Origin of the sequence: Neobacillus dielmonensis (assembly GCF_000612665.1) — a bacterium.
GTDB lineage: Bacteria > Bacillota > Bacilli > Bacillales > Cytobacillaceae > Neobacillus > Neobacillus dielmonensis.
The window spans coordinates 1-47,326 of sequence record NZ_HG942049.1 but is presented as its reverse complement, the minus strand read 5'-3'; the positions used below and the strand labels follow the sequence as shown (position 1 = coordinate 47,326).

The 47,326-nt window shown below is 37.9% G+C and carries 46 protein-coding genes, 3 pseudogenes, 2 riboswitches and 1 other annotated feature; of the genes and pseudogenes, 38 read left to right on the top strand and 11 right to left on the bottom strand.

The window, feature by feature from the left end:
* The first annotated feature begins 243 nt into the window (after positions 1-243).
* The 4 genes from BN2425_RS07865 (at position 244) to arsC (ending at position 3,890) form a co-directional block, all read left to right on the top strand.
* Positions 244-1,722 (top strand): SulP family inorganic anion transporter, encoded by a 1,479-nt coding sequence (locus BN2425_RS07865; RefSeq protein ID WP_042457302.1) that lies wholly within the window; start codon positions 244-246, stop codon positions 1,720-1,722.
* Positions 1,723-2,034: 312 nt separating this feature from the next.
* Positions 2,035-2,382, top strand: a complete 348-nt coding sequence (locus tag BN2425_RS07860; RefSeq protein ID WP_042457299.1) for an ArsR/SmtB family transcription factor — start codon at positions 2,035-2,037, stop codon at positions 2,380-2,382.
* Between the two features lie 21 nt (positions 2,383-2,403).
* Positions 2,404-3,462 (top strand): ACR3 family arsenite efflux transporter, encoded by a 1,059-nt coding sequence (arsB, locus tag BN2425_RS07855; protein ID WP_042457296.1) that lies wholly within the window; start codon positions 2,404-2,406, stop codon positions 3,460-3,462.
* A 5-nt stretch (positions 3,463-3,467) separates the two neighbouring features.
* Complete coding sequence (gene arsC, locus BN2425_RS07850; RefSeq protein WP_042457293.1) at positions 3,468-3,890, top strand: arsenate reductase (thioredoxin); 423 nt, start codon at positions 3,468-3,470, stop codon at positions 3,888-3,890.
* A 351-nt stretch (positions 3,891-4,241) separates the two neighbouring features.
* Here arsC and BN2425_RS07845 read toward each other — a convergent pair whose 3' ends face one another.
* A complete protein-coding gene (locus tag BN2425_RS07845; RefSeq protein ID WP_042457290.1) occupies positions 4,242-4,685 on the bottom strand; it encodes an ArsI/CadI family heavy metal resistance metalloenzyme in 444 nt (147 codons plus the stop codon).
* A gap of 157 nt (positions 4,686-4,842) precedes the next feature.
* A complete protein-coding gene (locus BN2425_RS07840; RefSeq protein ID WP_042457287.1) occupies positions 4,843-5,289 on the bottom strand; it encodes a MarR family winged helix-turn-helix transcriptional regulator in 447 nt (148 codons plus the stop codon).
* Positions 5,290-5,480: 191 nt separating this feature from the next.
* On the opposite strand from BN2425_RS07840, the gene BN2425_RS07835 reads away from it, so the two are divergent.
* The gene (locus tag BN2425_RS07835; protein WP_042457285.1) at positions 5,481-6,614 is read left to right on the top strand and encodes a hypothetical protein; all 1,134 of its coding nucleotides are present in this window, start codon (positions 5,481-5,483) and stop codon (positions 6,612-6,614) included.
* Between the two features lie 97 nt (positions 6,615-6,711).
* On the opposite strand, the gene BN2425_RS07830 is transcribed toward BN2425_RS07835, so the two are convergent.
* Positions 6,712-7,638: an alpha/beta hydrolase gene (locus BN2425_RS07830; RefSeq protein ID WP_052352804.1), complete on the bottom strand. Its 927-nt coding sequence runs from the start codon at positions 7,636-7,638 to the stop codon at positions 6,712-6,714.
* Positions 7,639-7,962: 324 nt separating this feature from the next.
* Here BN2425_RS07830 and BN2425_RS07825 point away from each other — a divergent pair, with 324 nt between their 5' ends.
* Positions 7,963-9,069, top strand: coding sequence for a glycosyl hydrolase family 18 protein (locus tag BN2425_RS07825; RefSeq protein WP_042457284.1), 1,107 nt, complete (start codon positions 7,963-7,965; stop codon positions 9,067-9,069).
* Positions 9,070-9,392: 323 nt separating this feature from the next.
* Positions 9,393-9,482 (top strand): hypothetical protein, encoded by a 90-nt coding sequence (locus tag BN2425_RS22980; protein WP_235714584.1) that lies wholly within the window; start codon positions 9,393-9,395, stop codon positions 9,480-9,482.
* Between the two features lie 208 nt (positions 9,483-9,690).
* On the opposite strand, the gene BN2425_RS07815 is transcribed toward BN2425_RS22980, so the two are convergent.
* The gene (locus BN2425_RS07815) at positions 9,691-9,894 is read right to left on the bottom strand and encodes a hypothetical protein (protein ID WP_042457282.1); all 204 of its coding nucleotides are present in this window, start codon (positions 9,892-9,894) and stop codon (positions 9,691-9,693) included.
* Positions 9,895-10,299: 405 nt separating this feature from the next.
* Positions 10,300-10,538 (top strand) — a binding site (T-box leader).
* 63 nt (positions 10,539-10,601) lie between these two features.
* Between BN2425_RS07815 and BN2425_RS07810 the strand changes: the two genes are divergently transcribed.
* A complete protein-coding gene (locus BN2425_RS07810) occupies positions 10,602-12,314 on the top strand; it encodes a 2-isopropylmalate synthase (protein ID WP_042457280.1) in 1,713 nt (570 codons plus the stop codon).
* 68 nt (positions 12,315-12,382) lie between these two features.
* Here the strand turns inward: BN2425_RS07810 and BN2425_RS07805 are convergent, their stop codons facing one another.
* Positions 12,383-12,625 carry a hypothetical protein gene (locus BN2425_RS07805; protein WP_042457277.1) on the bottom strand — a complete coding sequence of 81 codons (243 nt, stop codon included), beginning with the start codon at positions 12,623-12,625 and terminating at the stop codon, positions 12,383-12,385.
* A gap of 791 nt (positions 12,626-13,416) precedes the next feature.
* Between BN2425_RS07805 and BN2425_RS07800 the strand changes: the two genes are divergently transcribed.
* Together BN2425_RS07800 and BN2425_RS07795 are read left to right on the top strand one after the other, a co-directional pair.
* A complete protein-coding gene (locus tag BN2425_RS07800; protein WP_042457274.1) occupies positions 13,417-13,737 on the top strand; it encodes a hypothetical protein in 321 nt (106 codons plus the stop codon).
* A gap of 761 nt (positions 13,738-14,498) precedes the next feature.
* Positions 14,499-15,308 (top strand): HAD family hydrolase, encoded by an 810-nt coding sequence (locus tag BN2425_RS07795; protein ID WP_042457272.1) that lies wholly within the window; start codon positions 14,499-14,501, stop codon positions 15,306-15,308.
* Between the two features lie 273 nt (positions 15,309-15,581).
* On the opposite strand, the gene sinI is transcribed toward BN2425_RS07795, so the two are convergent.
* Positions 15,582-15,680: a DNA-binding anti-repressor SinI gene (gene sinI / locus BN2425_RS07790; RefSeq protein WP_074433022.1), complete on the bottom strand. Its 99-nt coding sequence runs from the start codon at positions 15,678-15,680 to the stop codon at positions 15,582-15,584.
* Between the two features lie 240 nt (positions 15,681-15,920).
* Here sinI and BN2425_RS07785 point away from each other — a divergent pair, with 240 nt between their 5' ends.
* Together BN2425_RS07785 and BN2425_RS22975 are read left to right on the top strand one after the other, a co-directional pair.
* Positions 15,921-16,535: an HAD-IA family hydrolase gene (locus tag BN2425_RS07785; protein WP_042457269.1), complete on the top strand. Its 615-nt coding sequence runs from the start codon at positions 15,921-15,923 to the stop codon at positions 16,533-16,535.
* Between the two features lie 93 nt (positions 16,536-16,628).
* Positions 16,629-16,827 (top strand): annotated as a pseudogene (locus BN2425_RS22975) (GyrI-like domain-containing protein); the annotation flags it as partial.
* Between the two features lie 62 nt (positions 16,828-16,889).
* Here BN2425_RS22975 and BN2425_RS07775 read toward each other — a convergent pair.
* Positions 16,890-17,204: a DMT family transporter gene (locus BN2425_RS07775; protein ID WP_042457267.1), complete on the bottom strand. Its 315-nt coding sequence runs from the start codon at positions 17,202-17,204 to the stop codon at positions 16,890-16,892.
* Positions 17,204-17,545 (bottom strand): DMT family transporter, encoded by a 342-nt coding sequence (locus BN2425_RS07770; protein ID WP_042457264.1) that lies wholly within the window; start codon positions 17,543-17,545, stop codon positions 17,204-17,206. Before BN2425_RS07770 ends, BN2425_RS07775 begins: the two co-directional genes overlap by 1 nt.
* A gap of 64 nt (positions 17,546-17,609) precedes the next feature.
* Positions 17,610-17,704: riboswitch (guanidine-I (ykkC/yxkD leader) on the bottom strand.
* A 181-nt stretch (positions 17,705-17,885) separates the two neighbouring features.
* Between BN2425_RS07770 and BN2425_RS22970 the strand changes: the two are divergent.
* The 14 genes and pseudogenes from BN2425_RS22970 to BN2425_RS07700 form a co-directional block, all read left to right on the top strand.
* Positions 17,886-18,188, top strand: a pseudogene (locus tag BN2425_RS22970) (NUDIX domain-containing protein); the annotation flags it as partial.
* Between the two features lie 279 nt (positions 18,189-18,467).
* Positions 18,468-18,941, top strand: a complete 474-nt coding sequence (locus BN2425_RS07765; protein ID WP_042457261.1) for a GNAT family N-acetyltransferase — start codon at positions 18,468-18,470, stop codon at positions 18,939-18,941.
* 239 nt (positions 18,942-19,180) lie between these two features.
* On the top strand, positions 19,181-19,498 hold the full coding sequence (locus BN2425_RS07760) for a hypothetical protein (RefSeq protein ID WP_042457258.1): 318 nt from the start codon (positions 19,181-19,183) through the stop codon (positions 19,496-19,498).
* 394 nt (positions 19,499-19,892) lie between these two features.
* Entirely contained in the window at positions 19,893-20,327 is a 435-nt protein-coding gene (locus BN2425_RS07755; protein WP_042457255.1) for a GNAT family N-acetyltransferase, read from the top strand.
* Between the two features lie 584 nt (positions 20,328-20,911).
* Positions 20,912-21,952 carry a serine hydrolase domain-containing protein gene (locus BN2425_RS07745; RefSeq protein ID WP_042457253.1) on the top strand — a complete coding sequence of 347 codons (1,041 nt, stop codon included), beginning with the start codon at positions 20,912-20,914 and terminating at the stop codon, positions 21,950-21,952.
* 45 nt (positions 21,953-21,997) lie between these two features.
* Positions 21,998-22,821: pseudogene (locus BN2425_RS07740) on the top strand (MBL fold metallo-hydrolase).
* A 174-nt stretch (positions 22,822-22,995) separates the two neighbouring features.
* Positions 22,996-23,805 (top strand): alpha/beta fold hydrolase, encoded by an 810-nt coding sequence (locus BN2425_RS07735; protein WP_042457251.1) that lies wholly within the window; start codon positions 22,996-22,998, stop codon positions 23,803-23,805.
* A 73-nt stretch (positions 23,806-23,878) separates the two neighbouring features.
* Complete coding sequence (locus BN2425_RS07730; protein WP_042457248.1) at positions 23,879-24,691, top strand: lipid II flippase Amj family protein; 813 nt, start codon at positions 23,879-23,881, stop codon at positions 24,689-24,691.
* A gap of 294 nt (positions 24,692-24,985) precedes the next feature.
* Positions 24,986-27,586, top strand: coding sequence for a phosphoenolpyruvate synthase (ppsA, locus tag BN2425_RS07725; protein WP_042457245.1), 2,601 nt, complete (start codon positions 24,986-24,988; stop codon positions 27,584-27,586).
* Between the two features lie 160 nt (positions 27,587-27,746).
* The gene (locus BN2425_RS07720) at positions 27,747-27,938 is read left to right on the top strand and encodes a hypothetical protein (protein ID WP_154663475.1); all 192 of its coding nucleotides are present in this window, start codon (positions 27,747-27,749) and stop codon (positions 27,936-27,938) included.
* A 273-nt stretch (positions 27,939-28,211) separates the two neighbouring features.
* Positions 28,212-29,369 carry a hypothetical protein gene (locus BN2425_RS07715; protein ID WP_042457239.1) on the top strand — a complete coding sequence of 386 codons (1,158 nt, stop codon included), beginning with the start codon at positions 28,212-28,214 and terminating at the stop codon, positions 29,367-29,369.
* A gap of 10 nt (positions 29,370-29,379) precedes the next feature.
* The gene (locus tag BN2425_RS07710) at positions 29,380-29,940 is read left to right on the top strand and encodes a hypothetical protein (protein ID WP_042457236.1); all 561 of its coding nucleotides are present in this window, start codon (positions 29,380-29,382) and stop codon (positions 29,938-29,940) included.
* A gap of 3 nt (positions 29,941-29,943) precedes the next feature.
* Positions 29,944-30,699, top strand: a complete 756-nt coding sequence (locus BN2425_RS07705; protein ID WP_042457234.1) for a hypothetical protein — start codon at positions 29,944-29,946, stop codon at positions 30,697-30,699.
* 214 nt (positions 30,700-30,913) lie between these two features.
* Complete coding sequence (locus BN2425_RS07700) at positions 30,914-31,477, top strand: hypothetical protein (RefSeq protein WP_042457232.1); 564 nt, start codon at positions 30,914-30,916, stop codon at positions 31,475-31,477.
* 103 nt (positions 31,478-31,580) lie between these two features.
* On the opposite strand, the gene BN2425_RS07695 is transcribed toward BN2425_RS07700, so the two are convergent.
* Positions 31,581-32,288: a hypothetical protein gene (locus BN2425_RS07695; RefSeq protein WP_042457230.1), complete on the bottom strand. Its 708-nt coding sequence runs from the start codon at positions 32,286-32,288 to the stop codon at positions 31,581-31,583.
* Positions 32,289-33,017: 729 nt separating this feature from the next.
* On the opposite strand from BN2425_RS07695, the gene BN2425_RS07690 reads away from it, so the two are divergent.
* The 7 genes from BN2425_RS07690 to BN2425_RS07665 all read left to right on the top strand — a co-directional run bounded on the left by BN2425_RS07690 (position 33,018) and on the right by BN2425_RS07665 (position 39,158).
* Positions 33,018-33,905, top strand: a complete 888-nt coding sequence (locus tag BN2425_RS07690) for a glycine betaine ABC transporter substrate-binding protein (protein WP_042457227.1) — start codon at positions 33,018-33,020, stop codon at positions 33,903-33,905.
* 219 nt (positions 33,906-34,124) lie between these two features.
* Entirely contained in the window at positions 34,125-34,247 is a 123-nt protein-coding gene (locus tag BN2425_RS23320) for a hypothetical protein (RefSeq protein ID WP_264757801.1), read from the top strand.
* 298 nt (positions 34,248-34,545) lie between these two features.
* A riboswitch (cyclic di-GMP riboswitch) is annotated at positions 34,546-34,629 on the top strand.
* A 29-nt stretch (positions 34,630-34,658) separates the two neighbouring features.
* Positions 34,659-34,874 (top strand): hypothetical protein, encoded by a 216-nt coding sequence (locus tag BN2425_RS07685; protein ID WP_042457224.1) that lies wholly within the window; start codon positions 34,659-34,661, stop codon positions 34,872-34,874.
* Between the two features lie 178 nt (positions 34,875-35,052).
* A complete protein-coding gene (locus BN2425_RS22965; protein WP_042457221.1) occupies positions 35,053-35,262 on the top strand; it encodes a hypothetical protein in 210 nt (69 codons plus the stop codon).
* 404 nt (positions 35,263-35,666) lie between these two features.
* Positions 35,667-37,679 carry a glycosyl hydrolase 115 family protein gene (locus tag BN2425_RS07675; protein ID WP_042457218.1) on the top strand — a complete coding sequence of 671 codons (2,013 nt, stop codon included), beginning with the start codon at positions 35,667-35,669 and terminating at the stop codon, positions 37,677-37,679.
* Between the two features lie 213 nt (positions 37,680-37,892).
* The gene (locus BN2425_RS07670; RefSeq protein ID WP_042457215.1) at positions 37,893-38,333 is read left to right on the top strand and encodes a cell wall hydrolase; all 441 of its coding nucleotides are present in this window, start codon (positions 37,893-37,895) and stop codon (positions 38,331-38,333) included.
* 621 nt (positions 38,334-38,954) lie between these two features.
* Positions 38,955-39,158 (top strand): zinc ribbon domain-containing protein, encoded by a 204-nt coding sequence (locus BN2425_RS07665; RefSeq protein ID WP_042457212.1) that lies wholly within the window; start codon positions 38,955-38,957, stop codon positions 39,156-39,158.
* A gap of 178 nt (positions 39,159-39,336) precedes the next feature.
* On the opposite strand, the gene BN2425_RS07660 is transcribed toward BN2425_RS07665, so the two are convergent.
* Positions 39,337-40,164, bottom strand: coding sequence for an AraC family transcriptional regulator (locus tag BN2425_RS07660; RefSeq protein WP_042457210.1), 828 nt, complete (start codon positions 40,162-40,164; stop codon positions 39,337-39,339).
* Positions 40,165-40,272: 108 nt separating this feature from the next.
* On the opposite strand from BN2425_RS07660, the gene BN2425_RS07655 reads away from it, so the two are divergent.
* Entirely contained in the window at positions 40,273-42,303 is a 2,031-nt protein-coding gene (locus BN2425_RS07655; RefSeq protein ID WP_042457207.1) for a beta-galactosidase, read from the top strand.
* A gap of 96 nt (positions 42,304-42,399) precedes the next feature.
* A complete protein-coding gene (locus BN2425_RS07650; protein ID WP_042457205.1) occupies positions 42,400-44,310 on the top strand; it encodes a hypothetical protein in 1,911 nt (636 codons plus the stop codon).
* A 273-nt stretch (positions 44,311-44,583) separates the two neighbouring features.
* Here the strand turns inward: BN2425_RS07650 and BN2425_RS07645 are convergent, their stop codons facing one another.
* The gene (locus BN2425_RS07645; RefSeq protein WP_042457202.1) at positions 44,584-45,111 is read right to left on the bottom strand and encodes a helix-turn-helix domain-containing protein; all 528 of its coding nucleotides are present in this window, start codon (positions 45,109-45,111) and stop codon (positions 44,584-44,586) included.
* Positions 45,112-45,293: 182 nt separating this feature from the next.
* Between BN2425_RS07645 and BN2425_RS07640 the strand changes: the two genes are divergently transcribed.
* The 3 genes from BN2425_RS07640 to BN2425_RS07630 all read left to right on the top strand — a co-directional run bounded on the left by BN2425_RS07640 (position 45,294) and on the right by BN2425_RS07630 (position 47,241).
* Positions 45,294-45,938 carry an alpha/beta hydrolase gene (locus tag BN2425_RS07640; RefSeq protein WP_042457201.1) on the top strand — a complete coding sequence of 215 codons (645 nt, stop codon included), beginning with the start codon at positions 45,294-45,296 and terminating at the stop codon, positions 45,936-45,938.
* Positions 45,939-45,959: 21 nt separating this feature from the next.
* Positions 45,960-46,739: a DODA-type extradiol aromatic ring-opening family dioxygenase gene (locus BN2425_RS07635; protein ID WP_042457199.1), complete on the top strand. Its 780-nt coding sequence runs from the start codon at positions 45,960-45,962 to the stop codon at positions 46,737-46,739.
* Positions 46,740-46,815: 76 nt separating this feature from the next.
* On the top strand, positions 46,816-47,241 hold the full coding sequence (locus BN2425_RS07630; RefSeq protein ID WP_042457196.1) for a DoxX family protein: 426 nt from the start codon (positions 46,816-46,818) through the stop codon (positions 47,239-47,241).
* The last annotated feature ends 85 nt before the right edge of the window (positions 47,242-47,326 follow it).

The window sequence follows — 47,326 nt, the reverse complement described above, 5'->3', positions numbered from 1 at the left end:
AATAACCCCTCCTACTCGATATTCGACCTGAATGTGCTAGTGAATTTTGAACAACAGTAGCGTTCGGGATGAATATCGAAGAAAACACGAGGATTAAGAAGAATGGATCATTTGTAGCCGTTTACATGCGATTTCACAAAATTGTCACATTCGATTATACTTTGTTCTGTTATAAGCGGCCCCGACTTTCATGAGAGTTGAAAGTCAATAAAAAATAACAATATAAATGGAGAGGTGCTTCGTTTGAACTTAGGTACAATTAAATACTCGTGGTTTGGAAATATCAAGGGTGATATTCTTTCAGGAATTGTTGTCGCAATGGCTTTAATACCGGAAGCCATTGCCTTTTCCATCATTGCTGGTGTAGACCCAATGGTAGGCTTATACGCCTCGTTTTGTATTGCCGTTACGATTGCATTTGTTGGCGGAAGACCTGGGATGATTTCGGCAGCTACGGGTTCAACGGCTTTATTAATGACGACACTAGTGAAAGACCACGGTTTGCAATATTTACTTGCGGCTACTATCTTAACGGGTGTTTTCCAAATCATTATGGGCGCTTTGAAGTTAGGGCGCTTAATGAAATTTGTTCCTCGTTCGGTTATGACTGGATTCGTGAATGCGCTAGCGATTTTAATTTTTATGGCTCAATTAGTTCAGTTCAAAGGTTCAACTTGGGCAATGTATGCAATGGTTGCAGGGGCATTAGCAATTATTTATATTCTTCCACGTTTTACGAAAGCCGTACCATCACCATTAGTGGCGATTATTGTGATTACAGCGATTTCTATATTTACTGGCAGTGATGTCCGTACAGTAGGAGATATGGGGACTTTAACAGCAAAACTGCCTGTGTTTTTAATTCCTGACATTCCGTTTAACTTTGAGACGTTACAAATTATTTTTCCGTATTCCCTGTCCATCGCGGTTGTAGGATTAGTGGAAACCTTTTTAACCGCTTCTATTGTCGATGATATGACGGATACCGACAGTGATAAAAGCACAGAAGCCCGCGGACAAGGGATTGCCAATATTGTATCTGGATTGTTTGGTGGTATGGCTGGATGTGCCATGATTGGACAAACTGTCATTAATGTGAAGTCAGGCGGTAGAGGCCGATTGTCTACTTTTGTTGCTGGTGCTTTTTTATTAACACTCATCGTAGCGTTACAAGGATTTCTAGTAAAAATTCCAATGGCAGCACTTGTGGGGGTCATGTTTATGGTCTCAATCGGTACGTTTGATTGGTCGATCTTTAAAACACTAAGAAAAGTGCCCATTACGGATACGATTGTTATGGTCGTGACTGTGATTACGGTGGTGATAACAAATAACTTATCACTGGGCGTTTTAATTGGCGTCATTTTAAGTGCGGTTTTCTTTGCCTCAAAGATTTCAAAAGTAAAAGTCACCAGTCTTTCTATAAAGGGGGCTCATAAGAAGGTTTATCATGTTTCAGGCCAACTTTTCTTTGCATCCGTCACCGATTTTGTAAACAGTTTTGATTATAAAGCAGACTTAAATGAAATTGATCTAGATTTATCGAATACCAACATTTGGGACGATTCTGCGGTTGGTGCCGTCGATAAGGTCGTTATCAAGTACCATCAAAACGGTGTCAAAGTAAACCTAAAAGGATTAAATACGGATAGCAAGAAATTGCTCGACCAAATCGCAATGCATAACAAGCCAGGTGGCCTTGAGAAAGTATCGAACCATTAATGATACACGGGGACGGTTCTCGTGTTTCAAAATGCAGTAAACAGAGATGTTGTATCATCCTAAATGAAAAGATCTACAAAACGGGGATAGAATGTTGGAAAAGTTTCTTCCAGCTCTGTGCCCGTTTTTTGAGTCTAATCAAATATAATCAAATTAATGATCTTGCTTGCAAATACCATCCATTAGCATTAGCACAAGAAACTGTGGTTGAACTTATAAGGTAAACATTCACTTTACACGATTATTTCGTTGGAATATTATATAAGTATATAGTTATATCATAATTTAATTATAGATATAGGAGGTGCAGCTATGGAAAAATTGCCAATTGAAGTAGAACAAGCAGCATCCATTTTAAAATTATTAGGAGACAAAACAAGATTAACGATTGTATCTATCTTAAACCAGAGAGAATGCTGTGTATGTGAATTGCTCGAAGTCTTCGACATGAGTCAGCCTTCTATTAGCCAGCATCTGCGAAAATTAAAGGATGCGGGAATGGTGAAAGAAGAACGCAGAGGACAGTGGATTTATTATTCCCTTAATCATCAATGCGAACTGTATGGGTTTATAAAGGGAATCTTGGAACGCATGCTAGTTCCAGAAGAGAAGATTCAACAAATTGAACAAAGCAATGTTACGCTTAAATGCGGATGCTAGTTCTAAATTGGAGTGGGAAAGATGAGTAACATAGAAAAGAAACGTCTGTCTTTTTTGGACCGATACCTAACGCTTTGGATTTTTCTTGCGATGGCAATTGGAATCCTCTTAGGGTTCGTTTCACCAGGGGTTGTAGACAGGATGAATCGTTTGCAGGTAGGGACCACATCGGTTCCCCTTGCGGTCGGATTAATTTTAATGATGTATCCGCCATTGGCAAAAGTTCGGTATGAGGAAATTGGACGTGTATTTAAGGATGTAAAAGTTTTGGCCTTGTCACTTGTACAAAACTGGATCATTGGACCGATTCTCATGTTTTTCTTGGCCATTATTTTTCTTCCTGATAAACCAGAATACATGGTTGGTCTCATCATGATTGGTTTGGCTCGTTGCATTGCCATGGTAATCGTATGGAATGACTTGGCTAAAGGCGATACCGAATATGCGGCAGGACTTGTGGCATTTAACTCCATTTTCCAGCTGCTATTTTTCTCAGTATATGCCTATGTGTTTGTCACCATCATTCCCGAATGGTTCGGTATACAAGGTGCAGTCGTTAACATAACCATGATAGAAGTGGCAAAATCCGTATTTATTTATCTAGGGATCCCTTTCATTGCTGGAATGATAACTCGCTTTTCTTTAGTCAAAGCAAAAGGCAGAACGTGGTATGAACAAGTGTTTATTCCGAAAATTAGCCCGATCACGTTAATTGCTCTTTTATTTACTATTATCCTAATGTTTTCGTTAAAAGGGGACATGATTGTCAGCTTGCCACTTGATGTCATTCGTGTAGCCATTCCATTGTTAATTTACTTTGTGCTGATGTTCTTTGTTTCTTTTTTCCTAGGTAAAAAAATTGGGGCAAACTACGCCGTGACGACCACGCTTTCGTTTACAGCCGGAAGCAATAATTTTGAGTTAGCGATTGCCGTTGCAGTCGGTGTATTTGGAATCCATTCTGGTGCGGCCTTTGCCGCAGTTATTGGACCACTTGTGGAAGTACCGGTCATGATTGCGCTTGTTAATGTAGCATTATGGTTTAAACGAAAATACTTTAATCAGCAAACTGGAGTGTAAACATTATGGAGAACAAGAAAAAGATCTATTTTTTATGCACAGGTAACTCTTGCAGAAGCCAAATGGCGGAAGGCTGGGCCAAAAAATATTTAGCTGACAAGTGGGAAGTGAGAAGTGCCGGCATTGAAACACACGGACTTAACCCAAATGCCGTCAAAGCAATGAAAGAAGCGGGAATTGATATTTCAAGCCATACTTCTGATTTGATCGATCCTGTTTATTTAAACAATGCGGAACTGGTGGTAACATTATGTGGTGACGCTGCTGATAAATGTCCGGTCACGCCCCCTAGTGTAAAACGGGTCCATTGGGGATTTGATGACCCTGCAAAGGCACAAGGAACAGAAGAAGAAAAATGGGCATTTTTCCAGCGTGTCCGCGATGAAATCGGAGCTCGCATTAAACATTTTGCGAAAACAGGAGAATAAGACAAGGGAGGAAAAGAATATGAAAATCACCGATGATGCTCGGGATGAATTCAAGCGCATGTTCCTAGAAGAGAATGCCAACAACATTCGAATCTTTTTCGATGGCTTTGGCTGAGGACAGCCACGAATTGGACTGGCTCTGGATGAGCCGGAAGAGGATGACATTATCGTTATAATCAATGAAATTAAAGTAGCAATCGACCCAATTATTGAGCCTAACATTGAAGAAGTTATTCTTGAACGAAGCGGGAATGGTAAAGGAATTTCGATGATTGGCAATTCTGGAAGATGCTGTTAATGAGGAACCATAGGGTCTCAATTGGAGATGAGACCCTCCAGCTAAAATAGTAATTAAGAACAGCACTCAACCACATCAGTTTTAGGCTCAGTTGTACAGCAGGAAGGTTCATTGTGATGACTCTGTTCTACATCCCCCTTTGTATAAAAGAATTCCCACTCGTTTCCATCCGGATCCTGTACCCAGAATTTGTCTTGAAGGGCATAACAACATGTCGTATTCATTTCATCGTATTGGGAGAGAATACCGCTTTGCTCAAGTCTATTTTTGTGGGCGATGACGTCTTCAGAATGATCGACTTGGATACCAAAATGTCCGACTTGATTGCCGCTAACCTCATTTTTAAGATTAAGAGTAAAGTTTAGACCTGGTTTTTCTAGCAAAAACTTGGCATAATCAGGCTTTACCTTAACAGGCTCGGTTCCGAATAGTTTAGTATAAAAATCCAGTGATTTTTCCAGGTTGGTTACATTTAAACCGATATGGGCATAATTCATTTTACTTTCTCCTCCTAAAATATTTATTTCATTGAAGCGTCAGTACGATGGAAAGTGAAATATAAAGCGCATCCCGCTACATATGCACCACTCCTTCGTTGTAAAAAAAGTTGCAATATGCAAGTATTTTCTATTTTAAAAGAGCAAGCGAACTTGTTCAAATTAATGGTTTGCAGCATACAGTCGACTTTGACATAGCATTGTTTAATAATTTAACAGATTTAATCACCATTTCCTTTTCAAACTCACTCATATTTGAGAACACTTCAGCCAAATATTGATTCATTTGCGCATCAATTGATGCAGCTATATAATTTCCTTGCGGTGTCAGACTCAGTTGATAGACGCGTCTGTCATTGGAAAGCGGTGATTTTGAAACCAGTCCCTGCTTGACAAGGTTTTGAATTTGCCGGCTGAACGTAGTAATATCCATCCCAAGGTTTTCCGCGACCTGCTGCATGGACGGATTATCTTTGCGAAGAAGTTCGTACAGAATATGACTTTGTACCATGGATACTTCACTGCCGCCAACCTGGCAACAATTCTTATTTAGTAGACCAAATCGTCTTGTCATAACTTGAAACAATTCACGTACATTTTCCATTTTTTACACCTCTATGTATGTTATATATTAATTATTTGTATAATGCAACTATTTTTTTGAAAAAGAATCCAACTGCGTTTCAAAATATCCACCATTGCTTATCAGTTATAAAAATCCTGATATTTAAAGGGTTATCGAAAATGATGTTGAAATGGTATAGGAGAAAACTCTTTAACTCGGGTGGTGGGAATATGGAAGAGGTCCAATACGCATTTATTAATGAATTTGGCGATTATCTTTTTGATTTTGATAAGCAGGGTGTGTCGACCCATTTGATCTTCACGGCCATCCTGGTAAAAGGCTCCAATAAAGAAAGACTGGAAGAGGAACTGGAATTTCTTCAAGAAATAGATGTTCTTGACGATAGCACAATGATACAAATCGTAAATGAGTTGAGGGAGCTTCCTTTCAGCATCTATGCTTATGTAGTGGATAAGCGGAAAATCAGAGAAGACAGCGGCATCATGTATCAAAAGCCGTTTTTTCGATATGTCAATAGAATGGTTTATCAAGATTTGAACCGAAGTTTCGAACAGCTTGATCTAGTCGTAAATGAACAAGCTGAATTTTTAAAGCAATTTAGAAATTATGTTGAAACAAAAACCATTCCGGATTTGTTCAACTATTCTATATTTGGCTTTAATCAAACAGAGTCGGATGCTCTGCTCAGGTTAGCACACCTAATATCCGGGATTCTGGCAAAGGGGTACGACCGTACTCATCACTCTATTCAGTACCGTTCTTTTTACGAGTTCATCAAAAACAAAATATCCGCGATACATCTTTTGCCTCTAGACTACAAGAACTTCATCTTTGATTACAAATCCAACAGCCATGATGCCCAATACAATGAAATGATCATCAAGCAGGCAGTAAACCTGACCTATCAATATCTTGAAAAACATCGAAAAAGTGAAGAAGAAGAGGAAAAGCTTCGGATGGATTTTTTAAAGTTTCTATTATTTAATCTAAAAGAAAATCCTGATGAATATGTGTATACCCAAGAAATTTTGGATAACTTGAATGCACTAAGAGATGTCAAAATGAATCAGCACTATTTTCGTTCTAATCTCGTCTCGAAATTGCGGGACAGTGGAATCATTATTGCTAGCAGCAATAAAGGCTACAAATTACCAGTCTGCTTAAACGATTTATATGATTTTGTGAATCTATCCAGCCTGACCATTCACCCCATGATTCAGCGCATTGCCAAGTGCCGAGAACAGATTCTCTCCGCCACGAACAACGAAGTCGATATCTTGGATCCCACCGAATATGAATACTTAAGAAGAGTGATTGAACAAGGGAAGGTGGGACTTAGATAAAAAATAGCTAGAGCCTCGTCCCATATGACGAGGTTTTTTTATGGAACGAAAAATGTTTCCGTTTTACTAAATTTAAAAACCAGGGCATACCTCCGGATTAGTCAAACCTTAAGTGTTTATTAAGAAACCGGAGTACACGGTGCTCATAATCTCTCTTATACAAAAAATACGAATGAATATGTTTAGCTTGTTCCGTCAGCCACAATTCTTTATGGTTACCTGCTGGGATCGATTGAAATAGTTTCTCACTCTCGGTAAAAGGAATCGCTTCATCTGATTTACTGTGAATGAATAAAATTGATTTACCCCTCGTACTGGTTACTTTATTAATCGGTGAAACTTCATTAGGGGCTATGTTGTGGAGCTTTCGCATGGCATGATAAATAATCGGCGTAAAAGGCCGCTTAGGTAACTTCGACCAGTAAGATAGGTTTTCTTTTAAAAAAGGTTCTAGATCACTAAAGGGGCTGTCGGCAATAATGACCGATACAGCAGGATGTTCACATCCGGCAATCAGCGCAGTGGAAGCACCCATACTCCAGCCCAGAAGTGCAATTTTTTTCTGCTTTTTTTTCTGGATGGCATATTCAATCGCTGAATATAAGTCGTGCTTTTCAAAGTAGCCCAACCCAGTGGTTCTTCCTTTCGATTTGCCTGCATTGCGGAAATCAAACATCAGCACATTATATCCTTGTCTAGAAAGAACTTTGGCAAGCTGCAGGCCTTCAATCTTTTCCATGGAGCGTTCATTCATATAGCCGTGCGCGGTGATGACTGTTTTTCTGCTTTGCTTTGATGCAGAGGGGATCCACCAGCCAGACAGCTTAACCTGATCTTTTTGACTGAAAAATTCAATTTCTTCAAAATCAAGACCGTAATCCTTTGGGCTTTTTGTGGTTTTAGCAGGGATGGGATGGGTGAGAAAAAGTCCGATACCAAGAGGGGCAAGAAAGAATAATGCAGGTGCTGCCAAAAGCGGCCGCCACAAGGACTTACTTGACTTTCGCTTTTTTTCTTCACTCAAGGTTAAACTCCTCCTTTCCATTTTCAATCATCGGTACATTATCATATGTCAATAATGATCAAAACGGAAAAACCTTAAGTCCCATTTTTTAAATAGGCAGCTAATAAAAATGGCAGTTGCAAAACGGGCAGTTACTGCAATTAAGAACTGATAGGTTAAGTTTGAAAAGGACTGTCTAAAAGTGAATGGGGCCTGATCTAAACCTGGAGTTGCTAACAGCGGCTCCTTATTTATCCTTTTAACGGAAAGGTCAAAATGTGAATAAGTTACACCATTTCTCATCAACTTAAGAAATAGACGAATTGAATTAGAAGAAGGTGTAGTATGGCGAAAAATGGTTTTCGAGCATTCATCATCATTTCTTTAAGCATAGGATTATTGCTGATGTCAGCCTGCAGTCAGATACAAAAGAAAGAGGAAGACAATAAGGATAAAACGCCTCGTGAAATTTTAGGCTTTTATACTGAACAGGAAGGAACGTATCCAGGGTCTCAGCCTACTGTAGACTCGCAATTTAAGAGTCTAAGCATTATTGCTCCCTTTTGGTACAAGCTTGATGATAAAAATCCAGGCAGTATTATAGATTCTGTTACAGCAGATCACAAAAGAAAAGTAATTCAGAGCGCTCATGAAAAGAACCTAAAGGTACATATGGTTGTACATAATCTGTTTTATGAAACCGTGGAGAAAGGGAAGCAGGTTGCCAGTAATGTACTCAGTAACGGGGATAACCGCCATGTTTTCATTCAGAACTTACGCAATGAAATCAATCAGTTTAACTATGACGGTATCAATATCGATATGGAAAATTTGTATTTGACTGATCGAGATTCCTTTAGTCTGATGATTAAAGAATTATCTGATGCACTAAACCGTGATGGTAAATCAGTGACGGTTTCCGTCCCGGCAAACACAGGTGATTCCCGTGCTAATCCTTGGTCACCATGGTTTGATTACGAAAGACTTGGTCAATATTCGGATGGTTTAATGATAATGACATACGATGAACACAATCCAAGAACAAAACCCGGATCAACAGCATCAGTTGATTGGACTGAAGCAACGATTCGTTATGCCTTGAAACATGGAGTACCACGGTCAAAAATTATTCTAGGAATTGCTGGTTATGGTTGGGACTGGGATACAACAGCAGGCGAAACGAAGTATAGCTCCTATGAAGAGTTAATGGGTCAGAAAACAAAATATAAAGCTAAAGTAAAATGGGACGCCGGTTCACAAACACCTCATTTCAGTTATGTAGATGAAGAACATCACAGCCATCAAGCTTGGTATGAGAATAGCAAGAGTCTTGGGTATAAGCTAAACCTGGTTGAAAAATATAACTTACGGGGAATCGGGATTTGGCGGCTTGGATTAGAAGACCCAAAGTACTGGAAGACTATCCCAGAGAAAATAAAAGTAAAAAAATAATGGATGGCCATCTAAATTCAGTTTATACACAATTCTTCACTGAGTTAGATAAAAAACACCCCCCGAATTTTACTTAAAGGTGCCATAAAGGAACCAGACTTTAAGTGGTGAATTTTACATTGAGCGAAGGGCTTTGGGTGCTTTCTTTTTTTGCAAATAATTATGGATTGATTTTAATTATTTCTGCATTTTTTTATCTTAGCTTAAAATAATAAGTTCAGGGTGATAAAATGGCAACTGCTAAAATCGATGACAATATTTCATTTAAGCGTGATGGGAATACCTACGAAGGAAAAGTTACGGTTGTATGAGAAAAGTCTGTTATTGTTGAGTACGGATACAATAAAGAAAAAGACGAACCCATTTCAACCATAGTCAATCATAAAAATTATAAACTTACTAAGTCATCTTAGTGAAATAAGTAAATATAAAAAAGTAGAGCTTAGAGAATATATTTCATTTCTCTAAGCTTCTTTTTAAGTTATACAGCGAAATCGTGAAATATCTTTTGAATGACGGTAGGAAAATCATTTGGCACCTTTCAAGTGACCCCGTTAGTATAAACTTTCTCTAAACTAATCAGTGCATCAAAAACCAGAGCCCGGATAAAAATTATATCCTTTAAATGGCCTTTTTGTACTTCAGAGTTTTATTTTTAAGACTAAACGATAAAATGGCCATTATTGCAGCAAAGGCGACTGATACAGCTCCAATCCAACTGACAGCCTGCAACGATGTGCTTTTTACGGCAATCCCGCCAATTCCGGCGGCTGAAGGACCTAACGGAGAATTCTTCATGGATGGAAAAAAATCGATTGGTAACATTAATACGTTCCTAGTCCATAAACCCATTTCAATAGGAAATGTGAGGGGAATCAACTGGAATATACAAAACTAGGAAATAAAGGATTGGAGATATCTAGACCTTGCCTTGGATGTATTTACTGCCAATAAAGGGTTCAGAATGTCACGAGAAATACCGTTGCTGCGGGAGTTGCCAGCAAAAGTGATAAAAGAAATATAAATCAGGTCTAAAGTGATTTTCGCATGTAGTTTAAAAATCAAGTGTTGGAAAGGTTTTTCACATGAAATCTAGAACCGCCCCAAGTCATTACAGAGCAAGAGAGTATTTAGTTGATTGAGAATTGTATTTTAAGTAATCGCTATTTTCAGTAAATTAAGTATTGACATCCCTAGTTTAACCATATATTATCGTATGTAATTACATAATAAGAAGCAAAGATTGGAAATAGTAAAAGGATTGATAATCTTGTCAGAGAGCCGATGGTTGGTGGAAATCGGCGGTTATACCCTTTGAACTCATCCATGAGCTACTCCCTGAACATCATCAGTAGGGGAGGTCGGTTTTCTACCGTTATCTAGATAGGTGGTAATAGCCACCGAACATGAGTGGGTTAATATTTATTAACCAATTAGAGTGGTACCGCGAGCAATGCCTCGTCTCTATTTTTTATAGAGACGGGGCTTTTTTATTTTTGATAACTCAAATTTAAGAGAAGGTGGGAGTCAGGATGAAAAATACGGATAAATATTCTAGAGGTTACTTCATGCCCCCGGTGCAAAGCTTGAAATGGACAGAGAAGGAGTATATTACAGAACCTCCTGCCTGGTGTAGTGTGGACCTTCGTGATGGAAATCAAGCTTTGGTTGTCCCAATGAGTTTAGAGGAAAAGCTAGAGTATTTCCAGTTGCTTTTACAAGTAGGCTTCAAGGAAATTGAAGTCGGATTTCCAGCTGCTTCAGAAACGGAATTCGCTTTTTTAAGAACATTAATTGAGGAAAATTTGATTCCAGAAGACGTGACCATTCAAGTTTTGACGCAGTCAAGGGAACATATTATTCAAAAAACATTTGAAGCATTACAGGGCGCGAATAAAGCGGTGGTGCACTTGTACAATTCAACCTCTGTGGCACAGCGCGAGCAAGTATTTAGAAAACCTAAGGAAGAAATTATCGATATTGCTGTATCTGGTGCAAAAATGCTAAAGAAATATGCTGCTGAAACGGAAGGAAATTTCCAATTTCAGTATTCTCCGGAAAGCTTCACAGGTACAGAAGTGGAATTTGCGCTTGAAATTTGCAACAAGGTTCTTGATATTTGGCAGCCAACAGCTGATCACAAGGTCATTATCAACCTGCCAGCTACAGTATCCATGTCGATGCCTCACGTCTACGCAAGTCAAATCGAGTATATGAGTGACAATTTAAACTATCGGGACCATGTTATCCTTTCGCTTCATCCACACAATGACAGAGGTACTGGGGTAGCAGATGCGGAGCTTGGAATGCTTGCCGGAGCGCAAAGAGTCGAAGGAACATTGTTTGGTAACGGAGAAAGAACTGGGAACGTCGACATTGTAACGCTTGCATTAAACATGTTTTCACACGGGGTAGACCCAAATCTGAATTTTGAAAAGATCCCTGGGATTATTTCTAAGTATGAAAAATTAACAAGAATGAAGGTTCACGAAAGACATCCATATGCCGGGGAACTTGTCTTTACGGCATTTTCAGGTTCCCATCAGGATGCCATTGCCAAAGGGATGAAATGGCGCGAGGAAGAAGAACGTCAGTATTGGACTGTACCATATCTATTAATTGATCCAATGGATATTGGCAGAGAATATGAAGGTGATATTATTCGGATTAACAGTCAATCCGGTAAAGGAGGAATCGGTTATATCCTTCAGCAAAGCTATGGAATTGATTTACCTTCCGAAATGCGCGAGAGCTTTGGATATAGTGTGAAAAGTGTTTCAGATCATCAGCACAAGGAATTAATGCCGAATGAAATCTATGACATTTTCATGAACCAATATGTGAATATTAACACCCCAGTAGAGTTTATCCGTTATAAATATACGCAAAACGGTCATTATGAAACCATTGTTTCAATACGGTTGAATAACGATGAACATGAATTTTCCGGGGTGGGGAATGGAAGGCTTGATGCGATTAGCAATGCCCTTCAAACCAAACTGGGGATCGACTATACAGATTTGGTCTATAAGCAGCACGCGTTAGAAATAGGCTCAGGATCAAACGCTGTATCCTATGTAGGAATTACCGCAAAGAATGGTGATGTATATTGGGGTTGTGGAATGGACACCGATATTATGACATCCTCAGTAAAAGCTCTTTTCAGTGCTGTTAACAACATGGTATCCAGTTTACAGATTTCTGTAGAAAAAGAGTTATTTCATTCCAGGAATGAAGTGCGATAGATTCAAAAAAAAGACCCTTTGATTTTAAAAATCAAGGGTCTTACTACTATGGTTTAATACAAATGTGTTCACAATCTTTTTTGGCTGATTTCAACAGGTTTTTTATTATCGAAACAAAACGTATCTCTTAAAGGAGGTATTTTGTTAATTAAACCTTCCTTCGTTATCGTCATCGCTGAAATGACTAGCCCGAGTTTTTGAATTTCATCAGAATGATTAGCTTCCTGTTTAACACTCAAATTCGGATTTTCATACTCCACGTCTCTATCCATATTTCTTACCGCTTTCTTCAAAAATTCTTGATTGCTCATTAGTTTCGCCTCCTATTTTCTTAATTTAACCAATCATCGATTAAAATTGCGTTGATATATGTGAATATCTTGTATTTCTAATGAGTATAAATCCCAGAATGATCATCCAAATAAGCCACGGTACTGCCGATAGGAGCTGCCCAGCCGAATACAGGGAAACTGGGTAAAACTGTGGAAAATAGCTCTGTATGATTGAGTAGATAAATAACTCTCAGATACCATTTGTAACTTATCTATATCTAGACAGTAATTCCTTTCGGACAAATGTGTAATGATTTTTCCACTTTAGTTGAAGGGATAATTGGGGGTTGCTCAGGATAACCCTTAAACAAGGAAGGCTCCAAATATAGGGAGAAGCATAAATATTGGAGTACAACGCAAAAAAAGAGCTCACCGTAATACTCTCCTTGGCCAGGGAGTCGGTACTATGTTAGCTCCATATCAATCATAATATTGATTTATCTTAAACCATCCTCTCATATAAGGACATTTGGTGAATATTTCGATTGTATGGCGAAGGAGTCTACCATTTATTGATAAGCGCAGTTCAGCTTAGGAAGGAAAATTAACTCAAATATCGAATGTAATTAAAAAACTAGTTTTTAAAACTGAGCTATAACTAATATGGAAAAATTCATAAAAGCAATTGTCAAAAACTTGGTATATAAGAAAAACATGATTGGGCAAAGGAAATGGTAAAAATGGCAATGTAATGTTATAGCTGCACCCTTCTGGTTGTTTTTTGAACGAACAAAGGTGATTGTTTAGGGGTAATAGATGGGGGGGAGATTATGAGAAAAATAGGAAGAATTTTAACAACAGCATTTATAGTAGCAGTACTTTTTCTAATATTACATTTGACTCCAAAAATCGCTATAAGAACTCATTTGTTGTTTATGGGTTATCCTAAACAAGCTTTTAGTTCAACGATATACGAATTTAAATTTCATAGTGACACTGATAGAAACCACTTTCTTAGGTCAAATCCTAATGCAAGAGTTTACACTTTAACAGAACCTCCGTTTGAAAAAGCTACTGAAAGTGAGTTAAGCCATTATATTATTCGGAAAGTTGGATTTTTATATTTTGCTGAATTTTATGGAGAAACATAAACTTTTTATTCAGCTAACGATTCGTTCTATTGAAATAAGGTTGCCATTTTGGTAGCCTTTTTTTGATTTTAAAATAAAAGTATTCCCTAACATGGAGAGTAATTTGTTATGATTAGTGGAAATTACACTGTTATTATTAGTGTTAAAGGGGATTGGATAGTGAAAGTGGTTCATTTACTTATATTGATGTTATTGACAATTACAATTGCATTAGGCATATACGGACAGTCTTTAGCTTATTATGTGAGTGAACAATAAATAGTAATACAAATCCCCTATATTACTTAACCACCTTTACGATAATTACTGTTGTCCTATACTTGGTTATCCCGAAATTTGCCCATCAGATAATAAAAGTAAAAAAGTTTAATAAGAATTTTGCTTTTATTTACATATATAGTTTTGTAATAATAGGTTTTTTCGTATCCCTTTGGTCTATATTTGTTTGTGTAATGTCGTGGGCTAAAAGTTATTTATTGCATTCATCTAAGTGAACTCAATTAATCTAAAAACCTGGGAACAGTTTTCTTCCATGCTTTTTCCTGCTGTGACAGTGCCATGCTGTTAGTTTTTCTCGTAATTTAACCAATGTACTTAATTGAAAGGAATCTTAGATCAAGAAGGTATCTACGTGAAACGTAGTGTTACTTTTTTGTAACAACTAACTAAAGGTGTAATTATAATCTAATTGCTTTTTTACATTTACTATCTTTGTAGGATTTAAGCGATACAAACAATGAATGTTTATCGGAGGAAATTGTATGATTAAATTAGTGTTAACTGATATGGACGGAACGTTCTTGAATAATAGCGGTGACTTTAACAGGGAATTATACAAAGATGTAAAAAAGCTCATGAATGAAAAAGGGGTTATTCTTGCTCTTGTTACTGGAAAGCAGTGTGAACGTGTAGAAGAGTTATTTGGTGAGGATGCAAAAGATTTATGGATTTTAGGCGATAGCGCCACGCGAATCAAGCATAACGGAGAGTTTGTTTATGAATCTCTATTAAGCAATCAATTAGGTCTGGAAATTATCGAGTTGCTTGAGGAAATCAGTCTGGGTTATACCATAATCGCGTGCACAAGAAGTGGTGCGGTTATTAAGGACACCTTATCCGCTGAGGAAGCAGCGATTGTCAGAAGGTCCTATGCTCAAGTTAGACAAGTATCTGATTTTAATGAAATAACAGAGGATTTCGTGAAGATTACCATTCACGATTCAGCTCTTGGGTGTCTCGAAACAAGGGATAAATTATCACGTTTTTTTGAGTCAGCTTACATTGTTGCCTCTGAAGCAGCTTGGATTGATATAGCGAATGCCAATGTTCATAAAGGTACGACCGTTGAACAATTGCAGCGGATATTGAAGGTAACTCCTGCAGAAACCATGGCATTTGGGGATGGTTATAATGATTTGGAGCTCATGACTCGTGCGGACTACAGTTTTGCTGTCCGAAATGCCGTACAAGAATTAAAAGATGGAGCAAATTTTGTTACCCGTTCCAATGAAGAAGATGCTGTTATGAAAACGATCATTCAATTATTGTCCTTGCAGGAAAATAATCAGTAATAAAAAGATTATACATCGGGCTGCCATTGAGGCAGCATTTTTTTCGAAATGAGCAGGTTTATTTGCAATTTAACTTATCCTAATAATACACAAAAATGAATAAGCAAGTTAATTAATAAGCCATTACAATAAATCTTGTATGTAATGGCTCATTTTCTATTCTGAAAATATAATGCCAAAACTATATACCGATTGCTAAAGCACTAAGCAATAAGTTAGTTTGCTATTAACTCGGCTAGTAATTATGCTTTTCCCTTTTCTCTTTTTCTTTCTCTAAAAAAATCTTAAAATATCTTTAGTTATACCAGATTTCATTGCTTCTTTTACTAATTCAATCCATTCTTTGGGTAGATCAAGTTCGTCTTTTTTCATATTCACCCCACCATTTAAACAGATTTGTTGGAAATTAGAATGTATAATAGATTAAAAATTACCTTCCATATAATTTTCGAAACATAACAATTTTTTTATGGTATCAAAGGAAATAAAAAATAAATGTTAAATACGTAATAGGAAATTAATGTGGCTCTCAGTTTGTCAAATGATTGAACAAGGGTGTAGAAAAAGGAAGATTGTTTTAGGGAAGCGATTAAGTTAAGAGGGGGAGTTTAATTGTACAAGCACATAATTTGGGATTTTGATGGAACTCTTTTTGATACCTACCCCGTGATGGCGAAGGTATTTAAGGAAGGACTTAAAGAACAAGGAATAGAAGAGCCATTAGAGGAAATTGTAAAGCAAATGAAGGTATCTGCATCATCAGCGTTGCGATACTATGAAAAAAAGTATCATATTGACGAAGATTTTATAACAGTCTATCAAAAACGGAAAAAAGAAGCTGAATTAGAGTTATCCAAACCATTTGCAGGAATTAAGGAGATTTGTAACTACATACATTCAACAAATAGATATAATTATTTACTTACGCATCGGGGTGAATCATCCATCACATTGCTAAAAAAATTTGATTTATATAAACATTTTTTTGATTTCATTACATCGAAGCAAGGATTTGAAAGAAAACCAAGTCCGGATGCCATTCATTACCTAATTAACAAATATCATATGATTCACTCAGAATCGATCATGATTGGCGATCGGGATTTGGATTTATTATCGGGAAAAAACGCAGGGATTAGTGCATGCTATTTCACAGAAGGAAATGAAGAAAATCAATATGCGGATTATACAATAAATAACTTCCTAGAACTATTTTCAATCATTTGACTTGAGAACACATCGATTAAGCAGAAAAAGTTTTATTTACCAACAATGCAAAATTTGATATAACCAATGAATTACCAAATTGGGTGACATTAGATAAACATTTTAATAAAGGAATTACATGAAACAGAGGTAGCTTTTATTAACGTCTAATTCAGTGGGCTATTACAACTGGGTATATCCTCCCCAGCAATCATTTATCGGTATTTCACTAGATAATCCTGATTTAGTAGAAAGTAAGGATTGCCGGCATGATGCTTGTGTTACCATTCCTGACAGATATTCCTTGCACAAGGCCACTGAGTTTTCCTAGGCCTTGTGCTGCTGGTGAAAAATAGGTTTATCCCTATATATTTATTAAGAAACAAGTTTTAGCCCTACTGCTGCACATAAAACCATAGCAATAAAAACAAGCCGCTTCCAATCTTTGGATTCCCCATACAGGATCATTCCTAAAATAGCTCCGCCAGACGCTCCAATTCCCGTCCATATTGCATAAGCTGTCCCCATCGGGATGCTCTCCATTGCATAAGATAAAGATAAGAAACTAGCTCCAAATCCAATTACTAATAAAACGAAAGATTTCCAATTCCTGTCCTTATGAAGTTTATTTATCAGGGCTACACCAGACATTTCAAATAAGCCTGCCAAAACTAAAGAAAACCATGCCATTAAGAACCAGCTCCTTCCGCTGCGGGATCCTTAGTCACTATTTTCAATCCGATCACACCTGCTAATAAAAGTAAAATGAAGAGTACTTTCATTATTTTGAATGGTTCCCCAAAGAACAGTATTTCAGAAATAACAGTGCCTGCTGTACCTAGGCCAACAAAAACGGCATATACAGTACCTACAGGAAGGCTTCGACCCGCCATAATTAATACATAAAAGCTAATGATGATGGAAATAATCGTACCACCCCAAGTCAAAAAAGAATCAGCGTGCTTCAATCCAATCACCCAAAATACTTCAAATAGTGCAGCAACAAAAACTTTCATCCAATTTGTGTTCATATTAATCAAACCTCCCAATTTCTTCACAAAAACAATAAAGCCTGAGAGAAAACTGTTATACAGTCTCTCCCAGGCTTTTATCCTTCCGTGTCACGTCTAGCGTGAGTCTTCTCTCGGACCAGACTAACTTAACGTTACGGAACCCTAGAAAACATTTAATATACAATTATATAAAATTATACAGACTTTAAAGATGATTTCAAGATTAAAATTTACAATGGTATTGAAATTTGCAGGTATGAATTACTTAATAGGATATATGGGGAAAGTTATAAATAAAGGATTTTCGTATATAAAAACAGAATTATTCTTTGAGTATTAGAGAACAGAAGTGTGGAAATTGGCTGGATATACGAAAGAAATAAGAGAACTAATCAGAACGAGACCGTTAATTTTGGTTGGTTCTACTATTCTTGTTTTAAATGATAGAAAAGAGATTTTATTTCAACTCCGTTTGGATACTAAGGGATGAGGTTTGCCTGGCGGAGCAATGGAAATTGGTGAAAGTTTGAGCAAACGGCTGAACGTGAGCTCTTTGAAGAAACGCTCCTAAAAGCAAAGAGATATCTTTTCAGGAAAGGAACTTTATTTTAAATATCCAAACGGTGATGAAGTCTACAACGTTATATTTGTTTACTTAGCGGAGGATGCCTGGAAATGATAAAGATGTAACAAGAATTAAAACTATTGTGGCACGTTTTAGTAGTATATGGAAAACCGTTTAAAAGTCCAAGATGAGAGTCACCTTTTTATGGTTCACAAGGAAGGACTTGAATCTTGAACTTTGATCTTAATACCGAAGCTGTTATTTTGGCGGCTTTTCTTTTTGTGCAAAAAAGGGCAATTAACTTAAGGAGGAAAATAAAATGCCAATCTCGAATGTACCTATAACTCAGGAAGTATAGAGAATTGAGGGGTTAAAATGCAGGTCAAAATAGAATCCGCCAATAGAAAAGATTTCAATGCCGTTAATTCAATTGTAAAAGAAGGACAGGATGAACATTCCGAAGCATTACCACATATTTTTTGTAAGGTGGAGCAAGTAATGCCGGAAAGTTCTTTCATTGACTTAATAGAAGGCCCAAACACTGATATTCTAGTAGCCAAATTAAACGAAGAGGTAGTTGGTTTCGCTGTAATGGAACTATCTGAGTCACCGCCATTCGAGTCGATGACACCAAGAATTTTTGCCTATATGAATGATTTTGGAGTCAAGAGGAGTACTCAAAGAAAAGGAGTAGGAAGCATTTTATTTCAATCTTGCGTTGATTGGTCTAAACAAAAAGGGGCATCTTCATTAGATTTAAATGTATGGGAATTTAATACGAAGGCAATTGCTTTTTATGAAAGCTTTGGATTGGAAAATGTCAGCAGACAGATGAGTTTAAAATTCTAATATAAAATTTGATACATCTCATTAAACGATAAAGAGTGCCCACCTACTTGATATAGGTAACTTTTAATTTCGATGGGAATCATCCAATTCATCCTGGAACGATCAGGTATCTGCATTAAGATTTCACCTTTAAAAAGCTCTGTTCATATTCATCTCTAGAGGTTGAAAATGGAAACTTGAAACCTTTTTGGTAGGAATTTCGTAAGTGAAGTATATGATGTTATTAGGGATGGATATAAATGAAACGATTAATAACGGTTGTAATAACGTTAGTTGTTTTAATCGGATTAAGTTTTGCTTTGAGCCATTTTACCCATACAAAGTTGGTTGATTATTCTTTTCTTGTTGGACTCATAATTACTGTTGTTATTTGGTTTTTTACATCAAAGGGGGGAATAACCTCAAGAAATGTAGATATGCAGGTGCAGGGAACAACAGGTATCAAAGTTGACCAAGAAAAGTTTGAGTTTTCCCCGAATATTGCATTTTTTACCTCTTTGGCTTATACCATCATTACTTTTTTAATCATGTTATTTCATTACAGAAGTTATTTTTAAATCAAATGAACTGGTACTTCCTTTTCCTTGCTAAACAAACAAGTACAAGAGTTCCAAATTAAGCAAGAGGAAAAATAGACTATGCGGAATGAGAAGTCATAAAAATAATTTCCCGGAGGGTCTCTGTGAAAAATGTAGTATGGTATTGTCTAAGTGCAATAGTCACCTATTTTATTATGGGGTTATTTCGAGGTGATTTTAGGTGGCTGGAATGGGATGATACACTTCCTGTATGGGGAGGTTTAATTGGTGTAGCGATTGCTTCATATAGAGCAAGAAAATCAAATAACACACCGCGATAGGGCGTTGCTTCAGCAACGTTTTTCTTGTTGGAATAAACAGGCGGTCAAGTTAAATAAAAAAGAAAAGCATCTTAATGGGGGGAGTGATGTCAATGGGGATTAGAAAAGCGCGTGTGGAAGATTGCCAGCAGATTTTTTTGTTATTAAACCAGTTGGACTATCATGATACGGAACTATTTCTAAAAGAAAAAGTGGAAAAGCTTCTTATGGACCCGAATGAGGAGTTATTAGTATTTGAAGAAGAGCATAGTGTTATTGCTTTCATTTCCGTACATTATATACCTCAGTTAGCTGTTAAAGGGGATTTTGCAAGAATCAGTTATTTTGCAGTTGATAAAACTATTAGAAGTAAGGGGATAGGACGTCAGATTGAAGAACATTGTACGGATTTAGCTTTAAATAGAAATTGCGATCGAATGGAAGTCCATTGCCATTCAAGGAGGGAAAATGCCCATAGGTTTTATATGCGTCAAGGGTTTATTGAATCTCCAAAATACTTTATTAAAATGTTATCTCAATCTGACTAATTTTCGTACTCTTCTCTAACTACCCAGGCAGTTGTGTAAGGTTATTGCCATTTTTAAGTAGAGGGGCCAAGAGGATTAATAGTGCGGCTGTTGCAATTCTTTTATATTCGTTATTTGGAAAATTTTAAAGTGGAGAGTACTTGAATGAAGGTATTGCTGGAGTTAATACGAATCGTGTTTTTGTTTGTGATTATTGGGTGGAACGATAAGTGCCATGTTAAATTATCTGTACTCAGAAATAGGAACCAATATAGATGCCTATGGCTGGATGGGCCCTTTGGCGGTTCTTATTATACTTTTTGTACGATATAGAAATAAATATCAGTTTAGTGGATGGTATGCAGGTAAAGGACGAGAAAAGCTCTCTGAAAAAGTATCAAAAGCTCTTATTTCCATATCCATTATATTGATCTTGTTACCTCCAATTCTAAGTTTCTTCTAAAGATAATTAGGAAAAGGCATCAAGCTTAAAAGGTTCTTTTTCTACTAAAAGAAGATGGCGATTAGTGAAGTAAACATAGGCGATCAAATAAACCGCATAACCTCAATAAGGGTAAAATATGATACAAAAATGGAGGCATAATATGGGGATTACTACTGTAAACATTAAAGAATGTATGGCGTATCACCATGTAACCGGTTTGAGCATAACAGGAATTGAAAATGCTCAAATTAGTTTTGCCAATCACTATGGTGCGCTTGAAGCAGGAACGACTAAAATCGTAAATAAGGATACTCTTTTTAATGCTTGTTCAATCAGTAAGTTTTTAACAGGGATGCTCGTTATGCCGCTATGCGAACTAGGTCTTTTTGATTTAGATGAAGATATCAATCAAAAGCTAATATCGTGGAAGGTGCCTAATCATAAATACGGTGAAAGCAAGTATGTCACATTAAGAAACTTGCTTTGCCATCAATCTGGCATAATCGACCCTGAAGATAGTTTTATGGAACTAAGGACGGATGATGGTTTTCCTTCAATGGTTGACTTATTAAACGGGAAGACACCCTATTGCAAAAAACCGATTCAATTGAAATATGAGCCAGAGAGCGATTTCCAATACTCAGATGCGGGTTATTGTATCGTACAACTATTGGTAGAAGATTTGACCGGAAAAACTTTTCAAGATTTAGCAGAAGAACTGATTTTTCAACCATTAGAAATGCTCAACAGTACATTGACCATGACGATTCCAGCAAAGGATAACTATCATTTTTCTTGTGGTCATGATAAAAATGGAGAATTAGTTGATGGAAAATATACTATTTATCCATATCCAGCAGCGTCAGGGCTTTGGACCACACCTTCTGATTTAGCCAAGTTGGTGTTGGAATTAATAAATGCGTTACATGGTAATGGAAATATTCTCTCTGAAGGTAAAGCTAAAGAACTGATTTCTTCACAAGGCTGTAAAGAGTGGACTGGATTAAGCGTATTTTTAGATCATTCAAAAGAGGAACTTGAGATTTCGTCGCTTGGCTGGGGAATGGGTTTTCAATGTATGATGGTTGCCTATCCCTATAGAGGAACTGGATTTGTGATCATGACCAATACGGATTTAGGTGTTCATCAATTAGAAGGGATCATTGGTGACATCTATCAATCCTACGATTTTGGTTCTTGAAGTGAAGTAATGCGTTTAGATGGTTACTAGAAAGGGTGGGAGGTCTTGAATAGATATATTTGTGAAACGTGCGGTGTGCAATATGAAAGTTCAGTTGAAGTACCAGAACAATGTGCGATTTGTGCAGAGGAAAGACAATATACCAATCCTGCCGGGCAGTCCTGGACCACTTTAGCCAATATGCAGAAATTGAAAAAATATAAAAATGATATTCTTTTAGAAGAAAGTGGGTTATATAGTATTACCACAAACCCGAGTTTGCTATTGGACAGACAGCTTATTTCATTCAAACAGAGGGATTCAATGTATTGTGGGACTGCATCACCTATTTAGACCCACAAACTATTCAGCAAATCACTGAACTAGGTGGTATTCAGGCCATTGCATTATCGCATCCACACTACTATTCAACTCAAGTAGAATGGGCGGAAATATTTGACGTACCTATATTTATTCATGAGGATGACAAAGAATGGGTCATGAGGCCAAGCGAAAAAATCATCTTTTGGTCAGGTGAATCCCTTGAATTGCATAAAGGAATTGTTCTTCATCGTTTAGGAGGACACTTTAAAGGTGGTGCTGTTTTGGAATGGCAAGAGGGCAACAATCAAAAAGGGGTCTTACTGACGGGCGACATTATCCAGGTTGTGGCTGACCGTCAATGGGTAAGTTTCATGTATAGTTATCCTAACCTCATTCCACTGCCCGCATCCAAAGTCCACGATATCGCAGAAACTGTAAAAGAGTTAAAATTTGACCGAATTTATAATGCTTTTCATCGAGTAGTAAAAGAAAATGCTAATTTGGCAGTACAGAAGTCTGCAGAAAGGTATATTCAAGCATTAAATGGAACATTGTTTACTACTTAATTAATCTACCAAAACCCCATTGTATAATAGGGGTGCTTTAGTTAGTACTTGGCTGCCATGGCGGATTTCTTATTGGACCAATGCAGACTGAATGAAAAAGAATTATAATTGTTACCGACAAATTAGAACTACGAGGTGAGAACAAGAACTTTGTAAGATGGGGGAGGGTAATAAATGAAGGCGAAGAACGGTATTTTGTCTGTGCCTGGCGCTAATCTCTACTACGAAGTACGTGGTTCAGGTCCTTTACTTCTGATGATTCATGGTGGAGGCGGAGAAGCCGAAAAATTTGATAAGGTGGCAGATCACTTAGCTGACAAATATACAGTTATAACCTATGACCGTCGTGGGCATTCTCGGAGTACTCTTGATCAATCAACAGAGGATTACAGCGTAACCATTCACAGTGAAGATGCGCACCTCCTGCTTTCTGAATTGACCAATGAGCCGGCATTCGTATTTGGCAGCAGTTCGGGTGCTGTCATCGGACTCGATCTATTTGTACGTTACCCAGAGCAAATCCGACTTTTGATACCTCATGAACCCGTGCTTTTGCAACTATTAACCGGAAATGAGCACGAACAGGCAAAGCAACTATTAGAAACTCTTCAGAAAAATCATCAAACTGAAGTGGAAAAATTATTGTCAACATCCGAACAGATTAGTAGTAATTCTATGCAATCACAGGATGTTTCTACCAACCGTCTTTTAAGGAATTCAACCTATTTTGTTACACATGAAATTCCAGGGATTATCAACTATTCATTAGATATAGAAGCGTTGAAGAATGCATTAAAAGTTCGATCTATTCAGGTGCTTCCAGCAGGCGGAAGTGCTTCACGAGAATTTTTTGCTTATGGATGTGCGGAAGCATTAGCCGAACAACTTGGAACAGAATTTGTGGAGTTTCCTGGGCATCATGGGGGATACAATTCTGAGCTTCATAAAGAGTTTGCCGAGAGATTGCATGAAGTTCTCCGATAAATGGTCCCCTTTTTCTTTTCTCATTACATCCAATGGATTATAATACGGATAGATTATTTTTAAGGGGCTATTTATGGAACTAATTACAGGAAAAGTCGTTGTCATATCCCTATTTTTACTGATCATTACTATGATTGAAACATTGGCGTATTCAACAAGGATTTCTGGAGCGAGAGTCAAATTGATTGCCACTGCTTTATCTTTGTTTAGTACGATGGTATTGGTTTCAAGGTTTTCTACTATGATCCAACAACCTCTTACAGCAAAACTTATTTCAGAAGCGCCTGATTTAAACAAATTGCACTTTATAGAAGAACAATATCGGATTTTAATTGGCGTGACCTCTATTGGGGTCTTATTGGGCATTCTTCTATTTCCGACGTTTATCAATATCTTTTCAAGAGCCATTATCCAGCTTTCTAATCAACGGGGCTCAGTAATCGCCCTTTTCAGCAAACAATTGAACCGAGAAGGGATTAAAAAAACTTTTATGTGCTTTAGGCTGCCGAAATTTTCCTATCTGAAGGGGATTACTTTAAAAACTATTCCAAAACGACTGTTTGTGATCAATATAATCATTTCGGCTGTATTCACAGTTGGGGTTCTTTCTTCTATGTATGCATCCATATTGGTTCCGAAATATTCACAAGCTGCACTAATGTCATCCGGGATTATCAATGGTATAGCCACTATTTTATTGACATTGTTTATTGACCCTAAAGCTTCGGTATTGGCTGATAGAGTAATGAAAAAACAAACGGATTATATCTATTTGAAAAGTTACTCTCTGACGATGATTAGTTCAAAATTTCTGGGTACAATTGTGGCGCAACTGCTGTTTATCCCTGCTGCCTATTATGTTGCTTGGTTTGCCAAGTGGATTTAATAGGACAGAGTTTTTGTATTAGCATGGCGTCAGTTGAATAGAAAAACAGTATGTAAAAAGGAGGTACAAGTCATAAGCAACTTGGTGCCTCCTTTTTTGCTTAAAGTCTTATTGTAGTACTAGATAGAAAAGCCAGATTTGTATACAGTAACAGCCTCTTTATGGAGAGACTAACTGTTTTTTATCTCTCCCTAATTTAATTGTATCATACAAAAACTGGTAAATATAGACTTTTTATTCTGATGTACAACTGCTAAAATCATTAGAACAATTAATGGTTGGGAGAGATGCAGGATGAGGTCTTTGGTTCTCGGTTTTCAGGAAATTGAAAAAACGCAGCTTGTTCTCGTGGGCGGAAAAGGGCTAAATCTAGGCCAACTATCCAATATGGAAGGAATATATGTCCCTGAAGGATTTTGTATTACCACTGTAGGATTTCAAAAAGCCATTGAACAAAACGAAACGTATCATGCTTTGTTGAATCGACTAACCATGCTGAAAGTAGAAGACCAAGATCAAATTCGGAAAATCAGCGGCGAGATTCGCCAAAGTCTATTAGAAGTGGAAATTCCTTCCGAAGTTGAGAATGCAGTGACTCACTACCTATCCCAGCTTGGCGATGAGCATGCGTATGCTGTACGATCCAGTGCCACGGCTGAAGATTTGCCATATGCCTCTTTCGCCGGTCAACAAGATACCTATTTGAATATCATCGGAAAAGAAGCAATCTTACAGCATATCAAGAAATGTTGGGCTTCTCTATTTACAGATCGAGCAGTAATCTACCGACTGCAAACTGGTTTTGACCACAGAAAAGTGTATTTATCCGTTATCGTCCAAAGGATGGTTTTCCCACCGGCATCAGGGATATTATTTACTGCTGATCCGATTACTTCCAGTCGAAAGGTACTCTCCATCGATGCTAGTTTTGGACTTGGAGAAGCACTGGTCTCTGGCTTGGTTTCTGCCGATTGTTATAAGGTACTGGATGGGGAAATCGTGGATAAGAGGATTGCAACCAAAAAAATGGCTATCTATGGAAGGAAAGGTGGTGGAACAGAGAGAAAGCCACTCAACCCTAATCAGCAAACCACCCAAACACTTACTGACCAACAAATTTTACAATTAGCACGAATTGGTAGACAGGTCGAGGCTTATTTTGGTTGTCCGCAAGATATAGAATGGTGTTTGGTTGATGATAGCTTCTATATTGTCCAGAGTCGTCCAATCACGACTCTTTTTCCTATCCCTGAAGTGAATGATCAAGAAAACCACGTCTATATATCTGTTGGCCATCAGCAAATGATGACAGACCCCATCAAACCATTAGGATTGTCTTTTTTCCTATTAACGACACCTGCCCCTATGCGTAAAGCAGGTGGAAGGTTGTTTGTTGATATCACACACCAGCTAGCTTCTCCTGTCAGCAGAAATATTTTATTAAATACGATGGGACAACATGATCCGCTCATGAAAGACGCACTTATGAACCTCATGGAGAGAGGAGATTTTATAAAACTGTTGCCAAATGATAATAAAGTACCAAGTCCCAGAAGAGGCAATATCGAAATGCCGGCACAAATTGAAAATAATCCCTCAATCGTTTCCGATTTGATTGGGCGCAGTCAAAAATCCATAGAAGCGTTAAAACAAGAAATCCAGACGAAATCAGGATCCGATTTATTTGATTTTATTCTAGAAGATATTCAGGAATTAAAGAAAATTTTATTTGACTCACAAAGTTCGGCCGTATTTATGGCTGCTATCAACGCTTCAACATGGATTAATGAAAAAATGAATGAGTGGTTAGGTGAAAAAAACGCAGCAGATATACTTTCTCAATCGGTACCTAACAATATTACTTCGGAAATGGGTCTTGCACTATTGGATGTTGCAGATGTAATTCGTCCTTATCCAGAAGTAATTGAATATCTACAAAACGTAAAAGATGATAATTTTTTGGATGAATTGGCTAGGTTTGACGGTGGAAAGGAAATTAGAGACGCTTTTCATGCTTTTCTCAACAAATATGGAATGAGATGTGCTGGAGAAATTGATTTGACTAGAACCCGTTGGAGCGAAAAACCCATTGTACTTGTTCCCATGATTCTTGGTAACGTCAGAAACTTTGAACCCAATGCTGGCGAACGTAAATTCGAGCAAGGGCGGCGTGTTGCTTTGAAAAAAGAACAAGAGTTATTGAGCCGATTGAAACAATTTCCGGATGGCGAACAAAAGGCCAAAGAAACAAAACAAAGTATTGACCTAGTCCGGAATTTCATCGGATATCGTGAATATCCAAAATACGGCATGATTCATCGCTACTACGTTTATAAGCAGGCGTTATTGAAAGAAGCCGAACAACTCGTGAAGGATAACGTTATTTTTGAAAAAGATGATATATACTATCTCACTTTTGAAGAACTTCACGAAGCCGTCCGTACAATTCAACTAGATTACAACATCATCAGCAAACGGAAAGGAGAGTACAGATTATTTGAAAAAATAACCCCTCCACGTGTTATCACGTCTGATGGTGAAATCGTTGCAGGTCAATACAAAAGAGAACATCTCCCCGCTGGAGCGATTGTAGGTTTACCTGTGTCTTCCGGAGTAATAGAGGGAAGAGCACGTGTCATTTTAAACATGGAAAACGCCCATTTAGAAGATGGCGATATATTAGTTACCACGTTTACTGACCCAAGCTGGACCCCATTGTTTGTATCCATAAAAGGTCTTGTCACCGAGGCTGGTGGACTAATGACTCATGGAGCGGTGATTGCACGTGAATATGGCTTGCCGGCAGTTGTTGGGGTGGAAAATGCCACCAAAATCATAAAAGATGGGCAACGAATTCGCGTTCATGGAACAGAGGGGTATGTCGAAAGATTGTAATGGGCAATTCGGTTTAGATAAAACTACTAGCACTGTTCCAGGGGTAAGAATTTAAAATTGGTCATTAATTTATCATTTCATTATTTTGAAACCTTATCTCATTCTTTTCCTATTTATTATCAAAATGGTTTGTTCAGTCAAATGAAGTTGGAGGGTTTGGGTGGGGATAGTTATGTTCTATATGCTGCTAATCTTATTGGCCGGAGCTGTGATTAGTTTTGTGTTTGGAAATTATACAATTGGTTATGTCATTGGATCCATTTTTGGTTCTGTTGCTTGGGGGGCAGGTTATGTTTATTCATCAAGAGATGACAATCGATATCGGTCCAACTATTTAAATAATCGGCAGTAGTGACGGATGCTTTAAACTCTTCTCTTGAACAATTAACGGATTGATTTCCTTAAAGATTTGGCCGCTAAAAGCAGGCCTTTTTTTTTATGTCTGATTCCAAAACAGGGTTCAAATTGGGATAAAACGGAAAAGGCACTTAGGAATTATATGCCAAAGGACCTATGATAATCGGTCCGTTTATACCTATTATCACCTCACCTTATTTGGTAAAATATAGCTTTAAGTGCTATATGTACATAATTTTTACATGCGACAAGTAAGGAGGTGCTTATATTGACATCGATTAAAGTGAACATAACTGCTGTTCAATCAACTATTCCCCAATTACAAATAAATGTAAATAAACTCTCTAGCATTAAAAATGATGTAAGAGGATTACAGTCGAGTGTCGATTATAGAGTTCAAAATCGCAGGGGCATTGCGGCGAGACTTCATCAGGCGGCTGATACAGCGATTGAATTGGAACGAGAATTAACACAGCTCGAGAATTTTTTGATGCATTCGATGGAAAAGTACAGCAAAGCAGAGGAATCCATCGAAAAAAGGGTCATCTCAATGAAAATGGACCGTGCGTTATCCGCTCACTTAATGGGTATGCAATTATCCTATAAAAGTCAGTGGCTAGACGACTCGTGGGATGCTTATGATAATCAAGGTATGAACATGGCTGGGTTTTTTACAGCTACAACCGCAAATGCCCAAAAATTTGGCGGAGCAGCTTGGAATTATATTGAAAACACGAGTGCCGAGGTACTTGAAAAAATGGAAACCGGTTGGATTGAAGCTGGCAATCGCCTTCATGATATCAAGGAGGGGGCAGAAGCAGCTTTGGGTGATGCTGCAGCCTTTGTTTCAAGCCGCTGGAATGAAGCTCGGGATCGTTTTGACAAAAAGCGAGAACAAATGAAAAATACATACAAATTTGTAAAAGACAATAAAAAAGACCTCTTTAATTTGCTCGTGGAAGAAGGGGTAAGGGAAGGCTTAGACGCTACTCCAACAGGAAGAGCTTTTAGAGAGAAGATGGAATATTACCAGTATGAACGCCGTGACCAAATGAATGGACCTCTCCCCACCTATGATGAGGTGAAGGACCCTAAAAGCGGCTGGGTTTTGCTTCCAGTGGAAATGTCCATTTACCATGACGATGGAAAAGGAAAACCTGAATTAAAGTATATCAACCCCGATGGCAGAGAAGCCGTTTTCAATGGGGATACGCTGAAGCCGGTAACGGATGCTCGCTATAAAGGAACCTATAATTATATTAATCCATCCTTAAAACCAGAAGGCTTCCCGACCAGTCTGCAAGACTTAGAGGAATGGGGAGAGTTTGCCTCAACGGGATTAGGTCATGTTGTCACAGATGTGGTGCCATATTATCTAGTAGGGCAAAAGAATGAACGGGACCAACCAAGATTTATAGACAAGTAGAGGTGTAAACATGTTGAAGAAGTTAATTAAGATTATGGGTTTGGCTTTACTCATTATCGGCAGTGTTAGCTGTGGTAAAGAGGCGACCATTATCGATTTATACCATCCTGATACGGAAAAACTGAAAATAGCCGAAGATGTTTTCTCTAACCCAGCTTATGAACCATTTAGGGCGGAAGGTGTATTATTTACCCCGTATATGGTGCAAAATCCAGCAGGAACCGGTGATGAAACCTTTTACAAGTACTCCTTATATTTAGGGGCTTATAAATTAGGTGAAGATATTGACTCGGTCACGGTTAAACATGTTAAAGTCGTAGGAACCAAAGAGGCGGACTTTGCGAAATTGAATCAAGACATCTCTCTTCCAATAGAATTTTCATCAGACTCGATTCAAAAAAGTGACATGATCCTTTTTGATGATATAAATGACCAAGATATGAAACTAACGAAAAAAAGTGAAGTCACGGTTGTAATCACTGTTAGTGTTGTAAAAGATGGAGAAACGATTACCAAGGATTTAACTTATGATTTTAAAACTAGATCTCGTACGTATCAGGTTCAGAGGTAAGCGATGAAAACTATTGAGGTTATATTATCATCCAAAGAAATTTACTTTTTGTGCGAATTGTTAAAGGTTGAGTTTATTGTCGGCCTAAAAGATCCTTATGATGGCTGCAGAGAACATCAAATTAGAGAAGATTGGCTGCAGGTAAAAGAAGGTTTAATTCAAAAGGAGATTCTTTTTGAACGGGATACTTATGAAATCGAACGGAAATGCGCCATCCTGATTAATGCGATGCGGCCAGAATCGGTTTGCTGCTGGTTCAGTCTTATTGAGGATGGTCATCAGAAAGCTTGCCATTTTTATTTTACCCCGCAAATGGTTGTAAAAAGCACTCAAATTCCTAATCAAGATGTCTACCGAGTAGAGCTGGCAGGTACTCCGAAAGAGATACTAACCGAGATCATCGGCCAATTTTCGATTTCCACTGCAAACGTGGAAGGTGAAAGTTTTGCTCTGCCGCGAGCGGCCTTTGATGCTCTACTTGTCGGGAGGAACCAAGAAAGCTTGAGTTCTGTTGAGTTCTTAACGTCGATGAAGACTCTCAAAAAAGCGGGGCAACTGGAACTAGTGGTATGGGACGATGCGAAGCTAACTTGGAACCACGAAGACTTTCATTTTGTTGAAGGGGAAAACGGTGTTTGGGTCATCACTCCAGGACTCGTCGATGGGGAGGACCAAGTCTTTATTGAGCCAGCTTCCGCTCGTGAGGTTGAGGAACATATTAAACATATGTTATGGTCCAGGTTGTTTAGGGCCGAGTAGAAAAGGTCACCATGTATTCGTTTCATGGTGACCTCCTAAATATCCGACATGGTGACGGCTAAAAAAGATGTGCATAGAACAATTTCAGCGACAAAGTAATAGTCAAAAAGGTTTTTTGGCGAAATTTGTAGAATATGTATCTATATGGATGTGTGTGGTTAATGAATATTTAAAGAAAATGGCTTAATTAATAGAATTGGAGGAAGTGCATGTAATGGGGTTCTTTAAGCGTTTTTTTAAGAAAGTGGAAGATGTTAATAAGGGAGAAGCAGCTGTTTCTGAACTGGAATCTGAATTTTATATAGAGTCGCCAGAAGAGGAAGCAATGAATTTCTGGGTGGAAACCGCACAGAATATTATTGTAAATGTGGTTAAGGCGGCTAACAACTCAGTAGACCGTGCCTTTATTTTGGTAAATATGCGGGAACAACCTTCTTTTGATATTTTTTATCAACTAGATGACCGTTTACTAATGTGGAATCAACTTGAAGATACCTTGATAAAAGAAAAGATTGAAACTCAATTATTACCGCAAGCATCTAATGTCGCTTCTGCTGTAAATGGCAGCTTTTCGCAAGCTACACACCCAAAGATAGTATTTGCTGAGCTGCAATTTGAATGGGCCACAGGAGCTTGGTTTTCACATGTCATTTGGGAAGACGATGATAATGCCAATCTAGCAAAGGAAGTCATTTTAAGCAAATGGTTCGATACCTTGAGTGCTGAAATTAAATCCCAACCATTAGACAGTGATAGCAAACTTTCATGGTATCCTTAAATGAGATACCTTGGGGATAATGGTGGTTTTGTTCAATAAAAAAAGAGTTGCCTTCGCAACTCCTTGTTGAACTCTTGCCCGCGTCAGCAGAATATGAAAAATTTTAATGCCAATTAATGTTGGCATTATTTTTGCAAACAAGATAAATACCCTTATTATCTTGTTTTGACAAGCAAATGGCCCAATGTTTAACTCCTGAGTAATCAGATATATCCACTAAACTTAAATCCGGGGCGTTTTGATAACCACGGATACCAAGGTACTCTGATGTTGTTAGAATTGTATAATGATCTCCTTCGACTTGTTCTGGGATCTCCTCAAGGCTCTTTATCATTTCTCCATTCTTTATGAACACCATTTTCTCATAAGAACATAATACTTTATATCCCATTGGTATCTTTCTATAGATCTCACAATCATGAAAAATTTCAGATTCTGATAGATATTTTGAATAGGAGTAAGAAAGGCCATTTGCACTAATAAAATATTTATCATTGCATTCAATGTTAAACGGATTATTTCCATTTTCCCTAGGATAATCATAAAGCACTGAGGGTAACAAATCGCTAAATATCACTTTTGGTGCTTGTACCCATTCACCAACATTCTTATAAACTATGGATGTAAGTTTTTTTAGATCTTCAAGTGTCATAGAAGATGTTTTCTTATTGATGATGGAAAGGGTCAGATGATTAATCTGGTGTTCTATTTTGATTAAGATTTTATTAAATGATTCTTTAGAATCAAATCCCTGTTCTCGCAGTTCTTTATATGTATGCTGTAAATCGGCTTTAATTAGGTCTAATTCCATACTTACTCCCTGTAAAATATAAATTTATTCAAATTATAACATTTAATACAGCCTCCTCTCCTTTTTAATCCCTAATTCACTTTCTATCATCATTATCTATTCACAACTTACCTTAAAATGTTCATCTGATCATGCAGTCGCAACACCCCGATTTTCAATTCGTGTCCTTGATTAGACTATCTAAATCTCTATTAGTAAAAAAGTTGCAAATCGGGAGGATACGGAAGGATTCCATAGGAATTGTAAGGATACGGTAAATTTATTGCTATAAGTTTTTTCTGTACGTACTTTATGGATGAATTTCCCTAGTTTCCAATTTTGCCATTGTTAACCATATATAGATACAATGTGAAGGTCACGTTTTAAAATGTGCAGAGTAAGTGGAACACTACAGTCTAACAATTGCGATACCGACAAAGGAGGTGAATAGGTCAAGTAAATTGAGTACGGATGTGACAAAGGGAAATGGAAAATGAACCGTAAAACGACAATGTTGAGAGATTCGTAGAGGATGTTGCTTTTTCCAAAGTTCTAACTGCAGGCCATCGCATAAAAACAGGTAAACATTTTGTATGGAAAATGGCCGAGAGTAGCACTTCAAATCATGAGAGAACTAGGAATCTCGAGTACTTATGTCGTTGATGAAAAGAAGTCCTGTTCGGGAGTTTACGGCATCTGTTGCGAGAAACGCAATGGATCAAAAAGAAAAAACAAGGGGGAATTATGTAAATGTTAAAAAGATTGGTTGGAATCACTTCAGCGGTAGCACTAACGTTTGGATTGACAGCCTGTGGAGGAGAGAGAACAGGAAGTTCATCTGGCAGTATAGGTGAACAGGTAGACCACAAGATCATCGGGATCGATCCTGGTGCAGGAGAAATGAAGTTAACAATCAATAAGGTCCTGCCTCAATACGGACTCGATGACTGGGAAGTAGTGGAAGGTTCAACCGCTGCCATGACAGCCACTCTGAAAAGAGCATATGACAAGAAAGAGCCAATCATTGTAACAGGCTGGAACCCGCACTGGATGTTTTCTAAATTTGATCTAAAATACCTAGAAGACCCAAAAGGGATTTATGGTGGAGATGAAGAGATTAACACGGTTGTTCGCCTGGGTTTAAAGGAAAAACATCCCGATGCTTATAAGTTGCTTGATCAATTTCACTGGAAGCCAAAAGATATGGAAAAAGTGATGGATTTAATGGAAAGTGGAAAGGAACCAGCTGTTGCAGCAACGGAGTGGGTAAAGGAAAATAAAGAGTTAGTAAGTACTTGGACTGAAGGGATCAACAAGGTTGACGGTGAAGAACTAAAAATGCTCTATGTGTCATGGGATGATATGATTGCCAGCTCAAATGTTGTAGCGAATGTGCTTGAAAGTGTAGGATATAAGGTAAAATTAATTCAGGTTGATGCAGGTCCTATGTGGACTGGGATAGCAGACGGAAGCGCTGATGCAATGGTAGGTGCAGCGCTGCCTACAACTCACGCTGACTATTACAACAAATACAAAGGGAAGTTTGAAGACCTGGGCCCAAATCTTACTGGTACTCACCAGGGATTAGTCGTACCAGCATACATGGATATTGATTCAATTGAAGATCTGAAAGAATAATATATAATCACTTGAAAAGATAGCTAGAAGCACAATCAGCTATCTTTTCTATTTTGCTGGAAAACTGCCCGAACTTTCTGCTTGGCTAAGTGGACAAGAGATGAATTCAGTGCAATTAAAAATTTGGATTTACTTATGAACAGTGTTAATAAAGTTTACATGATAATTTGCATTTTATTGCTTGCTAGTAGATAAACTGGAAGTAAAAGGATGGTGGGAATGATGGATGATTGTTTTGAGTTTATTGCAGATGCAATCTTAATGAAACCCAATCCACAATCAAAACTAAAATCGGCAATAGAAAACTTAAGATCTGAGGCATGGTTCAGCTGGGGCTTATGATTTTTAATATTGAAGAAACCACCCCGTTTATGGAATCACAAGGATGTGAGACTGTAAATTTAATAGGATCGAATCCAGTAGCAATCCTAAGGAAGGATAGTTGAAATTATTGGAGAGAAAAGGTGAACGCGAAGTAAGCAAAATAATTAATTTTATTGTCAACTCACTTGCAATATATTGGTAAGAAAAGTGATTTACACTTTTTAAATGAAGTGAAATTTTTTGTTGCTAAAAGTGTATTTTTTGTTACAATTATTTTAATAAAATGTAATATAATTTAAATATATAAATTTCTAAAAATAGAAAAAGGCAAACCATTCGAAAGATTGGGACGCAAAGCTTCAGGTCTAAGGTGATAAACTATGACGGCTGAGTTGCCTAAAATAGAACATATTTTAGGGGTGTGCATGGGTGACTGCTTTAGCTTACGAACAAGAGACATACATTGATGTGAAAGAACTAAGTAATGAGAATCTAGTAGAATTATATGTTACAGCCGTACTAGAAAAATATGAAGACAGTTTAAAATTCTTTGAAAAAGAATTATTCGAAAGAAGGTTATTTTTAGTCGCCTTAGAATGGTATGACAATAAAAAGAGCTTTTTTCGTAAAGGGATTTTAAAATAAGGTTCGTGTCGGACAGGGCAAGCAACTTAGTAATTGCCTACCCCTGTCTTTTTTTTCGTATTTGAATAGGGAAGAACTGATTTGTAAAATTCCCCGTTAACAACGATTAATCTTGTTTCTAAGATCTAAGTTGAATGGTAAAATTTAGTTGAAAAACTTTTTTACGAAGAGGTGCTCAATGGAAGTAATTTTAACAAGTGTTTTTTCAGCGATTATTATATTTATTACCATCTTTTTTATGATCAAGGTGTTCCTTATCGGTTATAAGAGGAATGAGATATCATTTCGAAAATTCATTATTTTTTCAACTTCTTCAATTGTCATAGGTGTTATCGTCGCTTCCGTATTACCCTTTGGGTATCAAAAGATCTTCTATTATATCTATTAATTAACTCTTTGTTTTAAATAACAATATTATGTTAACTCAGTCTCGTAAATGTTAGAAACCAACTAACATAACGGGGCATTTTTTTATTCTTAAGAACATTAACACCTAATGCCCCAACCAGTGCAAAAACAAGGCTTGGGGTAAATAAAAGCGTCCCCAAACGCCCCGACCAAGACAAAAATAAGGCCTAGGGTAAATAGAAGCAGCCCTAGCGCCTGAGGATGTGCTTACCTTCAAATACATAAATACAAACTTAAAGACTGCTAAATTATGAATCAAAGCAGGATGTGGAACTTGTCGAATCGAATCTAAATAGGTGCAAGGAAACTGAAATTAGACAATGAAATATAAGACTAGAAAAGAATCAACCATATTGAGTGTGAAAGGAAAAGGAGGATACACGAATGAATGGTTTTCTTTTAAATAAGGGAACTAAAATACTATCAGAGGTAAATTCTCAACCAATTGGTCATGCGATTAGAATCTTTACCCGTGATCTCGAAAAAAGAATGACTGATGCGGAAACTATTGAAAATCGTATAAAGCTGATTAAGGTTCATAATCTTGACCAAGAACAATATCAAATTGATGTTTTATCCCATGACGTTATGGAAATAAAAGCATCGAATGATTTGGGTTTTGTCTATGCCTTACTGTTTATTAGCCATAAATTTTTAAAAATAAAACCGTTTTGGTTCTGGATGGACCAAGAAATAGAACCGATGGATATAGCGGAAATCCCAATAAAGACATACATATCGCCCCAAAAAGCAGTCAAATACAGAGGCTGGTTCATTAATGATGAAGTTTTAATCGATTATATGTGTGAGAAATATCAATCGGATGAACTTTGGGATATGGCGTTTGAGGCCTTGCTTCGCTGCGGGGGCAATATGGTGATTCCGGGGACCGACCGTAATTCAAGGAAATATCGTCAAAAAGCAGCGGATACGGGACTTTGGATTACCCATCACCATGCAGAACCATTGGGTGCCGAAATGTTTACAAGGGCATACCCCAAATTAGAACCATTCTTCAAAAAATATCCTGACCTTTTCCATCAATTATGGGAAGAGGGGATAGTGGAACAAAAAGAGCATAACACCATCTATAATTTGGGGTTTCGCGGCCAAGGGGATTACCCTTTTTGGTCCGATGATCCCGAATATGACACGCCGCAAAAAAGAGGGGCCCTTATCAGCGATTTAATCAATATTCAATATGAAATGGTAAAAACACATGTAAAGGATCCCGTCTGCTGTACCAATTTATATGGTGAAATTATGGAGTTGTACAATGAGGGCCATATTCACTTGAATCCGGAAATCATAAAAATTTGGGCAGATAATGGTTATGGAAAAATGGTTTCAAGAAGACAGGGAAACACCAATTTACGAGTGCCGGCACTGCCAGACAGCGAAGGACGTCATGGAATCTATTATCATGTCTCGTTTTATGACTTACAGGCAGCAAACCATATGACGATGCTTCCAAATTCTGTGGATATGGTCAATGATGAACTGCACCATGCGTTTTCAAAAGGTGTGAGGGACTTTTTGATTGTCAATTGCTCTAATATACGTCCGCATGTCTATTATTTGGATGCTGTAAGAAAGATTTGGGAAGGCAATGCTATTGCGAGTAAAAGTCATGCTGTCCAATTTGCAGCAGAGTATTTCGGTGAAGCAGAAGGCGTTGCGGAATGTTTCTCGGAATATGCCAAATGTGCGGTGAAATACGGTAAGCATGAGGATGACCATGCGGGGGAGCAGTTTTATAATTTCGGAGTTCGAGTATTAGCTAGTCAATGGATGAAAGACCATAAAAATCATTCTCCTCAATTTACCTGGGCAGCGGGAAATGTCTCGTTTGACAGGCAAGTTCAATATTTCAAGAACACATGCGTGACAGGAAAGACATTTACTAATTTGTACGATAAGTGCAGCCGGGTAAGCAATACCTTGGATGGTAAACAAAAGTTATTGTTTGATTCTACTATCTTTTTGCAGACAAAAATCCATCTATATTGCATACAGGGAGTATTGGCATTTTGTGAGGCGTATGAGGCTTTTGCAGGTGAAAATTATAGGAGTGCCTTTTTCAAGGCAGGCCAGGCATCTGAAAAATTCATGGCAGCTAATACGGAAATGAGGCATAGTGAATACGAAAATTGGGACGGCTTTCATGAAAATGATTGTTTTAGTAACTGCAAGTTTACAGCGTACGTATTAAAAAATCTTATGAGCTACATACGTGTAATAGGTGACGGGCCAAGATTTTTTAATTGGCAAAGAGAACTGTTTTATACGGAGGAAGAACGAAGAATTATGCTACTGACAAATGTACGGAATTACCCGACGGATGATGAGATCTATGCTGTAATGAAAAAGAGAAAGGCGGAAGAAATCAAAGTTTGATGTATTTTTTGAGGCTATCAATCAGTAAAAGTAAAAAGGCGAACAGCGAAAGGCACTGTTCGCCTTTATGCATTTGTTTTAATTGTACGAGGCATGTGCTAGAAAAAAAGATTTCTTTTTCCTTTAAAAACTGGAAGCTTTCTTAGCTATGCCATCATATTATAAATGACACAATGTAGGCTATATTTCATACTATATTTTGGGGGTGGAAAAATGCCAAGGGTAAATTACCGAACTTCAGATGTTGACTTAATGGCAAGGATGATGAGAGCAGAAGCCGAGGGTGAAGGAAAACAGGGAATGCTATATGTTGGAAATGTGATTGTAAATCGAATTGTAGCCAATTGCTTAGACTTTAAAGGCTTAAGAACAGTTAACCAAGTTATTTTTCAAGTACAAGGCGGAAATTTTTCCTTTGAAGCCGTTCAAAAAGGAAATGTATTTTATCAAAGAGCAAGAACTGCCGAAAGAAGATTAGCTAAAATGAATTTGGATTATTGGAGAGACCACCCAGGGAAATATGCTCTTTGGTATTTTAATCCACATGCTCCATGCCCTCCAACATGGTACGGTCAACCTCAATCAGGTCAATTTAAGGAACATTGTTTTTATGAACCAAAGGCTGGAACATGTGATAGTGTTTATAGCGGTTAAGCTTACTCTTGGAGTAAGCTTTTTACATACTTTTGTGGAAATAATATCCAAAATTTGTAGAATAATTTGTATTTTTGTAGAATAACTCATGATTTTGTAGAATAGTCCGTGACTTTGCAGAATTCCCCTTTAGTTTTGTAGAAAGGCGATCTAAAGAAACGTAATCCCATGATTATCCTCGACGCAGCTATCTTATTTATGTTACGCCCACCATGCTGCATGATAACAGCATGGCGTTCTCGATTCTTTTTATTAACATTTGGCTGTTCTAAAACCTTCTGAAACTGAAATTACCTGACTGGAGCCGCCAAGGGCACGGCAAAAAGTTGATTATGAGGCTGAAAATGATGTGCAAGATGAGGAAGATGGTAATGATGGGCATGATGATGATACCATGATAATGGGTACCCGTGTCCCAAATACGAACCATAATTGGGAGCGGGCACCGGCATAAAGCCATAAGGTGGGAACATATTATTTCACCTGCTTTTTGCCATCATGATATGAAGAGCTAACCAGAAAAGAGCTTATCTTTATTCATGTTTCGTCATTGATGGGCTTTGAAACCTTTTCAGGAGATCCCCGTATTAAACAATAATTACGATTGGGGAGGAGAACGGTATGTCTGAAAAAGGTTGTATCAAATGTGGAAGCAAGGATGCAGGAACAAAGGAAGTGGCTATGACCGGTACCGGAATAACAAAAATATTTGATATTCAACATAATACGTTTGTTGTCGTGTATTGCAAAAAATGTGGTTATTCCGAGTTTTATAATAAGCAAACTTCTAAAACATCCAATATCCTGGATTTATTCTTTGGCTAATATATAAGGGGCTTATCGAACTTCTGTTAAGCCCTTTCCCTGAATTTCCAGTGAATCCACCATGTGGTAATAAACTGCATGGATTTACATCGTTACTGAAATTTTGTAGATATCTCCTAGGAATTTGTAGATATTCCCTTGAAATTTGTAGATACATAGAATTTTTGAGTTTTTGTCCTCATCCTGTATACATTCTCCTATATTCGGTCGGACTGATGTGTTCAAGCTTCTTAAATATAGAGCAATAGTAGTTCACATGCTCAAAGCCAACCAACTGAGCAATTTCTTTTATAGGCAAAAGTGGACTCTGCAATAAGAGTTCTTTGCTTTTTTGGATTCTTACAGAATGAATATATTGAAAAATTCTACTATCCGTCGTTTTCTTGAAAACCGAACATAGATGTTGCGGCGTAATCCCCACAACTGCAGCGAGATCGTCCAAAACAAGCGGCTTATGATAATTCTGCTCAATATAAGAAAACAATGAAGCCAGCCTGGAATATTGGCTTGCTACACTGCTATTAGGATTCCTGGAAGTGTATTGAAGAATATCCAAAAGCAGCGAGTACGTTAGACTAGAGTTTTTGAGACTCTTTAATGGTACAACTGATTTTTCCATCTCTATAAGGGCATGGATGTTGGATAGAAACACATGGGGCTTGGCCACATGGATAACACAGGAGGTATCAATTCCAATCGTTTGTTTTAAGAAATGTTCCACCAGCTGGCCATCGAAGACCACCCAATGGGTAATCCACGCTGAACTTCTGGCAAAATACTCATGCCCGACTCCTTTAAAAAGCAGCATCGCATTTCCTTCTCCCACCCGAAACGTTTGTTCATTTGTTCGTAACTCCCCTTCGCCTTTCACACTATAAATGAACTGATAAAAGTAACCATTCGGGCAATTAACAGGTTCCTGCTCCCAATCACTGCCTGCACCTAAACAATAGTAGGGGAGCTTTTTATCCGATTCTGTAAGTATAGGTAACGCTCTACTATTCATCACTGCACCTTAATTTCCTTATATGATACTTAATATTATTAGATTGAAAGCGGTTTTCGTCAACCGTATCATTTAAATATATTGATAATTTAAAAGGGAGCTGGAGCGGTGGAGTATTCTAAAGTAAATAACCTGTTACACGGGGGCGATTATAATCCTGAGCAGTGGCTTGACAGGCCAGACATACTGAAGGAAGATATCCGTTTAATGAGACTGGCAAACGTTAATGTGGTCACACTAGGGGTGTTTTCTTGGTCTAGTCTCGAACCCAAAGAAGGCGTTTTTACCTTTCAATGGCTGGATGATATCATGGATTGGCTTTATGAAAATGAAATTTATACGATATTATCGACACCAAGTGGGGGAAAGCCGCCATGGATGGTGAAGAAATATCCGGATATTATGCGAACAAGAAGAAATCGGGTGCGGCACCTATATGGGGAAAGAGAAAACCAGTGCAATAGCAACCTAACCTTCCGCCGCAAAGTGAAAGAAATTGACCAAGAATTAGCTAAACGTTATGCACATCACCCAGGGTTGGTGATGTGGCATATTTCCAATGAAATGTACGGGGAATGCCATTGTGAATTGTGTCAACAAAATTTTAGACAATGGCTAAAGCAAAAATACAGTTCAATTGAAACATTGAATGAGCAATATTGGAGTAACTTTTGGAGCCACACCTACTCAGATTGGGATGAAATTGAATCTCCCGCGCCACATGGAGAAACAGCTGTACATGGACTAGCATTGGATTATAAACGATTTTATTCGGATTTAAGCATCGATTTTTTAAAGCAAGAGATAGAGGTAGTCAAAAGTTTTAATCCCGAAATACCAGTCACGTCCAATATGTTTCATTTAAATTGTGGAATTGACTATCACAAGTTACACAAAATCATCGATATCGCTTCTTGGGATAGTTACCCTAAATGGCATTGTGGGAAGGACAAATCAACGGATTGGAGCCAAGCAATCTCGGCTGCCTTTCAATTTGACTTTTGCAGAAGTTTGAAAAGCCAGCCATTTTTGCTGATGGAAAGCACCCCCAGCACGGTGAATGCTTCTGATGTATGCAAATTAAAACGGCCTCGGATGCATCTGTTGTCAGCCGTTCAGGCCGTGGCGTGTGGTTCAGACAGTGTTCAGTATTTTCAATGGCGGAAAAGCAGAGGCGCTTATGAAAAATTCCATGGCGCTGTGGTTAGCCATAATGGCAGTGCGGAAACGAGAGTATTCCGTGATGTTTGTGACGTGGGCCATTTTTTAAACCAGTCATCGCATTTAAAAAACACGGTGACGAAAAGTGAAGTGGCCCTTATTTTTGATTATGACAGCCGAATGGCTTTATTGGAACAAAAGAGCCTCAAGAACAAAAACAAGAATTTTGATGAGATCGCCCTTCAACATTATGAAGCCCTTATGAAAAACTATGTATCCGTGGATATCATCAGTCAGGATTGGGATTATTCCTCCTACAAGGTGGTCATTGCCCCGGTTTTATATTTATTTAAAGAACAGACCGCCAATAAAATAAGAGAGTTTGTGAAAAAAGGCGGAACGGTCGTGATGACATACTATAGCGGGCTTGTGAATGAAAATGATTTGGTTTACTTAGAGAACCCGCCAGCAGGACTTCAGGATGTCTTTGGGGTGGAATCAGAAGAGGTGGATTCCCTTTGTGATGACGAAGATAACATTGTAAATTGGAATGAAAAACAGTATCGGGCCATTGATTACTGTGACTTAATTAAGGCCAATCAAGCAAAGGTATTGGCGAAGTATGGAAGTGATTTTTACAAGGGACTACCTGCTTTAACAGAAAACGCGTATGGGGAAGGAAATGCGTATTACATAGCTTTTCATAGTGATGGAGAGTTTTTATTTGATTTTTATCAGGAATTAGTTAAGCATAACAAAATCCAAAGGATCGTGGACATTGTGCATTGTCAGGATGTGATGATCCGGGAAAGGGAAAGTGAAGATAATAAGTATCTTTTTGTCATGAACTTCAGCACCCACGAACGGAAGCTTTCATTGCCTGGAAATTATTCATCCTATCGGGGGAAGGAATTGCATAACCACAAATTGTTATTAAAAGGATATGAATTTGCGATTGTACAAAAAAGCAATAATTGACTGTTATTTCATTAAAAAGGACTGAATTTTTTATTAAATCCATCGATGGATTTTAGTGAAATGCAAACAGAGCATTCCTGATAGAGGTGGTAGAATATGAGCAGAGAAGGTCGCAAGGAGATAAAGGAAAGTTCTTTTCATATTGAATATACAAAAGACATGAATATTAGCTATTTATCCCATAAGGATGATCCCCATCAAATGAATTGGGTGGAAGGAACACAGTACTGGGGGACCGTTAAAGCACCAGAAGGGATAGCGATAAAGGTGTCAAGAACTATAACGGAACGAGCCACGCTTCGGGAGGTCTATGAGTTTACTAATCATACGGGGTTTGATATTTTTTCTAAAGTCGGTGATACCTCCATCTACACGACATTTAATGATGATTATGAATCAGCGGAGATCTGCACCGTGAAAAAATGTCATGCGCACATTTGGTGTGGTGGGGAAGTAAGTTACGTGATGGGTTTGCGGATGGGTGGCGAAGGCCCCCATTTGGGATTGATCCTAACAAAAGGCAGCATAACCTCCTATAGTGTGGAGCGTAATTTATCGTTAATCAGCAACGACCGGGGGGACTTTTTGCTGCATATCGCGCCATTTGATCTGGCGCCAGGAGAAACCTACCGGTTAGAATGGGAATTATTTTGGCACGAAGGCAAACAGGACTTTTACAAAAAACTACAAACCTATCCTACCTATATCCAAATCCAAGCAGAACAGTACACTGTGTTCGAGAAAGAAGAAGTCCAATTGGAGATTATCTTCCATCCGGGTTTAGGAAATCCTGTCATTCATGTTTTGCGAGAGGGAAGGCCCATCCATTATCTGAAAGAAAATAATAGCATCATTGTCAAAGAGGGGAACCTGGTTGCCGGCGAATATGTTTATTCGATTAGCATTGGAGGTGTGACGACTGAAACAAAAATTCTTGTGCTTCCCGATATAAAAAAACTTACGGCTAGCAGATGTAAATTTATTGTCAATAACCAACAGTACCATAAGCCGGGAAGCCCATTGGATGGCGCCTACCTCATTTATGATAATGAGGAACACCGCAGCTATTATTCTCACCGAAATGACCATAATGGCGGCAGGGAACGGGTCGGAATGGGAGTATTACTTGCCCGTTTTCTGCGAGAGAATGAGAATGAGCAAATGGAGAAAAGCTTAAAGAAGTATATCAATTACATCAGAAGAGAGCTTTATGATGAGGAGACAGGTGTGGTCTTTAACGACATCCATCGAAATAATGATTGGCACCGTTTATATAACTATTCGTGGTTTGCTGTTTTGTTTAAAGAATTATACCTGACATGGAAAAATAAAGGTTTTTTACAGGATATGTCTAAGATATTGTTGGCGTACTACAGGCATGGGGGGAACAATTTCTATCCTATTGAGCTGCAGATGTTTGAAATTCTTCAATTACTGGAGGAAGCGGGGCTAACCAAGGAAAAAAAAGAAATTTTCAACCACTTTGAGGAACACATCCAGACGATTATCGGTTATGGAATCGATTATCCCAAATCAGAAGTTAATTTCGAGCAATCCATTGTGGCCCCTGCTGCGTTTCTTTTGCTCGAAATGTATAAACTGACGGATAATCCTAGGTATCTTGAGGAAGCAAGGAAGCATGTGAAACTATTAGACCTCTTCAACGGTCTTCAACCCGATTATCACCTGTTCGAAAACGCTATTCGGCACTGGGACGGATACTGGTTTGGCAAAAATAAACTGTATGGTGATACGTTTCCGCATTATTGGAGCGCCTTAACGGGAAGAGTTTTTCAAAATTTAGCCGAAGTAACGAAGGATCTTGAATACGCTAAAAAAGCGGAATCCTCCTTTCGAGGCGTCTTAAATCTGTTTTCACCGGATGGAAGTGCGTCATGTGCGAAACTGACTCCTTTCACGGTGAATGGAGTAAAAGCCGGTTTCTATGATCCATGGGCAAACGATCAAGACTGGGGACTATATTTTATGTACAATTATATTAGTTGATCTTTGTCTCGGCGATGGAGTGAGAAAAGAAATGCTTTTGGAAATTTGATTGGAGGATTAACGACCGGACCCGCGGTTTTGAGGTCGATTGATTGCTTATAAGGACTATTAAGGACAGTTCCACCTTTTTTTTACAAAAGAGCTAGTTTCCTTGTCACTAAGGAACTGGTGTTAACTGGATTTTTTGCTGATTATAAAGGAGTGGGAATAATAACGGAGGGTGCCACTATAAGTTATACTTTTGGGACACCCTCTTAGTTTATTTTTTAGGAACTATTCTTCGGAAAAAACAGCAATTAAAACTTTGGCAACGTCCACTCCAATATTTTTCACGTAGTGAGGGACACTTGCACACCAGCTGAAAGTATCTCCCTCTTCCAAGGTATAAGAGTCTTCTCCTTGTTCTGCGAGAATTTTTCCCTTAATAACGACGTGACATTCTTCCCCTTCATGGGCATTTTTTCCTCCAGTAGAAGCTCCAGGGGGGAACTCCACCAATCTAACGCTTAAACCTCCTCTTGAAGCTAAATGCTCCACCTTTAAATTGGACTCCTTGAAGGTTGATACTTCTCGTTCATTTTTACGTTTTACCGTCATGTGTTCATCTTTTTCTAACAGAAGATAGGGTAAAGGAACTTTTAAAACTGCAGCGATGGTTTGTAAGGTACTGATGGATGGAGACGTGTTGTTGTTTTCAATATTGCTAATAAATCCCTTCGAAAGACCCGTTTTCTCACACATCTGTGCAATAGTTAATTTTTTTCTATTTCGAATCGAACGGATTTTAGATCCGATATCCATTTATTTCACCTCATATATGTTTACTAATAAAGAACTTAGTTTCATATTAACAAATAATTTGTTGACAATCCATATTTAGTTTTGGTATTTTATAAAAGAACAAAATTTCGTATTAGAAAACAAACAAATAATATACATTATTTTTTGCTATTACTTAGTTTATATACAAGGAGGTTTTGCAAATGGAAACGGATATGATTTATGAACTTCGTCGTCCTAAAAATGCACTACCTGGTAAAAAGTATCCTGCGTTATTTGTGATGCATGGCATAGGAAGTAATGAACAAAATATGCTGTCACTTGTTAGTGGTCTAGAGGATTCTTTCTTTATTTATAGTATTCGGGGACATTTGTCCCAGGGTCCTGGTTATGCCTACTTTACGATCCAAGGGTATGGCAAACCGCATCGAGAAGTTTTCGATGACGGTATCAAAAGATTAGCTAACTTTATTGATTATGCATCAGAACATTACCCAATCGACCCTGAGCAAATTTACTTGTTGGGCTTTAGCCAAGGTGCGATTGTTTCCATGACATTAGCAGCTTCCCTTGGAAACAAAATCAAGGGTGTTGTAGCGCTCAGTGGCTATATTCCGCAGTTTGTAAAGGAAGAATACAAGATCAACCCGGGCAATCATTTATCATTGTTTATATCACACGGGGAATATGATCAGGCTCTTCCATATGAATGGGGAGTTGAAAATGCTGAGTATTTTACTAAACTTGGAATTCCAGTGACGTTTCATTCTTATCCGGTAGGGCACACAGTATCGGAAGAAAACCTTCAGGATTTTCAATCTTGGATTTTAAATGATTTACAAAGATAAAAACAGGGAGGAAGAAAAACGATGATACCATCATTATTTATCGCACATGGGTCACCATCGCTTGCAATTGAAAAGAATGAGTACACGCAATTTTTAAATCAATTGGGTCAAAACTTACCTCGTCCAAAAGCGATTGTTATATTTTCAGCCCACTGGGAATCGAATGTTCAACAGGTAAGCATGGTCGATCAATATAGTACCATATATGATTTCGGTGGATTTGATCCATCATTATACAAAATCAAATATCCTGCTTATGGAAGCAGCGCTATAGCAAAAGAAATAGAAGAGCTATTCAATCAAAATGGTATCTCATTTGAAAATGAAACAACTCGTGGTCTTGATCACGGAGCATGGATAGTTTTGCGTATGCTTTTTCCGAACGCTGATATTCCGGTTATTGCCATGTCGGTGAACCCAAATCTAACTCCTGAGGAGCAGTATAAAATCGGAAAGTCTCTATCGGAGTTAAGGGAAAAGGATATATTAATCATTGGTAGTGGGGGAACGGTTCATAATTTAAGAGCCTTAAAATGGTCTGACGATGGAAAGGCTGATTCATGGGCACTTGAATTTGACGATTGGTTAGCCTATCATCTTGAACACTGGGATTTGCAGTCCTTATTTAACTATGAATCACTTGCTCCGAATGCATTATATGCAGTACCTCCATACGGCAGAGAGCATTTTATTCCAATCTTTTATGCATTGGGTGCAGCGGATAATAGTCAAAAAGTGACTTTACTCCATCGTAGTTTCCGATATGGAAGCCTAAGTCACAGTGTTTGGCAATTAGGATAATGTCTTAAGTAGTTCATATATCTTGATTTGATAATATTTAGTTTTGAGATAAAACGTTAAAAGGGAGAGAATAATAATGCAATTAAAAAACGAAATCGGAACATTAATATTACGCGTAACATTAGGCGCATTATTTTTAATACATGGGATTGTAAAGTTTCAGGGTGGAATTGAAAATACAGTAGGCTGGTTCAGCAGCATTGGAATACCAGGTTTTATGGCCTATGCAGTTGCCTTAATCGAAATTATCGGTGGTGTGGCGTTAATTATTGGTTTTGCTACTAGATATGTATCTGCTTTGTATGTATTGTTAATGATTGGCGCGATCGTAAAAGTAAAACTTTCTGTGGGTTTATTAGGTAACGGACAAATGGCTGGCTATGAACTGGACCTCGCATTTTTAGTGATATCTGTCTATCTTACAATGAACGACAGCAAGTTATTATCCATTCATCAACTGTTTAGCCAGAAAAATACAGATAACGTAAAGAAGGCTGCTTAAGATAAATATATTTTAGTAGTAATACTGGTCTAAAAAAGCCAATCTAAATTATTCGATTGGCTTTCTTTACGTGCGCCCAGCATGG

What these genes read in the sequence shown, in the direction of transcription:
- BN2425_RS07840 (WP_042457287.1), bottom strand. Translation starts at nt 5,289, where the DNA reads ATGGAAAATGTACGTGAATTGTTTCAAGTTATGACAAGACGATTTGGT.
- BN2425_RS22965 (WP_042457221.1), top strand. Translation starts at nt 35,053, where the DNA reads ATGGAAGTAATTTTAACAAGTGTTTTTTCAGCGATTATTATATTTATT.
- BN2425_RS07805 (WP_042457277.1), bottom strand. Translation starts at nt 12,625, where the DNA reads ATGAGCAATCAAGAATTTTTGAAGAAAGCGGTAAGAAATATGGATAGA.
- BN2425_RS07800 (WP_042457274.1), top strand. Translation starts at nt 13,417, where the DNA reads ATGAGAAAAATAGGAAGAATTTTAACAACAGCATTTATAGTAGCAGTA.
- BN2425_RS07660 (WP_042457210.1), bottom strand. Translation starts at nt 40,164, where the DNA reads ATGAATAGTAGAGCGTTACCTATACTTACAGAATCGGATAAAAAGCTC.
- BN2425_RS07730 (WP_042457248.1), top strand. Translation starts at nt 23,879, where the DNA reads ATGGAACTAATTACAGGAAAAGTCGTTGTCATATCCCTATTTTTACTG.
- BN2425_RS07695 (WP_042457230.1), bottom strand. Translation starts at nt 32,288, where the DNA reads ATGGAATTAGACCTAATTAAAGCCGATTTACAGCATACATATAAAGAA.
- BN2425_RS07765 (WP_042457261.1), top strand. Translation starts at nt 18,468, where the DNA reads ATGCAGGTCAAAATAGAATCCGCCAATAGAAAAGATTTCAATGCCGTT.
- BN2425_RS07825 (WP_042457284.1), top strand. Translation starts at nt 7,963, where the DNA reads ATGGCGAAAAATGGTTTTCGAGCATTCATCATCATTTCTTTAAGCATA.
- BN2425_RS07670 (WP_042457215.1), top strand. Translation starts at nt 37,893, where the DNA reads ATGCCAAGGGTAAATTACCGAACTTCAGATGTTGACTTAATGGCAAGG.
- BN2425_RS07770 (WP_042457264.1), bottom strand. Translation starts at nt 17,545, where the DNA reads ATGAACACAAATTGGATGAAAGTTTTTGTTGCTGCACTATTTGAAGTA.
- BN2425_RS07640 (WP_042457201.1), top strand. Translation starts at nt 45,294, where the DNA reads ATGGAAACGGATATGATTTATGAACTTCGTCGTCCTAAAAATGCACTA.
- BN2425_RS23320 (WP_264757801.1), top strand. Translation starts at nt 34,125, where the DNA reads ATGATGGATGATTGTTTTGAGTTTATTGCAGATGCAATCTTAATGAAA.
- arsB (WP_042457296.1), top strand. Translation starts at nt 2,404, where the DNA reads ATGAGTAACATAGAAAAGAAACGTCTGTCTTTTTTGGACCGATACCTA.
- BN2425_RS07745 (WP_042457253.1), top strand. Translation starts at nt 20,912, where the DNA reads ATGGGGATTACTACTGTAAACATTAAAGAATGTATGGCGTATCACCAT.
- BN2425_RS07760 (WP_042457258.1), top strand. Translation starts at nt 19,181, where the DNA reads ATGAAACGATTAATAACGGTTGTAATAACGTTAGTTGTTTTAATCGGA.
- BN2425_RS07815 (WP_042457282.1), bottom strand. Translation starts at nt 9,894, where the DNA reads ATGTTACCAATCGATTTTTTTCCATCCATGAAGAATTCTCCGTTAGGT.
- BN2425_RS07635 (WP_042457199.1), top strand. Translation starts at nt 45,960, where the DNA reads ATGATACCATCATTATTTATCGCACATGGGTCACCATCGCTTGCAATT.
- BN2425_RS07645 (WP_042457202.1), bottom strand. Translation starts at nt 45,111, where the DNA reads ATGGATATCGGATCTAAAATCCGTTCGATTCGAAATAGAAAAAAATTA.
- BN2425_RS07795 (WP_042457272.1), top strand. Translation starts at nt 14,499, where the DNA reads ATGATTAAATTAGTGTTAACTGATATGGACGGAACGTTCTTGAATAAT.
- BN2425_RS07675 (WP_042457218.1), top strand. Translation starts at nt 35,667, where the DNA reads ATGAATGGTTTTCTTTTAAATAAGGGAACTAAAATACTATCAGAGGTA.
- sinI (WP_074433022.1), bottom strand. Translation starts at nt 15,680, where the DNA reads ATGAAAAAAGACGAACTTGATCTACCCAAAGAATGGATTGAATTAGTA.
- BN2425_RS07665 (WP_042457212.1), top strand. Translation starts at nt 38,955, where the DNA reads ATGTCTGAAAAAGGTTGTATCAAATGTGGAAGCAAGGATGCAGGAACA.
- BN2425_RS07690 (WP_042457227.1), top strand. Translation starts at nt 33,018, where the DNA reads ATGTTAAAAAGATTGGTTGGAATCACTTCAGCGGTAGCACTAACGTTT.
- arsC (WP_042457293.1), top strand. Translation starts at nt 3,468, where the DNA reads ATGGAGAACAAGAAAAAGATCTATTTTTTATGCACAGGTAACTCTTGC.
- BN2425_RS07860 (WP_042457299.1), top strand. Translation starts at nt 2,035, where the DNA reads ATGGAAAAATTGCCAATTGAAGTAGAACAAGCAGCATCCATTTTAAAA.
- BN2425_RS07630 (WP_042457196.1), top strand. Translation starts at nt 46,816, where the DNA reads ATGCAATTAAAAAACGAAATCGGAACATTAATATTACGCGTAACATTA.
- BN2425_RS07810 (WP_042457280.1), top strand. Translation starts at nt 10,602, where the DNA reads ATGAAAAATACGGATAAATATTCTAGAGGTTACTTCATGCCCCCGGTG.
- BN2425_RS07700 (WP_042457232.1), top strand. Translation starts at nt 30,914, where the DNA reads ATGGGGTTCTTTAAGCGTTTTTTTAAGAAAGTGGAAGATGTTAATAAG.
- ppsA (WP_042457245.1), top strand. Translation starts at nt 24,986, where the DNA reads ATGAGGTCTTTGGTTCTCGGTTTTCAGGAAATTGAAAAAACGCAGCTT.
- BN2425_RS07845 (WP_042457290.1), bottom strand. Translation starts at nt 4,685, where the DNA reads ATGAATTATGCCCATATCGGTTTAAATGTAACCAACCTGGAAAAATCA.
- BN2425_RS07735 (WP_042457251.1), top strand. Translation starts at nt 22,996, where the DNA reads ATGAAGGCGAAGAACGGTATTTTGTCTGTGCCTGGCGCTAATCTCTAC.
- BN2425_RS07775 (WP_042457267.1), bottom strand. Translation starts at nt 17,204, where the DNA reads ATGGCATGGTTTTCTTTAGTTTTGGCAGGCTTATTTGAAATGTCTGGT.
- BN2425_RS07650 (WP_042457205.1), top strand. Translation starts at nt 42,400, where the DNA reads ATGAGCAGAGAAGGTCGCAAGGAGATAAAGGAAAGTTCTTTTCATATT.
- BN2425_RS07755 (WP_042457255.1), top strand. Translation starts at nt 19,893, where the DNA reads ATGGGGATTAGAAAAGCGCGTGTGGAAGATTGCCAGCAGATTTTTTTG.
- BN2425_RS07705 (WP_042457234.1), top strand. Translation starts at nt 29,944, where the DNA reads ATGAAAACTATTGAGGTTATATTATCATCCAAAGAAATTTACTTTTTG.
- BN2425_RS07710 (WP_042457236.1), top strand. Translation starts at nt 29,380, where the DNA reads ATGTTGAAGAAGTTAATTAAGATTATGGGTTTGGCTTTACTCATTATC.
- BN2425_RS07835 (WP_042457285.1), top strand. Translation starts at nt 5,481, where the DNA reads ATGGAAGAGGTCCAATACGCATTTATTAATGAATTTGGCGATTATCTT.